Source organism: Pseudidiomarina marina, from assembly GCF_003987045.1.
Lineage (GTDB): Bacteria > Pseudomonadota > Gammaproteobacteria > Enterobacterales > Alteromonadaceae > Pseudidiomarina > Pseudidiomarina marina.
In genome coordinates, this window is the sequence record NZ_PIPZ01000004.1 from 1 (window position 1) to 57,671 (window position 57,671).

The 57,671-nt window shown below is 47.3% G+C and carries 46 protein-coding genes and 1 other RNA gene (1 of these 47 running past the window's edge); 14 read left to right on the forward strand and 33 right to left on the reverse strand.

The features are described from left to right. Positions 1-18: 18 nt before the first annotated feature. From CWI76_RS10085 to CWI76_RS10100, 3 genes are all read right to left on the reverse strand, one after another. Positions 19-1,172 (reverse strand): IS3 family transposase gene (locus CWI76_RS10085; protein ID WP_126760232.1). Its coding sequence is split into 2 segments (ribosomal slippage): positions 19-923 and positions 923-1,172, totalling 1,155 coding nucleotides; the frame shifts between segments, so codons are not numbered across the junction. Between the two features lie 55 nt (positions 1,173-1,227). Further along, the gene (locus CWI76_RS10090; RefSeq protein WP_126760233.1) at positions 1,228-2,355 is read right to left on the reverse strand and encodes a hypothetical protein; all 1,128 of its coding nucleotides are present in this window, start codon (positions 2,353-2,355) and stop codon (positions 1,228-1,230) included. Between the two features lie 796 nt (positions 2,356-3,151). Further along, complete coding sequence (locus tag CWI76_RS10100) at positions 3,152-4,099, reverse strand: AbiTii domain-containing protein (protein WP_198678610.1); 948 nt, start codon at positions 4,097-4,099, stop codon at positions 3,152-3,154. Positions 4,100-4,667: 568 nt separating this feature from the next. On the opposite strand from CWI76_RS10100, the gene CWI76_RS10105 reads away from it, so the two are divergent. The 3 genes from CWI76_RS10105 (at position 4,668) to CWI76_RS10115 (ending at position 8,491) form a co-directional block, all read left to right on the forward strand. After that, complete coding sequence (locus tag CWI76_RS10105; protein ID WP_126760236.1) at positions 4,668-4,925, forward strand: hypothetical protein; 258 nt, start codon at positions 4,668-4,670, stop codon at positions 4,923-4,925. 222 nt (positions 4,926-5,147) lie between these two features. Beyond that, on the forward strand, positions 5,148-6,452 hold the full coding sequence (locus tag CWI76_RS10110; protein ID WP_126760237.1) for an SIR2 family protein: 1,305 nt from the start codon (positions 5,148-5,150) through the stop codon (positions 6,450-6,452). Further along, positions 6,449-8,491 carry an ATP-binding protein gene (locus CWI76_RS10115; RefSeq protein WP_126760238.1) on the forward strand — a complete coding sequence of 681 codons (2,043 nt, stop codon included), beginning with the start codon at positions 6,449-6,451 and terminating at the stop codon, positions 8,489-8,491. The genes CWI76_RS10110 and CWI76_RS10115 overlap by 4 nt, the downstream gene beginning before the upstream one ends. Before the next feature lie 124 nt (positions 8,492-8,615). Here CWI76_RS10115 and gcvP read toward each other — a convergent pair whose 3' ends face one another. The 3 genes from gcvP to gcvT form a co-directional block, all read right to left on the reverse strand. Continuing rightward, positions 8,616-11,501, reverse strand: a complete 2,886-nt coding sequence (gene gcvP / locus CWI76_RS10120) for an aminomethyl-transferring glycine dehydrogenase (protein WP_126760239.1) — start codon at positions 11,499-11,501, stop codon at positions 8,616-8,618. A gap of 94 nt (positions 11,502-11,595) precedes the next feature. Then, positions 11,596-11,985: a glycine cleavage system protein GcvH gene (gcvH, locus tag CWI76_RS10125; protein ID WP_126760240.1), complete on the reverse strand. Its 390-nt coding sequence runs from the start codon at positions 11,983-11,985 to the stop codon at positions 11,596-11,598. Positions 11,986-12,024: 39 nt separating this feature from the next. After that, positions 12,025-13,107 carry a glycine cleavage system aminomethyltransferase GcvT gene (gene gcvT / locus CWI76_RS10130; protein WP_126760241.1) on the reverse strand — a complete coding sequence of 361 codons (1,083 nt, stop codon included), beginning with the start codon at positions 13,105-13,107 and terminating at the stop codon, positions 12,025-12,027. 184 nt (positions 13,108-13,291) lie between these two features. Between gcvT and CWI76_RS10135 the strand changes: the two genes are divergently transcribed. Continuing rightward, on the forward strand, positions 13,292-14,149 hold the full coding sequence (locus tag CWI76_RS10135; RefSeq protein ID WP_126760242.1) for a LysR family transcriptional regulator: 858 nt from the start codon (positions 13,292-13,294) through the stop codon (positions 14,147-14,149). 14 nt (positions 14,150-14,163) lie between these two features. On the opposite strand, the gene CWI76_RS10140 is transcribed toward CWI76_RS10135, so the two are convergent. From CWI76_RS10140 to CWI76_RS10155, 4 genes are read right to left on the reverse strand one after another with little or no spacing between them, the layout of a single operon-like run. Continuing rightward, complete coding sequence (locus CWI76_RS10140; protein WP_126760243.1) at positions 14,164-15,324, reverse strand: UbiH/UbiF/VisC/COQ6 family ubiquinone biosynthesis hydroxylase; 1,161 nt, start codon at positions 15,322-15,324, stop codon at positions 14,164-14,166. Beyond that, the gene (gene ubiH, locus CWI76_RS10145) at positions 15,321-16,511 is read right to left on the reverse strand and encodes a 2-octaprenyl-6-methoxyphenyl hydroxylase (protein ID WP_126760244.1); all 1,191 of its coding nucleotides are present in this window, start codon (positions 16,509-16,511) and stop codon (positions 15,321-15,323) included. Before ubiH ends, CWI76_RS10140 begins: the two co-directional genes overlap by 4 nt. Next, the gene (gene pepP, locus CWI76_RS10150) at positions 16,493-17,818 is read right to left on the reverse strand and encodes a Xaa-Pro aminopeptidase (RefSeq protein WP_126760245.1); all 1,326 of its coding nucleotides are present in this window, start codon (positions 17,816-17,818) and stop codon (positions 16,493-16,495) included. The genes ubiH and pepP overlap by 19 nt, the downstream gene beginning before the upstream one ends. Positions 17,819-17,867: 49 nt before the next feature. Continuing rightward, a complete protein-coding gene (locus CWI76_RS10155) occupies positions 17,868-18,455 on the reverse strand; it encodes a UPF0149 family protein (protein ID WP_126760246.1) in 588 nt (195 codons plus the stop codon). 138 nt (positions 18,456-18,593) lie between these two features. On the opposite strand from CWI76_RS10155, the gene zapA reads away from it, so the two are divergent. Both zapA and ssrS read left to right on the forward strand, forming a co-directional pair. Next, positions 18,594-18,899: a cell division protein ZapA gene (zapA, locus tag CWI76_RS10160; protein ID WP_126760247.1), complete on the forward strand. Its 306-nt coding sequence runs from the start codon at positions 18,594-18,596 to the stop codon at positions 18,897-18,899. Between the two features lie 14 nt (positions 18,900-18,913). Beyond that, positions 18,914-19,098, forward strand: a non-coding RNA gene (ssrS, locus tag CWI76_RS10165) — 6S RNA. A 110-nt stretch (positions 19,099-19,208) separates the two neighbouring features. On the opposite strand, the gene CWI76_RS10170 is transcribed toward ssrS, so the two are convergent. Further along, entirely contained in the window at positions 19,209-20,747 is a 1,539-nt protein-coding gene (locus CWI76_RS10170; RefSeq protein ID WP_241968014.1) for an amidohydrolase family protein, read from the reverse strand. A 74-nt stretch (positions 20,748-20,821) separates the two neighbouring features. On the opposite strand from CWI76_RS10170, the gene CWI76_RS10175 reads away from it, so the two are divergent. From CWI76_RS10175 to serA, 3 genes are read left to right on the forward strand one after another with little or no spacing between them, the layout of a single operon-like run. Further along, positions 20,822-21,406 (forward strand): 5-formyltetrahydrofolate cyclo-ligase, encoded by a 585-nt coding sequence (locus CWI76_RS10175; RefSeq protein ID WP_157980830.1) that lies wholly within the window; start codon positions 20,822-20,824, stop codon positions 21,404-21,406. Positions 21,407-21,451: 45 nt separating this feature from the next. Next, positions 21,452-22,114, forward strand: a complete 663-nt coding sequence (rpiA, locus tag CWI76_RS10180; protein WP_126760250.1) for a ribose-5-phosphate isomerase RpiA — start codon at positions 21,452-21,454, stop codon at positions 22,112-22,114. Positions 22,115-22,116: 2 nt separating this feature from the next. Beyond that, positions 22,117-23,373, forward strand: coding sequence for a phosphoglycerate dehydrogenase (serA, locus tag CWI76_RS10185; protein ID WP_126760251.1), 1,257 nt, complete (start codon positions 22,117-22,119; stop codon positions 23,371-23,373). Positions 23,374-23,418: 45 nt separating this feature from the next. Here the strand turns inward: serA and phoU are convergent, their stop codons facing one another. The 5 genes from phoU to asnA form a co-directional block, all read right to left on the reverse strand. Then, the gene (gene phoU, locus CWI76_RS10190; protein WP_126760252.1) at positions 23,419-24,135 is read right to left on the reverse strand and encodes a phosphate signaling complex protein PhoU; all 717 of its coding nucleotides are present in this window, start codon (positions 24,133-24,135) and stop codon (positions 23,419-23,421) included. A 12-nt stretch (positions 24,136-24,147) separates the two neighbouring features. Beyond that, positions 24,148-24,966 carry a phosphate ABC transporter ATP-binding protein PstB gene (gene pstB, locus CWI76_RS10195; protein WP_126760253.1) on the reverse strand — a complete coding sequence of 273 codons (819 nt, stop codon included), beginning with the start codon at positions 24,964-24,966 and terminating at the stop codon, positions 24,148-24,150. Between the two features lie 61 nt (positions 24,967-25,027). Then, on the reverse strand, positions 25,028-26,683 hold the full coding sequence (gene pstA, locus CWI76_RS10200) for a phosphate ABC transporter permease PstA (RefSeq protein ID WP_126760254.1): 1,656 nt from the start codon (positions 26,681-26,683) through the stop codon (positions 25,028-25,030). Positions 26,684-26,697: 14 nt separating this feature from the next. Beyond that, positions 26,698-28,941, reverse strand: coding sequence for an ABC transporter permease subunit (locus tag CWI76_RS10205; protein ID WP_126760255.1), 2,244 nt, complete (start codon positions 28,939-28,941; stop codon positions 26,698-26,700). A gap of 108 nt (positions 28,942-29,049) precedes the next feature. Beyond that, positions 29,050-30,030 (reverse strand): aspartate--ammonia ligase, encoded by a 981-nt coding sequence (gene asnA, locus CWI76_RS10210; protein WP_126760256.1) that lies wholly within the window; start codon positions 30,028-30,030, stop codon positions 29,050-29,052. Positions 30,031-30,302: 272 nt separating this feature from the next. On the opposite strand from asnA, the gene asnC reads away from it, so the two are divergent. Then, positions 30,303-30,749: a transcriptional regulator AsnC gene (asnC, locus tag CWI76_RS10215; protein ID WP_126760257.1), complete on the forward strand. Its 447-nt coding sequence runs from the start codon at positions 30,303-30,305 to the stop codon at positions 30,747-30,749. 50 nt (positions 30,750-30,799) lie between these two features. Here the strand turns inward: asnC and CWI76_RS10220 are convergent, their stop codons facing one another. The 4 genes from CWI76_RS10220 to CWI76_RS10235 all read right to left on the reverse strand — a co-directional run bounded on the left by CWI76_RS10220 (position 30,800) and on the right by CWI76_RS10235 (position 35,109). Beyond that, positions 30,800-31,771 (reverse strand): PstS family phosphate ABC transporter substrate-binding protein, encoded by a 972-nt coding sequence (locus CWI76_RS10220; RefSeq protein WP_126760258.1) that lies wholly within the window; start codon positions 31,769-31,771, stop codon positions 30,800-30,802. Positions 31,772-31,884: 113 nt separating this feature from the next. Continuing rightward, positions 31,885-33,183 carry a phosphate regulon sensor histidine kinase PhoR gene (phoR, locus tag CWI76_RS10225; protein WP_126760259.1) on the reverse strand — a complete coding sequence of 433 codons (1,299 nt, stop codon included), beginning with the start codon at positions 33,181-33,183 and terminating at the stop codon, positions 31,885-31,887. Between the two features lie 18 nt (positions 33,184-33,201). Then, entirely contained in the window at positions 33,202-33,888 is a 687-nt protein-coding gene (gene phoB, locus CWI76_RS10230; protein WP_126760260.1) for a phosphate regulon transcriptional regulator PhoB, read from the reverse strand. A gap of 84 nt (positions 33,889-33,972) precedes the next feature. Beyond that, positions 33,973-35,109, reverse strand: coding sequence for an endonuclease/exonuclease/phosphatase family protein (locus CWI76_RS10235; RefSeq protein ID WP_241968015.1), 1,137 nt, complete (start codon positions 35,107-35,109; stop codon positions 33,973-33,975). Positions 35,110-35,381: 272 nt separating this feature from the next. Between CWI76_RS10235 and CWI76_RS10240 the strand changes: the two genes are divergently transcribed. Both CWI76_RS10240 and tadA read left to right on the forward strand, forming a co-directional pair. After that, complete coding sequence (locus tag CWI76_RS10240; RefSeq protein ID WP_126760262.1) at positions 35,382-38,597, forward strand: TonB-dependent receptor; 3,216 nt, start codon at positions 35,382-35,384, stop codon at positions 38,595-38,597. 88 nt (positions 38,598-38,685) lie between these two features. Next, positions 38,686-39,135 (forward strand): tRNA adenosine(34) deaminase TadA, encoded by a 450-nt coding sequence (gene tadA / locus CWI76_RS10245; RefSeq protein ID WP_206750229.1) that lies wholly within the window; start codon positions 38,686-38,688, stop codon positions 39,133-39,135. Between the two features lie 56 nt (positions 39,136-39,191). On the opposite strand, the gene purL is transcribed toward tadA, so the two are convergent. The 4 genes from purL to guaB all read right to left on the reverse strand — a co-directional run bounded on the left by purL (position 39,192) and on the right by guaB (position 47,695). After that, positions 39,192-43,088 (reverse strand): phosphoribosylformylglycinamidine synthase, encoded by a 3,897-nt coding sequence (purL, locus tag CWI76_RS10250; protein ID WP_126760264.1) that lies wholly within the window; start codon positions 43,086-43,088, stop codon positions 39,192-39,194. Between the two features lie 149 nt (positions 43,089-43,237). Then, complete coding sequence (gene mltF, locus CWI76_RS10255; protein ID WP_126760386.1) at positions 43,238-44,614, reverse strand: membrane-bound lytic murein transglycosylase MltF; 1,377 nt, start codon at positions 44,612-44,614, stop codon at positions 43,238-43,240. Positions 44,615-44,644: 30 nt separating this feature from the next. After that, positions 44,645-46,219 carry a glutamine-hydrolyzing GMP synthase gene (gene guaA / locus CWI76_RS10260; protein WP_126760265.1) on the reverse strand — a complete coding sequence of 525 codons (1,575 nt, stop codon included), beginning with the start codon at positions 46,217-46,219 and terminating at the stop codon, positions 44,645-44,647. 6 nt (positions 46,220-46,225) lie between these two features. Then, complete coding sequence (gene guaB, locus CWI76_RS10265) at positions 46,226-47,695, reverse strand: IMP dehydrogenase (RefSeq protein WP_126760266.1); 1,470 nt, start codon at positions 47,693-47,695, stop codon at positions 46,226-46,228. Positions 47,696-47,793: 98 nt separating this feature from the next. Between guaB and xseA the strand changes: the two genes are divergently transcribed. Continuing rightward, positions 47,794-49,119 (forward strand): exodeoxyribonuclease VII large subunit, encoded by a 1,326-nt coding sequence (xseA, locus tag CWI76_RS10270; RefSeq protein ID WP_126760267.1) that lies wholly within the window; start codon positions 47,794-47,796, stop codon positions 49,117-49,119. On the opposite strand, the gene CWI76_RS10275 is transcribed toward xseA, so the two are convergent. The 9 genes from CWI76_RS10275 to CWI76_RS10315 all read right to left on the reverse strand — a co-directional run bounded on the left by CWI76_RS10275 (position 49,097) and on the right by CWI76_RS10315 (position 57,534). Further along, positions 49,097-50,023, reverse strand: coding sequence for an AEC family transporter (locus tag CWI76_RS10275; protein ID WP_126760268.1), 927 nt, complete (start codon positions 50,021-50,023; stop codon positions 49,097-49,099). The two genes, xseA and CWI76_RS10275, sit on opposite strands and share 23 nt — an antisense overlap. Positions 50,024-50,086: 63 nt before the next feature. Then, complete coding sequence (locus CWI76_RS10280; RefSeq protein WP_126760269.1) at positions 50,087-51,031, reverse strand: porin; 945 nt, start codon at positions 51,029-51,031, stop codon at positions 50,087-50,089. Positions 51,032-51,172: 141 nt separating this feature from the next. Beyond that, positions 51,173-52,432: a tetratricopeptide repeat protein gene (locus CWI76_RS10285; RefSeq protein WP_126760270.1), complete on the reverse strand. Its 1,260-nt coding sequence runs from the start codon at positions 52,430-52,432 to the stop codon at positions 51,173-51,175. Between the two features lie 11 nt (positions 52,433-52,443). Beyond that, positions 52,444-53,052: an energy transducer TonB gene (locus tag CWI76_RS10290; protein ID WP_126760271.1), complete on the reverse strand. Its 609-nt coding sequence runs from the start codon at positions 53,050-53,052 to the stop codon at positions 52,444-52,446. A gap of 2 nt (positions 53,053-53,054) precedes the next feature. Beyond that, on the reverse strand, positions 53,055-53,462 hold the full coding sequence (locus CWI76_RS10295; RefSeq protein WP_126760272.1) for an ExbD/TolR family protein: 408 nt from the start codon (positions 53,460-53,462) through the stop codon (positions 53,055-53,057). A 12-nt stretch (positions 53,463-53,474) separates the two neighbouring features. Continuing rightward, positions 53,475-54,020: a MotA/TolQ/ExbB proton channel family protein gene (locus CWI76_RS10300; RefSeq protein ID WP_173021042.1), complete on the reverse strand. Its 546-nt coding sequence runs from the start codon at positions 54,018-54,020 to the stop codon at positions 53,475-53,477. Positions 54,021-54,028: 8 nt separating this feature from the next. Then, positions 54,029-55,396, reverse strand: a complete 1,368-nt coding sequence (locus CWI76_RS10305; RefSeq protein ID WP_126760274.1) for a MotA/TolQ/ExbB proton channel family protein — start codon at positions 55,394-55,396, stop codon at positions 54,029-54,031. A gap of 2 nt (positions 55,397-55,398) precedes the next feature. Beyond that, entirely contained in the window at positions 55,399-56,172 is a 774-nt protein-coding gene (locus tag CWI76_RS10310; protein ID WP_126760275.1) for a DUF3450 domain-containing protein, read from the reverse strand. A gap of 81 nt (positions 56,173-56,253) precedes the next feature. After that, entirely contained in the window at positions 56,254-57,534 is a 1,281-nt protein-coding gene (locus CWI76_RS10315) for a mechanosensitive ion channel family protein (protein ID WP_241968016.1), read from the reverse strand. Between the two features lie 128 nt (positions 57,535-57,662). Here CWI76_RS10315 and CWI76_RS10320 point away from each other — a divergent pair, with 128 nt between their 5' ends. Next, positions 57,663-57,671, forward strand: the 5' end (the start) of a protein-coding gene (locus CWI76_RS10320) for a sensor histidine kinase (protein WP_126760276.1). Its footprint extends 1,722 nt past the window's final position; the window shows 9 of its 1,731 coding nt (coding positions 1-9); the start codon lies at positions 57,663-57,665; the stop codon falls past the right edge of the window.

Sequence of the window (57,671 nt, forward strand, 5' to 3'; positions counted from 1 at the left end):
TGGTAAGGCCTGATTTTTCTAGACACCTTCTACCCGTTTAAAATATTCACGCTCAAAGTTGTTTGGCGACACTCTGTCATTTTTTGTATGGCGTCGAGTTGGATTGTAAACCATCTCAATATAATGAAACACTGCCTGCTTGGCTTCAGCCCGGTTTGGATAAATACGACGGCGTATTTTTTCCTTCTTTAAATTGCTGAAGAAGCTTTCAGCAACCGCATTATCATGACAGTTACCACGTCGACTCATACTGGCTTTAATATTGTATGCATCGAGTAACTTTCTGAACTGCCGACTGGAATATTGAGAGCCCTGGTCGGAGTGCAAACTGACTTGCTGCTGTGGCTTTCGTCGCCAATAAGCGGCTGTAATGGCTTGCATAGCCAAGTCTTCGGTCATTCGGTCGCTCATCGACCAACCAACGATATTACGTGCAAATAAGTCCATGACGACCGCCAGAAAAAGAAAGCCTTCATGCGTTTTAATGTAAGTGATGTCGGTCACCCACCATTGATTAGGGTGCTCGACGTTAAATTCGCGATTTAACGCGTTATCGGCAACAATATCGGTCTTACCGCCGTAGTAGCCTCGGGGCGTGTTGTAACCTCGCTGCGCGCGAATGCCTTCTTTTTGCATTAAGCGTAAGATCCGATCACGGCCGCAATATTGGTTTGCATCACGAAAGTCCATATAGATATTGCGGTAGCCATGAAAACCACCGCTCTCTATCCAAAACTGCTTAATTTTTTGCGCGAGTTGTTGGTCTTCACGCTCTCGCTTGCTGACTGGCGATTTAAGCCAGTCATAATAGCCACTGGGGTGAACGTCTAACGTTCGGCACAAAACTCTCACGGGATAACGTGAACTACGAGATTTTATGAACCGGTACCGTTCTTTGACTCGCCGGCAAAGAACACCGCGGCTTCCTTTAACAGGTTCCTTTCTTGTTCAACACGTTTCAGCTCACGTTTTAGCCGTGCATTTTCAGCTCGTAAGTCTTGCTCTTCTTCACGCGCTTTTGTTGGCTTTGAAAACTTTTTAAGCCATCCATACAGCGTTTTAGTGCTTATACCGAGCCGTTCAGCAACATCATTGACACTGTAGCCATGCACTGCGACTTGATTCACGGCTTCTTGTTTAAACTCGTCCGAATATCGGATACCTTTACCCATGATTTACCTCTTATGGTCATAGTTACATTTTTACCATAAAAGGTGTCGGGAAATCTCAGGCCTTACCAATCCATAGATTTATCATCTGATTCTCTTCTGACTCGCTACTAAGTGCTAGCGAATGCAATTCAGAGCTTCGAATAAATTTTGGAAAAGAGTGATGATCCATTGAAAATTCTGAAATAAAACTGTTCAGTCTTTTTGAAGCTTTTTGGGCGCGCAGATCAATACATTTATGCATAGGATTTATTGGCTTGCCAACAATCTTGATTTCGTTGCTCTCCAAGTCTATCAGTAAGCATTCATCTGACCAGCTTGGATGCTCCTTGTGATGGAAAAGAGTTAAAAGTGTTTTAATCACTTCCATCCGTGCATCCGCCGATTCGCGGGCTGAATGAGGTTCTTTCTCGCTCAGCTTTTTTATGACAACGTATGTCTCATCGTCTTCAAGAACGAAATTCTTAGCTGCGATTTTTTCTTTATGGTCCTCTGGGTTGTTTGAAACCTCGATATGGAGCTTTTTACAAGATTCAGCAATTGTTCGAAACAGTCCTGAAGCTCTAAAAATTGCCAGATACTCTCGCCGCTCAGTATTTAACGCTTCGATGTATTCGCTAATTGCAGCGTTTCCAGATATTCTATTTTTGCCAAAATAGAAGAAATTCAAAGTAGTGTTGTGTAGCCAGTTAGAGCTAAAACCGAAATTCTTGAGTGTTGTGATATAGGTTCTAGCAAGAGCTCTGATCGCATTGATATCACGTCTTTCCTTGATGGCAGCTATGAGTAGATCTTCATTTCTCCTACGATAGGATGGCATTTCAATCTGGGACCAAAGCAGCTCCAAAACCACACGATGCTCTGCCAGTGATTTGGTTTTGTTCTGAAGACTTGCGAGCACCGTCGGGACATCGAGCAACATTAAAGATTGAGCTACTTCATCACTCTTCAAGTTACTCGTTAGCTCTTCAAGGACATGATCTAGATTCGGCTTTTTTATCACTCCGTTCTCTATGTCTTCAATTACCTCCAAGGCCTCTCTGCAAAGAAGGCTCGTATTCAATGCCGATGGCTTGTATGTATCCAAAGAATAATCAAATAGCATTTCTTCTAACAGCTGTGCGAAGTAGAGCAACTCTTTGCTTTGATCTGGGGCGGTCCATTTTCTTAGGTTTCGAAATTTCATCGGTTATTAGCATTCCTTAACAATCTGACATTCGAGTGGGATGCGCACCTACTATCCCAATCCACCGTTAGTACGCGGTATTAAGCACATTAAATATGGTCGTTACCGCTGAATACCGCGCTACGCTGTTCACTCACACAAAGCGTCGAACTTTCTAATAAACGCTTCTTGCAGAGTTCTATTACTAGCAAGCTTATCTCCGTATTCTTTAATATATTTTTTTATGGCATCCTCAAAGTCATCCCGATACACAGTTTTGGTTTCCATGCACACAATATCCACTCCTGAATTAGACTTTCCCCATATACGCCACCCATTTTTTGTTGACGCTTCGTGAAGCAGACCACACCTCACTGACGAGTAGAAATCCATTGCTTCAACTTCTGAAAACTTCTTGGAGAATGGTTCTCGTTTGGTTAGGAAATCAATGAAGCATTGCTTGCTTCTGTTGTACTCGTGCTTTTTTAGCTCATTTGTGTTGCACTGGCGATATGTCTTACCTTCGTAACAAGAGTCTAAGAACTCAATGAGAGAACATAATAAAGTCATTATAGTAAAGCCATAGCCATGATAACTGTCGTCATTTCTTAGGCTTTGTATGGGTTCGAGGTATCGAGACTGAACTCGCCCCCAGAAAAAGTCGTTAAACGCTTTTCTCCATTCAATCTCGTCAGTTGAACCAATTATAGATTCACGTATTTTTTGCCAGTCTTTCACTGTTTTTCTGTTAGTTATATACATAGCTTGAGATGCTTAAAACCGACGGTTAAAGCCTAGAGAAAGGAAATTCAACAACTCAATCTTGCTCAGCATTTTGTACCTCTCCGATATGAAGCACTTCACCCAAAAATAAATATGTATTAAGAAAGAGAGACCGAGCTTCTTCAGCAGTAACGTCTCTATGAACCCCGGTTGATACCCGATCATATAGATTGGAGAGGTTTTGACGGATCTTAGCTTTTCTTGATTTGCTCTCTACTCTTTGGTGAACAAAAGCATTTATCCGGTTTTGGTGTCTGTTAGGCCCTAGTGAGACTTCATTATCACCTATTTTAATAGTGTCATCCGTTGGAGGAAATATTGAGTCAGCGAATGATTCAATTATCCGGCGAACCGTTGTTAATGCTTGGCTAATAGACTCTGGGTCGTCTTCTGAAAGTCGGGACATAACGGACGGAATTTGTTTAAGGATTTCGCCAGCATGTGCTGCTAATAATGTATCAATATCGCTCTTATATCTTTCAAAAATTGATTCGCTTAAACTGTCGAACTCTTTCTCGTAGTAAACATCAGTTACAAAACTATGGAGCAACGAAAATACTCTACTCCTAATACCACTGAGGATTGCAATATAATTGGTAGTAGCTGCCAGTTGTTGTTGATGCATCCGCATCACAGCTAAGCCAGCATCACCACCCGTATTTGGTGTAGTCATTGAGCGTAACTTAATATTCTCAGCTTCAATTGCGGCTTCATGTTGAGCCAATGGACCCCAGTAACCTTTCTTTTCATCTTTCTTGGTCCAGCGTCCCGTTTTGCCCATAAATTTTAAGGATGTAGCATCTGAGCCGTTATAACCACTCATCTCAAAACTGATCCAACGCTGTACTTCTTCTGAACCCACCCACCGAGCTAAGCGTGATGCTTTTAGCAAAAGTGCCTCAGCGGATAATCTGCTTAGTTCAATATCATCGAGCAATTCTTTGGCTAACTCTAGAATATGTTCGGATCTGCTTTGGGACACTAATATCTCCTAAGTGCTCATACACTAACGCTTCTATCTCTTAATCGACACTAAAAGACTTTACCGTGCAAAGCAAGAACAAGGCGCTTTTAGGTAAGTTACACCCAATCTCTGGATTGTCGAACTGATATTGGCTTATGGATTCAATCAGCTTTTGCATTAACGTTTGTTTGCCACAATCATTTTTATCCCAAAGCACTTCACGTCGAATGCAGTAATTTGACTGCTAACTTTCTGGCAGTTCGGATAAGCCTGACCAAAGGCGGTCAAGTTAAAACGACTGAAATCATCTCCGTCAGCATCCGTGCAGCAACTGACAAATATCTTACCCGTTGGGTATATACATTTTTTAAGTTTATTCATTTCCGTTTAAACCGCCTTTATGGCAGGCTATCAAAAGATTTTTTTATATAGATCTCGGCTCTTGTGCAAAAATGAATAGCAAAAGTAACACTTACATATGTCGATACTAAGGATTGGTTAAATGTCAAGCAAGAAACACTCGGATGTAATGAGAGTGGTTGAATACGTCTTATAATACATAGTTTCAAAGTATGAAAAATTCAGCGTGCAGTCAGCAACTAAAAACGATGAACTTAATGGAATGAATCGACATCCATTGGTTCGAATCATGCGTGATATCTGCCACGCCCCAGAAGACGATGGCAGCCTTGCAAGATATACAATGATCAATAATTACCAAACCGATAATATTTCTTGCCATTGGCAGTTAAATGCCAATATCTACTTTAGTTATTTATCATATAGATCAAGTGCAATCGGCCAAGATAGCTATGTTGGTTTCATCAGCTGCTTTAGTGGCTAAGATCATGGGATTTCTTTTCAGTGTTATGGACGTTTTTGGCTGACAGTATCCTTTGAAGCAAATATGACTAAACTTCTGCTGAAAGAATAAGAAGTAATCGCAAAACTGAAAGTCGCCAATAGAACTAGGCTATAAAATTATTAAGCACCACTGAACAATCGAACTATCAGCACTTTTTCATTCGACACTACCGAGCAAAATTAAGGACAGGAGATAAGGATAATGACACAACAAGAGGTAAGCTGGAAAGAAAAACACGTTTATAAAGTTCGAGATCAGCGATCGCCTGTAATAATTGATGAACCCGAATCAGAAATATTAAGATCTGAAGTAGAACCTTGGTTAACAGCCTTATTTCAAAGCGAACATTTAGGCTTATTGGTCGGGGCAGGCCTACCTGCAGCATTGCATTCTTTGGCCAAAGGCTATGCTAATGCAGGGATGGAGAGAATGCCTTTGTCAGCTTTTAGCGACCAAATAGATAAAGCCACCATCGAAAGTGCGAAACGTGCGGGAAGAGGAAATGCCAACATTGAAGACCAAATCAGGGTATGTAACGAGCTGATTCGGGGGTTGGAAATCTATGTCACCACCGATGTTTATGGATCTGGCAAGATTCGAAAGGAGCTTCAAAAACTAAAATATGAAGTTGCGCACGGATTAGTAGCGTTTGCAAATAACGTACTTCGCAGCGAGCACAATGTTATTAATGCGGCAAAATCTGAAGTTGCGGCTGAGTATCTAATGAACTTTTTAGTGAGCTTTTCAAGTCGATCTGCGACCAGAGAGCGATTGAACCTATTCACGACAAATTATGACCGTCTGATAGAATATGGCGCTGAACTTGCTGGAGTCAGACTAATAGACAGGTTTGTTGGCACAATAAACCCAGTATTTAGGTCATCTCGGGTTGAAGTCGACATGCACTACAATCCTCCGGGCATCAGAGGTGAACCAAGATATCTCGAAGGCATAGTGCATTTCACAAAGCTTCACGGTTCGTTAGATTGGGCAGCGAAAGACAACGTAATAAAAAGGTTTGCACTACCCTACGGAGCATCTGACATAACCCAATATGCTAGCGATGATCAAATCAATTTAATGGTCTACCCCAATTCTTCAAAGGATAGAGAAACTTCAGAATACCCCTACGTAGAAATGTTTAGAGACCTTGCGGCATCTGCCTGTCGAGCCAATTCAACCTTAGTCGTATACGGTTACAGCTTCGGAGATGAGCACATAAATCGCGTACTAGTGGATATGCTGTCAATTCCATCCACTCATTTAGTGATAATTAGCTACGATGACGATAGCGGCAGAGTTCAGAACTTCTATGCTCAGGCGAAACGCCCCGCACAGATTTCTCTCTTAATAGGCAAACATTTCGGTGATCTTCAAATTCTCGTTGACAATTACCTCCCAAAGCCTGCCATAGACAGAACCACTATAAAAATGGCCGACTTGCTCAAGTCTCGAGGCTTAGCTCAGTCCGATAGTAAACATATTGAGAATGAGGACAAAGCATGAGCATTTCACCGATAGAACACTCAACATCACTGCGTATCGGATCAGTTGAATTTGTCTCTCCCGATGAAATAAAAGTTGGGCTCGATTTGGACGCTCCAGACGGTATCGCCGCTAACGCTGGGACACCTCGGGCCTTTCCCAGAGTTAACAGTTATGTACTCATTGCAACCGAGTCAGGGTTTATCGTGTCTCAAGTGGAATGGATAGCTGTCGAGAAGTCACCATTCCCAAAGCGCAAAGGCTTTCAGGATTACGGGTTAATAGATTTACCTTTTCCATTAAGAAAAATGAAAGTCAGTCCGCTAGGGATACTAAAGTTTGATGGAAACAATTTTAAATTTAGACGAGGGGTTCAAGCTTTTCCAAGCGTTGGTGAACCCGTTTTAATACCTACAGATTCTCAGTTGAGAGCCATCGTAGAATCTGGCGATAATAGGCGAGTAAAAATTGGCACGAGCCCAATTGCAGCGAACGCTGATGTATGTATCGACCCAGACCGCCTGTTCGGACGGCATTTAGCTGTTTTAGGTAACACTGGAAGTGGTAAATCTTGTTCTGTTGCTGGCCTTATACAATGGTCACTTGAGTCAGCAAAAGCGAAAGTTGAACAAGATAATGAGAAGCCTAATGCAAGATTTATAGTACTCGACCCCAACGGAGAATACTCAAAGGCTTTTGGCGATCAGGCGCGAGTATTTAAGGTTGGAGATGAAGTAACCCCTTTACAAGTGCCGCTCTGGTTTTGGAATAGCGCCGAGTGGATTTCATTCACACAAGCTAGTCCTAAAGCACAAGCGCCACTATTGAGAAGGGCACTTCGGGCTATGAGAAATGAACAGTTCGAATTGTCTGAAGAAATCGATATTTCGGTGCGGAAGTTCTTAAGCACAATATTGATTAGTTCTAAACATGAACGGTCAACTGGAGCCCCTTGGGGTTCGTTTCCTAAGCCCAAAGGTTTCTATGAAAAAATTTGTAAATGGACAACAAGTGTAGAATCGCTAAAAAGCTTATTGGAAGGGACAGATACTCGGCTGGATGATTTACTAACTGCACTTGATAATTATCAACAAGCGAGATCAGGTCGACATCCGACATACGAATCCGACTTAAATGAAGTTAATCAACTAATCGACTCTATAACGACTGCATTTAATGAATTTGGTGGTTCTGAAAAAGATTTGCTTCCCAAGAGTGAAGATACCCCCTGTATTTTTGATGGTGATGTTTTCGTTTCTTATCTGGAGTCCCTTGCACAAGAAACTGGAAATGAACAATTCGTAGAATTTTTGTTGACCCGCATAAGAACCATGCTTGCAGATACTCGTATGAGCGAAATTATTGGGAATAACGAGAGCATATCGCTTGCGGATTGGCTTAATACTTATATCGGTGAAGATAACGCACAAAATGGATGTGTAACAGTAATAGACCTCTCGTTGGTTCCAACTGATATTACGCACATAATTACCGCTGTAATCGCTAGAATGACATTTGAAGCCCTTCAAAGATACCGTAAAGTAAATAATGAAACACTGCCGACGGTTCTGGTGATGGAAGAGGCACATACGTTTGTAAAAAGATATAAGGAAGATACAGAAAATCAAAATGCAGCGACCATTTGCTGTCAGGTCTTCGAAAAAGTAGCCCGTGAAGGTAGAAAGTTTGGACTTGGATTGGTTTTGTCATCTCAGCGCCCCTCTGAGTTATCGCCAACAGTATTATCTCAATGCAATAGCTTCCTTTTACATAGAATAAGTAATGACCGAGATCAGGAATTGGTACATCGATTAGTACCGGATAACTTACGGGGCCTCTTAAGAGAACTACCATCTCTGCCCTCGCAACAAGCAATTCTTCTTGGCTGGGCATCTGAACTACCAATAGTAGTCAAAATGAATGATTTAGATAAACACCAACGGCCTCATTCTGATGACCCTGATTATTGGGACGTTTGGTCTCGCCTAAAAGATCGATCTATCGACTGGTCAGGAATTGCTAACGACTGGCAGCACGTTGATGATGATTGGGATTCTTAATTCAACATCGGAAAGTAAAAAGCCCACACGAGGTGGGCTTCACTTTTAAACGACTTATTGACGGTAATCGTCTTTTTATTCCCAGTAAACGACTTATTTCATGGGAACATCATCCAAACCAATCTTAACGATAAGTATCAACCGCCGGGCAACTACACATCAGATTCCGGTCGCCGTACACGTCGTCAATGCGGTTCACGCTTGGCCAGAACTTGTTCACCTTAACGGCGGCCACAGGGTATGCAGCAAGTTCACGGCTGTATGGGCGGTCCCAGTTGGCATCAACAATGTCTGCTAACGTGTGTGGTGCGTTGTGCAGTGGGTTGTTGTCTTCTGGCCACTCGCCGGCTTCAACGCGTTTCGCTTCTTCACGAATGCTGATCATGGCTTCAATGAAGCGGTCTAGCTCAGCTTTCGATTCAGACTCGGTTGGCTCAACCATTAACGTACCCGCTACTGGGAAGCTCATGGTTGGGCTGTGGAAGCCGTAGTCTTGCAAGCGTTTTGCCACGTCCATTTCAGTCACGCCACAAGCGTCTTTTAATGGGCGTAAATCGATAATACATTCGTGCGCAACACGGTCGTTACGGCCTTTGTACAGAATTGGGTAGTGCTTGCTCAAGTGCTTCGCAATGTAGTTGGCGTTCATAATCGCCACTTCCGTTGCTTCGCGCAGGCCGCGTGAACCCATCATCACAATGTACATCCACGAAATTGGTAAAATGCTCGCGCTACCAAATGGTGCTGCAGATACCGCGCCGTTTTCAGCATCGGTGTCGGCAATTTTCACCACACTGTGGTTCGGTAAGAATGGTGCTAAGTGTTTCTTCACACCAATTGGGCCCATACCAGGACCACCACCGCCGTGCGGAATACAGAAGGTTTTGTGCAAGTTTAAGTGCGATACATCGGCACCAATGTAACCTGGTGAGGTCACGCCCACTTGCGCGTTCATGTTGGCACCATCAAGGTAAACCTGACCACCGTGCGCGTGCACAATGTCACAGATATCTTTAATGCCTTCTTCGTATACGCCGTGCGTTGACGGGTAAGTCACCATGATGCATGACAAGTTGTCGCCTGCTTCAGCAGCTTTCGCTTTCAAGTCAGCCAAATCAACGTTACCGTTCTTGTCACAGTCAACCACTACCACGTTCATGCTCATCATTTGCGCTGAAGCTGGGTTGGTACCGTGCGCTGAGCTTGGAATCAAGCAGATGTTGCGATGCGCATCGCCACGGCTTTGGTGATATTTCTGAATCGCTAACAAGCCGGCGTATTCGCCTTGTGCACCAGAGTTTGGTTGCATCGACATCACGTCGTAGCCAGTAATATCCACTAACCACTCTGACAAGGTGCTGAGTAGCTCAGCGTACCCTTGCGCTTGGTCTGCTGGGCAGAACGGATGCAACTGACCGAATTCCGGCCAAGTGACGGGGATCATTTCAGCGGTGGCGTTGAGTTTCATGGTACATGAGCCCAACGAGATCATGCTGTGGTTCAACGACAAGTCTTTGTTTTCAAGCTGCTTGATGTAACGCAGCATTTCGGTTTCAGAGTGATAGCTGTTGAATACTGGGTGTTCCAGAATCGCGCTCTCACGGCGAAGTGCCGCTGGAATTGATTCAACTTCACCTGAAGCGACACGTGAATCTAGTACATCAATTTCTAAACCGTGATCAGCACCGAATAACGCGGCGAACAAGGCGTCAACGTCTTGGCGAGTTTTCGCTTCATCTAAGCTCACGCCGAACTGGCCGTTGCCGTCAACGCGCAAGTTAATTTCTGCTTTATCAGCTCGCGCTAATACGTCAGAGGTATCGCCTTCAAGTTTGAAAGTTAAGGTATCGAACCAATGGCTGTTCAATACTTTCACGCCTTTCTCTTTCAAGCCAAGCGCGACAATGTCAGTCAAACGGTTAATGCGTGATGCGATGGTTTTCAGGCCTTGTGGGCCGTGGTATACCGCGTAGAACGATGCCATGTTGGCAAGCAATACCTGCGCAGTACAGATGTTCGAGTTCGCTTTCTCACGACGGATGTGCTGTTCACGAGTTTGCATTGCCATACGCAATGCTTGGTTGTCACGGGTGTCTTTGGAAACACCAATGATACGACCTGGCAGTGAACGCTTGTATTTGTCACGGGTTGCAAAGAATGCGGCGTGCGGGCCGCCATAACCCATTGGTACGCCGAAACGTTGTGCTGAACCCAGCACCATGTCAGCGCCCATTTCGCCTGGCGATTTCAACAACACCAGGCTCATGATATCTGCGGCAACGGCAACAATACCTTTGTTCGCTTGAATATCAGCAATCAGCTTCTCGATGTTGTGAATTTCACCATTGCGGTCTGGGTATTGCAACAACGCACCGAATACGTCGTGGTTATCGGCTTCACGCGCTGGCCCAACAATTACGTCGAAACCAAACTGCTCGGCGCGGGTTTTCACCACGTCGATAGTTTGTGGGAACACGTTGTCAGCAACGTAGTAGGTGTTCGATTTGCTCTTGCTGACACGCTTCGACATGGCCATGGCTTCGGCCGCTGCGGTTGCTTCGTCAAGCAATGACGCGCTCGCCAGTTCAAGGCCTGTCAAATCCATGGTCATTTGTTGGAAGTTCAAAATGGCTTCTAAGCGACCCTGAGCAATTTCTGGCTGGTACGGCGTGTACGCAGTGTACCAACCTGGGTTCTCAAGTACGTTACGCAAAATAACGTTCGGTACTAGGGTGTCGTAGTAACCCATACCGATAAATGACTTGTACACTTTGTTCTTGCTCGCGATACCTTTGAGTTTAGCAAGCGCTTCACGCTCGTTCATTGGTTCGCCAACAGACAAAAATGGGTCGCGACGAATCGCGCCAGGAACGGTGTCACGCGTAAGCTCTTCGAGTGAGCTAACACCCAACTCAGCCAACATCGCCTTGGTTTCATCAGCACTTGGGCCAATGTGGCGGGCAATGAATTCACCGTGATTTTCTAACTGCTTCAGCGTAGTAGTCGTCATTTACTTCAGGTCCCCTAGCTTCCGGGTGGATACAAGACATTTGAAACACAAAACCCCGGTGCAAGAGACCGGGGCTTGGCAACAAAACGAGCTGTTATTCTTCGTCGATAACTGCTTGATAACCTTCGGCATCAAGCAAGCTTTCAACTTCACTTGGGTCTTCGGCTTTAATTTTGAACAACCAGCCGTCACCAAATGGGTCATTGTTTACAGTTTCTGGCGCATCTTCTAAGTCTTCGTTCACTTCAACAATTTCACCAGCAATTGGTGCATAAATGTCAGAAGCGGCTTTGACTGATTCTGCTACGGCAACGTCGTCACCAGCGGCTACGTTGGCGCCAACTTCTGGCAATTCAACGAACACCATGTCGCCAAGCAAATCTTGTGCGTGCTCAGTGATACCTACTGTGAAAATGCCGTCACCTTCGTTGCGCACCCACTCATGCGTTGATGCGTACTTAAGTTCCTTTGGAATATTGCTCATGTTCTGTTCCTCGTAATTCAATTCTTAAAAAATGATGGCTTAGGCAAGTACTGATTTGCCCTGACGCACGAAGCTTGGTTTGACCACGCTTACTGTAACTAATTTCTTGCGAATTTCCACCTCTGCTGTTTCACCCACAGAAGCTGGTACGCGTGCCATAGCAATTGAGAAACCAAGCGTTGGCGAGAAAGTACCTGAGGTAATTTCGCCTTCACCGCCGTCAACAATCACTTTTTGACCATGACGCAATACGCCTTTGTCTTTCATCACCAAGCCAACTAATTTGGCATGGCCTGCTGCTTTTTGCTGTTCGAGTGCTTCGCGACCGATGAATTTGCGATCGGCTGGCTCAAACGCCACGCTCCAACCCATATTGGCTTCTAAAGGCGATACGGATTCGTCCATATCTTGGCCGTACAGGTTCATGCCCGCTTCTAAGCGCAAGGTATCACGTGCGCCTAAACCACATGGCTGCACGCCAACGTTTAATAGGTCATCCCAAAGCTGCTCGACTTTGTCACCAGGTACGACAATTTCATAGCCTTTTTCGCCGGTGTAGCCGGTGGTCGCGATGAAGTAATCGCCCACTTGCTCAGACATAAAAGGTTTCATGCCAGCAACTGGTGCGAACGCGTCGTCGCCTAATACCAGTTTGAGTTTCTCTTCAGCTTTCGGGCCTTGTAGAGCGAGCATGCCGAGGCTTGGTTGCTCAGTAATGGTGACTTTGAAATCGCTCGCCACACCGTGAATCCATTCCATATCGCGCTCACGTGTCGCTGAGTTCACCACCAAGCGATACGATTCATCGGTGAAGAAATAGACAATCAGGTCGTCAATCACGCCGCCCTGTTCGTTCAGCATGCCGCTGTAAAGCGCTTTGCCTGGAACAGTTAATTTGGCCACGTCGTTAGCTAATAGGTAACGTAAGAATGGTTTTGCATCAATGCCGGCAACGTCAACAATAGTCATGTGCGACACATCGAATACGCCTGAATCGTTACGTACAGCATGATGCTCTTCAATTTGCGAGCCGTAGTTCAGCGGCATATCCCAGCCGTGGAAGTCCACCATTTTCGCGCCAGCTTTAACGTGCGCGTCATACAAAGGAGTGCGATTTGCCATGACCTAGTTGTCCTTTTTTGTTGTCGAGATGCGAGTTTGCCGCATTCAAAAAATTACCGCGAATTATAGAACTCAAAGCGCCTTGCAACAAATGAATATTACTTATACATTTATAAAAATATTAAATACGGATTTATAATGTATTAAGTTTAATTATGAATTCGGCTCGTTACAGGAACTTGTGATGCAACACCTTCCGCTTGAGGCATTACGTGCTTTCGTTAGCATCTATGAGCTACAAAGTTATACCGCGGCAGCGCAGCAACTGAACCGTTCGCAGCCCGCGATTAGCCTGCAATTGCGGCGGCTTGAAGAGCTGCTTGAAACCTCTTTACTCACGCGTAGCGGCGGGCGTATTCATCTAACGCCCAGCGGCACTGAATTGCTTGAACAAGCGCGCACGTTGTTGAGCCTCAATGATCAAATTATCGCCCGCTTCACCGAACCTGCGGTATCAGGTCAGGTGCGACTGGGTATTCCCAGTGAATTTGCCAGTAAATTATTGCCGCAGGTATTAGGCCAGTTCGCTCATGCCTACCCAAACGTGTCGTTGTCGGTAACATCAGCGCTCAGCAAAGACTTGTTAAAAGACGAGCAAGCGCATTTTGATTTAGTGATTGCCTTAAAAGAGCCGGATAAACGCATTACTCGTCCAGGTTTAGTGATACTCAAACAAGAACCATTGGTTTGGGTTGGCGCCGGTGCTGATCTTAACACACAGCAAGACGATTTATCGTTGGTGGTGGCGCCAGAAGGCTGTATTTATCGACGCCGTGCGCTTGGTGCGTTGCGTCAGGCGAATATTCCTGCGCGTATCAGCTATACCAATGCGGACTTTTCCGGTTTAACGGCGGCAATTGAGAGTGGTCTTGGCTTAACGGTATTAGCGCAAAGTACGGTGCCCGATAACTTGTCGCGCCAGCAGCGCATTGGCCCTATCACATTGCCGGAACTTGGCGAAGTGAGCGTTGCCATGTGGCAAGCCGATACAACCAATCAGGCGGCTCGGCAGTTAGCCCAATTTATTCAAGAACGTATTTAAGCGTATTCCCCGGGTTATTCGCCAAGCGCCGCTTTAATTAGTTGGCGTTTCAATGGCTGAATGCTGTTGGCTGCTTTGAAACCAATGCCACGTACCAGTTTTGCCAACGGATTCGCGGTACCAAAACCGCGTTTAAAAGCTTCCATAGCAGAAATCATTGTGACGGCTGCCGCTTTGCGCTTGCGTTCCCATGCGCGCAATTCGCGGTGATTCGCGTTGCTAGCAAACACCGGTAGCAAATCAACTACATCGCCAAAACCTAAGTTAGCGCCCTGCCCGGCTAACGGATGAATACTGTGTGCGGCGTCACCGATTAAGATTAAGCGGTCATCTAGCCAACGCTGTGCGTATTGCATGCGTAGTGGGAAGCCTGCTCGCGCAGATGCTAATTCCAACTTGCCTAAACACTGATCGCTTGCTGCTTGTAGCTGATTGATAAAGGTTTGGTCATCAAGCGCTTGCAGGTGCTGCGCTTTGTCCTCATCGGCTGACCACACTAGCGATACCAAGTGCGTATCGTTCAGTGGTAACCATGCAATCGGCCCGGTTGGCAGAAACACTTGGCGCGCAATGCCATCATGCGGCTTCTCGGTTTTGATTACTGCCACAATGCCAGTTTGCTCATAATCCCAGAAGCTAAGCGGTAACTTCGCGCGTTCGCGCGTCGGTGAACGATTCCCATCGGCGGCAATCAGGTAATCTGCTTGCAGTTGCTGGTTTGAGCGTAGCTTGACGGTCACTTGTAAGGCGTTGGTGGTATGCTCGACCACTTCATCGTCGGCAATAATCTGTACGCCCTGCTCGGTAGCGACATCCCACAAGGTTTGCTCAAGCACCTTGTTTTCAACAATCGCGCCGAGATCGTCTGCACCGGCTTCTGCTGCTGAAAACTCGATGTGACCAAAGCTATCGTGGTCCCACACCTGCATACCGGTATAAGGCCCAAGACGCTGCTGTGGCAGACGTTGCCACACGCCTAATTCACGTAACAAGGCACGGCTGTGATGCGCTAAGGCACTTACGCGTAACTCTGGCGACTCGGTGTATTCAGGACGCCCACTGCGCTCAATGAGATACACGCGATGCCCCTGCAGGCGCAAGCCTAACGCGACGCTGAGGCCTATCATGCCACCACCGACAACCACGATTGTTTGTGCTTTAAACGGTGTACTCATGCGTTTCGAAATCCCATGGTTTGACGCGCGAAGACGTGTCGCAATGGCGGCAGATTATCTAGTCCAAACAAGGCGAGATTTCGGCCCACCACAAGCGGCACATGTTGATTCGAGAAACCACGCACTAAGCTATCGGTTAACCCAATAATTCGCCGGTAATCTTGCTGACGGCGTTCATTATAGATACTTAGCCAACGATATTGCCCAGGGTCTTGTGCTGTTAGTAATTGCTCACTTAATTCAATCGCATCACGTACACCGAGGTTAAAGCCTTGGCCGGCAATGGGGTGCAAGGTATGCGAGGCGTTGCCAATAATCACGCTACGATGACTGATATTGGAATCAGCCAAATGCAGTTGCAGCGGATACTGAACACGGTCACGAACCGCCACAAAACGCCCTGCGCGATATCCAAATGCCTGCTGGCATGCAGTTAAGAACTCGGCGTCAGATAAGTGCATGGCCTGCGCTGCATGCTCTGGGCTTAAGCTCCACACTAACGACGCTTGTTGCGCTGGCAATGGCAATAACGCAATCGGGCCGGTGTCAGTGAAGCGCTCATAAGCCCAGCCATCAAGATCTTCCGACAACGTTAACGTCGCAATAATGCCTACTTGCTGGTAATCGGTGTGTTGCATGGCTATGCCGGTGTCGTCTCGCACTTGCGAGCGCTGACCATCGGCCCCGATGAGAAGTTGTGCCGTAAGCTCCGCTTTAGTGTCATGCTGCTTATAGTGCACGGTAATTGAATCACGTTCGCGCTCCGCACGCTCAAACCATGCTCCGCCCAGCCATTCGATATTGGTTTCTTGCAAACAGGCTTCGTACAATGCGCGGTTTAATGCCGCGGCGGCGATGACTTGGCCCATTGCGGCAACGCCGTGTTGCGCCGCATGCAAACGGGTCATGCCGAGATGGCCACGGTCGCTGACATGAATATGATCGATCGGACTGGCCTGGTCAGCCACATGCTGCCACACGCCAATTTGTTCTAACAACGCGACAGTCGCGGCGGCTAAGGCAATGGTTCGTTTGTCTTGTGCGGGCCCTTGTTGTTGCGGTTCCAGCACAGCAATGCGCCAGTCTTGGCGACCGCGAGCCAACAGCAGCGCCGTCAGCGCACCAACTAGGCCGCCGCCGGCGATAACCACTGGGTATTTTTCTGTGCTTATTTTGCCGTCATCCATTGTTCAATCTCTGCGACAGTTTTCGGAACTGCGCTGGTCATATTTTCGTGGCCGTTTTCGGTAATAATCACATCATCTTCAATGCGAATACCAATGCCATGCCATTTTTCATCCACGTTTGGCATGCCTTTCGGAATGTAGATTCCTGGCTCAATGGTTAGCACCATGCCCGGCTCAAACTTCCGTTTTTTACCTTCTTGGGTGTAGGTGCCCACATCGTGCACATCTAGGCCAAGCCAATGCCCTAAGCCATGAATCATAAACGGACGAAATGCCTCGTCATCAATGAGTTTCTTCAGGCTGCCTTTTAAAATTCCCAGCGCATGCAACCCTTCGGTTAACGTTTTTCCCGCCGCCTTCATCGCGGTCGGTAAATTGCTACCCGGTTTTAATGTCGCCAAAGCGGCCTGCTGTGCTGCTAGCACCACATTGTAGAGTTCTTTCTGGGTCTCGGTAAAACGCCCGTTCACGGGGAAAGTTCGCGTGATGTCGCCGGCAAAACCTTGGTATTCAGCGCCAGCATCAATCAACAATAGATCACCATCGCGCAGTTCTGATTGATTCTCGGTGTAGTGCAAAATACAGGCGTTTTCGCCACCACCGCAAATGGTGCCGTAGGCAGGCGATATTGCGCCGTGCATGGCAAATTCGTGATGAATTTCTGCGGCAACTTGGTATTCAAACTTGCCGGGCTTGGCAAACAACATGGCACGTTTGTGAGCTAGCACGCTAATTCGAGCGGCCTCCCGCATTAACTCAAGCTCAGCTGGGCTTTTAATAATGCGCATTTCCGCCAGCCATGGGTTGATATCCACCCACGCTTGCGGCGCTTGATGCCCCTGCTTCGGTGACGCACGCAATTCATCAGCAATGCTGTACAACTGCGCTGCTAAATCGTGTTTGTCATGCGCGAAATAAACTTTCTCAGTGCCATCAAGTAACGCATACAAATGGTCATCAACATCGTCAATGCTTGCGGCAAAATCAATACCCAATGTTTCAGCGGCTTTGTCGACGCCCAAGCGACGCCCATGCCACACTTCTTCGTGCGGGCTGATCGGTTGACAATACAATTGCACTGGCGCATCGGCGTGCGGCGCAAGCACTAATACGGCATTCGGTTCATTAAAGCCAGTTAAGTAGAAGAAATCGCTGTCTTGGCGAAAGGGAAATTCAGTATCACGACTCCGCGTTTGCAGTTGCGCACTGGGAATCACCGCAATGGCGTGCGCCGAAGCCTTTTTCAAACGAGCCAAAAGACGCGCTCGCCGCTTCTGATATTCTTCAATAGTAATGCTCTGAGACATGTGAACCTACAACGTCGAATGGATGTGTTACTTATGCACTTAAAAGGTACTAATGCAGAATTTTGTTGGTTGCACAACCAGCGCCAGCCTTCTGCCCCAGTTCGTTGAAACATAACATAGCTGAAATACGCAGATACTCGACTACCTCAAAGTATGCGCGCTCGGCTTCTTCGTCTTCATCTACGGCGAAATCGAGCTTGGCAATTTCAACCATGTCATCAATCACTTCGCGAACGTCTTCTGACAGTCCGCTCAGGTTCGTCTGGTTCACGCCAAAACCGACTAAAAACGATTGAACACAGCTAATCATGCTCGATAAACGCTCAAACAGTGATTCATGATCACTTGGTAGCAACAAATTAAAACCTAAATCGGGGTCACGCATACTGGCACAGATATCAGCTGCCATTTCGATAACGCGCTCGCGTACGGCTGGTTTAAACGACTGGCCTTCGTGAATGAGATCGCTAAGCAGCAATAGCCAATCGTCACCCTCAACACTAGCGCCACCTGCGATCATGCCGGTTAAAATACCGTGCACTTCGGCGGCATTCGATAAAATTCCGTTTTGCTCGAAAAACTCGGTTAAACGGTCGTAACTTAATGGGTTAGCTTGGCTGCTACCAATTTCTGACATAATCGTTGTACTCTTATCGTTCTTTACGCACATCCTACCATTGCAAAGCTATTCAGGCTAGCTGACAAACCCCCGTAGGACGTGCCATAATATGGCTAATTCCAAGCATAAGAATAGTACAAGCACAGAGGAAGCGGCATGAGTCAACGCGCCATGGACATAAGATTGATGGAACGTCACTACAAAGTGAATTGCCCACCGGGGCAAGAGGTTGCTTTGCAGCAGGCTGCTGATCGCTTGAATAATAAGCTGGAAACGATTCGTACCAACACCAAGTTGTCGAATCCTGAGCAAATTGCAGTAATGGCTGGGTTAAATTTGTGTCATGAATTTGCGCAAGAGGAAAAGCGTCAGCAACAGCGCATCGCTGATCTCGAAGAAAAATTAAAACTCCTGCAAGAAACTCTTGAACAAGTCATGGCGGAACAGCGCCCCGGACGTTAAAATACTCACATTATGACTGCCTGGGATGTGCGCCAGCACGCCGATGTCCCTGAGCCGATGCTAGCAGTAAAGGGGCTCACTGGGCGGCTATTGAGCAAGCTCGACTAGTATCGAGAAGCCTGCGGCCGTTTCAATTGCGCCCCGCCTTGAACCAGTGGGTTCAAGGGCTAAGGCACAGCAGCGGCATTCTGGGTAGTCCCCCTTTCGAAAACCGTTATTCGTTATTCGTTATTCGTTATTCGTTATTCGTTATTCGTTATTCGTACAAGATTGTTTTGTCTTTTTCGAATAACGAATAACTAGTAACGATTAACGCTTTTGCTTTTCGCTTTTCACCATTTCACGGACGTCGGCGAGGAGTTGTTGAGCGTCGTAAATAATGCCATCTTTAATCGTGTAACGAATACCCTTCGTGCGAATCGGCTGATTATTTTCATCCAACTTGTAATGACCCGTACCGTACAAGACTTTGAAATTCGCTAATGGGTTCTCGTCGACGATGATGAGGTCGGCTTTCTTGCCCGGTACCACGCTGCCAATTTCATCTTCAAGGCCAAGTGCTTCGGCGCCGTTTAAGGTGGCCGATTGAATTACTTCAAGGGCGTTAAAGCCCGCTTCGCGCAGCAGCTCGAGTTCGCGAATGAAACCGAAGCCGTAGATTTTGTAGATATAGCCTGCGTCAGAACCTGTCGTTACACGGCCGCCATGGTTTTTAAAATCGTTCAAAAAGGTCATCCACAGCTGGTAGTTTTTGCGCCATGCGACTTCTTCGTCGGTAGTCCAGTCAAACCAGTATGAACCGTGTGCATAACGGCTTGGCGTGAAGAAATCCCACAGCTGCGGCAGGGTGTATTCTTCGTGCCAAATCGCGCGACGCTCACGCATTAGGTCACGGCTTGCTTCATAAATAGTGAGGGTTGGGTTGATGGTGAAATCGCGTGCAATGAGTTCATCTCGCACTTTATTCCACTGCTCAGAACCAGGTTCTGCCGCTTGCGCCCATAAGCGCCCTGCTTCACGGAAACGATCCTGCTCGTTGTTGTAGTTATAATCCGCTGGATAATTCTGAATACGCTGACCGGTAAATAACGCTTCTGGTAAACCATACCAGTGTTCCATGCTACCAAGACCGAGGCGCGCCGAATCGATCACACTGGTGCGTACCACATTCAATTGGGCGTGGTGCATCATGGTGCCGAGGTTTTGTTTATTGGCCTCGTCTAAGGCTGCCGCCATGACTTTTGGCGTTGCGCCGAAAAATTTGATGCCAGACGCGCCTTGGCGTTTGATTTTACGCACCCAATCACGCGCTTGTTCACCATTAAAAATCGGCTCTTCCGCCCCCATGCCGAAGCCGGCAAATGGAACAATCCGAGGCGAAACAATGGCATTTTTCTCGGCTTGTTGTTGATGCCACTTAGTCCAATCGAGGCCGTTGAAGCTACCTGGTTCACGCACGGTGGTAATACCGTGGGCTAACCAAAGTTTGAGTACATATTCCGCTGGAATGCCTTCGGCTGAGCCACCAATATGACCGTGCATATCGATAAAGCCAGGCAACACATACTTGCCATGCGCATTAAGCTCTTGGTCATTCGGCCCCGCAATTGGGCGACCTTCGTCTTTAATTGGCACACCTGGGTAGCCGACGCTCACCACGTTTACAATACGATCATCTTCAATCACGATATCGACTGGGCCTTGCGCTGGCGCCCCTTCGCCGTTTATCAACGTGGCACCACGAATAATCAGTCGATCGTATGGTCCAGCACCTTGCTCTCCGCGCTCGGGTGCTTTAGGTGGTGCGGCTTGCACCGTCGCGCTGAAAGCGACTGAAAGGGTTAACATGCAAAGAAATTGGCGTATCATGATAAGCACTCACTATTATTTTAATTATGCGTTTTCGCAAGGATATCAGTGCCGTGGCTCAACAGCAATTACGCCGACAACTACTCGACGCACGCGCCAGTCTATCTAGCGTAGCCCGCGATGATGCGGCGTTGCAAGTCGGTGACCACTTACTACAGTTGCCCGAGCTACAACAGCCTTGCCACATTGGCAGTTACTTTAGTGTGAAAGCTGAGCTGCCCACCCATACTATCAATGAGCGTTTGATGGCACAGGGCCATCAGCTCTCGTTACCGATTCTTCATCCTGCTCGCGCTGGGCATTTGTTGTATATGCAGTTAAACCAAACCACAAAGTGGACGCATAATCGATTCGGTATTCCTGAGCCTGAGTTAGATGTGCGTCACGTCACGCCGTTGACGCATATCAATATACTGCTGGTGCCATTAGTTGGCTTTGATGCACATGGCAACCGCATGGGGATGGGCGGCGGGTTTTATGACCGTACCCTCAGTGCTTGGCGAGAAGGTAAAATAAGTCTTCTACCCATTGGTTTAGCGCTGGATTGCCAGTACGTGAACGAATTACCTGTGCAACCTTGGGATGTGCCACTCGAATTGGTCATTACCCCCTCGAAAGTGTGGGATTTCCGGGGCTAAAACTGTATACTAATCGGCCATAGACAACTGACTATGGATACCGCCATGACTACCTCGCAAGACCAGCTAAAAAAGCAAGCCGCTGAAGCCGCCCTAAAGTTCATCGAGCCTAATACCATAGTGGGTGTCGGCACCGGATCTACGGTGAATTTCTTTATCGACGCACTCGCTACCATGAAGCACGACATTGAAGCGGCTGTATCAAGTTCTGAAGCATCCACTGCACGCTTGAAAGCGCATGGCATTGACGTGGTTGAACTAAATAACGTGGCTGATTTACCAGTCTACGTTGATGGTGCCGACGAAATTGATGAACACTTGCGTATGGTGAAAGGTGGTGGCGGCGCATTAACGCGAGAAAAAATTATCGCCGCTGTTGCCGATAAGTTTGTTTGCATTGCCGATCAAAGCAAAGTCGTCGGTCGCCTCGGTTCGTTCCCAATTCCAGTCGAAGTGATTCCAATGGCTCGCTCTTATGTGGCTCGTGAAATTGTGAAGCTAGGCGGCGACCCCGTTTGGCGCCAAGGGTTTGTGACGGACAACGGCAATATCATTCTCGATATTCACAACTTTGATATCTTAGACCCTGTTCAACTTGAGCAACAATTGAATAGTATTGTCGGTGTGGTCACGAATGGCCTCTTTGCCAAACGTGGCGCCAATATCGCAATCATCGCAAGCCCTGACGGCCTGCAATTCATGGAGTAGCTATGAACACCTCGGCATCACCGCAAGTATCGCTTGCAAAAGAACGCATCCAAATATTGTTACTTGAAGGTGTGCACGACAGCGCGATTGAAGTACTTAAACAACATGGGTACACCAATATTAAGGCGCTGAAAACCTCGCTGAACGAAGATGAGCTCTGCGAAGCTATCAAAGACGTTCATTTTTTAGGTATTCGCTCACGCACGCAGTTAACTCCGAAAGTATTCGCTGCCGCCGATAAACTGGCCGCTGTCGGCTGTTTTTGTATTGGCACTAATCAAGTGGATCTTGAATCGGCACGCGATAACGGCGTGGTGGTTTTTAATGCGCCGTTTTCAAATACGCGCAGTGTTGCCGAACTGGTGCTGGCTGAAATTATTATGTTGTTGCGTCGTATTCCGCAGAAGAATGCGGCCGCGCACCGAGGTGGTTGGGATAAAGCGGCAAAAGGCTCGTTCGAAGCGCGCGGTAAAGTACTCGGCATTATCGGCTACGGTCATATTGGTAGCCAATTGAGTATTCTTGCCGAACAACTTGGCATGCAAGTGCGTTACTACGACATTGAAACCAAGCTGTCGCTGGGTAATGCACTACAAGTGAAGCGTCTTGATGATTTATTGAAACAAGCTGACGTGGTGACGTTGCACGTGCCTGAAACGCCGCAAACACAATGGATGATTGGCGCTGAACAGCTAGCAAAAATGAAGCCCGGCTCGGTACTAATTAATGCCTCGCGCGGTACGGTTGTGAAAATCAATGCACTGGCTGATGCCCTTAAGTCAGAGCATTTGGCTGGTGCTGCCATTGACGTGTTCCCAGTTGAACCGAAAGGCAATGACGAGCAATTTGAGTCGCCGCTACGTGGTATCGACAGCTGTATTTTAACGCCTCACATTGGTGGCTCAACGGAAGAAGCCCAAGAAAACATCGGTATTGAAGTGGCCGGTAAACTGGTGCGCTACTCTGATAACGGCTCAACCCTGTCTGCGGTGAATTTCCCAGAGGTTGCATTGCCGGCGCATGAAGGTTCACGTCGCTTGCTACATATCCACGAAAACCGTCCAGGTATGCTGACGCGCATTAACCAATTGTTGGCTGAGCAAAACATCAACGTCTCTGGCCAATACCTGCAAACCGACAGCAAAGTGGGTTACGTGGTGATTGATATTGAAACCCCACCGAAAAGTACCATAGCTGATGATTTGCTTCAGGCAATGCGCAATATCGACGGCACCATTAAAGCCCGCGTGTTGTATTAAAAAAGCCGATGCATTGGCATCGGCTTTTGTCTTTCGTGGTGAGCCTTATTTCTGGCCTTTCACCGTTTGTTCCATCGATTCTGGTGAAACGTGGCGTACATCTTTTCCTTTCACAAAGAAAATAATGTACTCGGCAATGTTCTGACAGCGGTCACCGATACGCTCCAATGAACGTGCTGACCACAAGACGTTCATCACCTTTGGAATACCGCGTGGGTCTTCCATCATGTAGGTCATCAACTGGCGAGTGAGTGCTTCATACTGACGGTCTGCTTGCGCATCCATTTGGTGCACTTCGAACGCCGAGTCAAGATCCATACGTGCAAACGCATCCAAAACACCGTGTAACATTGCTAGAACTTGCTGGCCAAGATTCTCAAGGCTTACCAAGAACTGTTGTTGATCGTTGTTGAAGCTTTCGAGTGCAACTCGCGCAATACGTTCTGCTTCATCACCGATACGCTCAAGATCGGAAATAGTTTTGAAGATTGCGATAATCAAACGCAAGTCGCTCGCCGCTGGCTGACGTTTCGCAATGATCTGCACACACGCTTCATCAATTTGTACTTCAAGTGCGTTAATTTTGTAATCGCGTTGAAGAATTTGCTCTGCCATTTCATGATCAGATTTCTCGATGGCATGCAATGAATCACGCAGCTGTTGCTCAACCAACCCACCCATATTGAGTACTTGGTTACGCACCGCTTCGAGCTCTTCGTTAAATTTACCGGAAATATGCCGGCTCATATTCATCTTATCCATTGCCTGCTCCTATTAACCGTAACGTCCGGTAATGTAGTCTTCCGTTTGCTTCTGTGCCGGTGTGGTAAACAATGTGTTGGTATCGGCATACTCAATCAGTTTACCCATGTACATAAACGCCGTTTGATCAGACACCCGCGCCGCCTGTTGCATGTTGTGCGTTACGATAACCACCGTATACTTTTCTTTTAGCTCGGTAATGAGCTCTTCAATGGTTAGTGTCGAAATTGGGTCCAATGCTGAGGTTGGCTCATCCAACAATAATACTTCTGGCTCGATAGCAATGGCACGCGCAATCACCAAACGTTGCTGCTGACCGCCTGATAGGCCAAAGGCTGATTCGTTGAGACGATCTTTGACTTCATCCCACAACGCCGCACCTTTGAGCGAGCGCTCAACTACTTCATCAAGCGTACGACGATCATTGACGCCTTGTAAGCGCATACCGTACACCACGTTCTCATAAATTGATTTCGGGAACGGGTTTGGACGCTGGAATACCATACCAACGCGACGACGCAACTCAGCGGCATCGACATTTTTGTCGTAGATGTTCTTGTCATGCAACAAGATTTCACCGTTCACGCGGCAAATTTCAACAAGGTCATTCATGCGATTAATACAGCGCAATAACGTTGATTTACCACAACCTGATGGTCCGATAAACGCCGTTACGCGGTTTTTCGGAATGTTCATCGAAATATCATACAGCGCTTGAGCTTCGCCGTAGTGCAAATTCAAATTGCGAATTTCTAACGCGGTTTGCTCAGGCGTCAAATTTGCTAAGTCTAAAGTCTCGACATTGCTAGCATTCGGAGTTACCGAAATCATAGTAGTTAACCTTCTGCCCTAAAATTTATAAACGCTTCAATACTAATCTGTGCTGTCACAATTAGTGTTCAAGCGAACGATACTTTTCACGTAAATGGTTACGCACGCCAATAGCCGTTAAATTCAACCCGACAATGACGGTAACCAATAAGAATGAGGTGGCGTAAACTAATGGACGCGCTGCCTCAACGTTTGGACTTTGGAAGCCCACATCATAAATATGGAAACCTAAGTGCATGAACTTACGGTCTAAGTGGAAGTACGGGAAGTTACCATCAACCGGTAACATCGGCGCCGACTTCACTACACCAACCAACATCAATGGCGCTACCTCACCTGCCGCACGAGCAACCGCGAGAATGAGACCAGTCATAATAGCTGGCGATGCCATCGGTAAGATAATTCGCCACAAGGTTTCCGCTTTTGTTGCACCTAACGCTAAACTACCTTCGCGAAGCGTGCTAGGAATGCGTGACAGGCCTTCTTCGGTAGATACAATGACTACCGGTAGCGTCAAAATCGCCAAAGTAATCGCTGACCACATGACGCCTGGGGTACCAAAGGTTGGGCTTGGTAGCGCTTCTGGATAGAAGATTTGGTCTAACGACCCACCAACCATGTACACAAAGAAGCCTAAACCAAATACACCATAAACAATTGATGGTACGCCGGCGAGGTTAATCACCGCGATACGAATCAAGCGCGTGACGGCATTCTTACCCGCGTATTCGTGCAAATAGACCGCCGCGATAACCCCAAATGGCGTCACAATCACCGACATCAACAGCACCATAAATACGGTACCGAAAATAGCTGGGAATACCCCACCTTCGGTGTTAGCTTCGCGCGGGTCTTCGGTGACAAACTTACCAATTTGCACAAAGAAGTGACCGATTTTACTGAACACCCCCATATCATTCGGGAACGTCGCATCGAGCACGCGATACATCGGTAAAGTCACTTCCATACCGCGCATATCGCGCATCACCACACTGTCACGGTTCGCTGCATCACGGTATTCAAACAGCTCTTTTTCAAGCTCTTGATAAGCGTCACGAAGCGCCTGTTCTTCATTGGCGATGCGTTGTTGCTCGGCTTCGGTTAATTTCCCTTCGAGATCCAGCGCTCGGCTTTCAAGACGTAACTGGTTCAATTCGTAGTTAATTGCACCAATCTCGCCCTGCTGAAGGTCGGCCGCTTTTTCATTGAGTTCAACAGCGCGCTCAATACGCTCAAACAATACGTCACGGATATTATCAGAGTTCGCCACCGACTCACCGTTCTCCAGCACGTCAACGACATAACCGTAGAAATTGCCATCTTTTGCACGCTCAATAACCGCGAGGTCTTTTGGTGTTTCATCGCGAATAATTTGCGGCTCCATCACCCACATGAAATCAAGCGGTACAAATTCACGGTTACCAACCTTGAACAGTTGACGCTCAAGCGTGATTCCTTCAAACCCATCCAGCTGAACGCCAGATTCTTGTAACCGCTCAATTGGAATTTCTTCACGATCGTATACTTCGCCGATAATTACTTGGGTGCTACCGTCATTGGCACGCACTTCAACTTCGTGAATGGCTGCTGGCCAGAAAAATGACAAGCCCCGCCAAGCAATCAGCGCAAGTAAGCCGAGCACAGCAATAAGGCTGACACTGACTGCGCCCGCGGTAAGCCAAATATACGGTTTTCCTGTTTTAAACCATTTATTCATGGACATCCTCACGCTTACATCGAGCTATATTTTTCGCGCAGACGCTGACGCACCAATTCGGCGAGCGTATTAAACACGAAAGTGAAAACAAACAAGACAAATGCGGCCAAGAATAAGATGCGGTAGTGCGAGCTACCTACTTCTGATTCAGGCATCTCAACAGCGATATTCGCCGAGAGTGTGCGCATACCTTCGAAAATATTCCAATCCATAATTGGCGTGTTACCGGTCGCCATTAACACAATCATCGTTTCGCCGACGGCACGTCCGAGCCCCATCATCACCGCAGAGAAAATACCTGGGCTGGCCGTTAACAACACAACTTTCGTTAAGGTCTGCCAGGTTGTCGCACCGAGTGCTAATGAACCATTCGACAAGTGTTTCGGTACACTGAACACCGCATCTTCGGCAATCGAGAAAATGGTTGGGATGACAGCAAAACCCATCGCGATACCGACAACTAACGAATTACGTTGGTCGAAGGTGATACCCAGTTCATTAGTGATGTACTGACGAACGTTGCCATCAAATAATACGGTTTCAACCCACGGCGACAGTTCGAACGAGAACCATCCGACAAAGCCGACTATCGGTAATAAAATAAGTGCCGCTCGACCATCCGTGAATCGGTTGCGCCATACTTTTGGTAAGACACTACTAAGCGCTGCAAATAGCACGATCGCAAGTGGTACCAGTATGATTGTTGCAACAATACCCGGTAGGTAATTCTCGATAATTGGCGCAAGCCAGAGACCGGCCAAGAAACCTAAGATAACCGTTGGCAAGGCTTCCATAATTTCAACGGTAGGTTTCACCACTTTACGCACGCTTGGCGACATAAAGTATGCTGTATATACCGCAGCGGCTAAGCCAATTGGCACCGCAAACAACATGGCGTAAGCGGCGGCTTTAATCGTACCGAACGAAATCGGCACTAAACTGAATTTTGGCTCAAAATCATCTGAACCTGACGTCGATTGCCAGACGTATTGCGGCTCAGGGTAACCTTCGTACCAAACTTCCTGCCAGATACCGCTCCAGGTGACTTCAGGGTGTTCGTTCTCAAGGTTGAATGTATGAAGTTCACCCTCACTTTGCATTAACAAAGTATTTGCTCGTGGGTCAATGACAACCTGTTCTGCGTGTAAGTCATCAACATGAGAGAGATAAAGTTCGGCCTCCGAGGTGGTATGGAACACACCAACTTCGCCGCTTTCAGAAATACTGTAGAAAGTACGACGAAAATATTCGGCGACGATATCTTTGATAGCTGAGTTACCGGCTTTAAATTCACGAATATATTGATACTGGCGACCATTTTCGCCAGACACTTCAAACCATTGCGTAATTAGGCCATTCGCATGTCCAAACATGATTGAACTTGCACCGGCCAGCAACTGCATGGTGGTCACTTCACCGAAACGGCGGCGATCAATGTTTAACAATTGACGCTCGGTTACCTTACCGGTGCGCGACACGTCGTAAACATAAAAGCGATTCGCTTGACGAACGAGCACTTGGCGTAAATCTGGGGTAACAACTAAGTCATCAACCGCGCCATTTATTGGTAGCTCAGTGAATTTCGATTTTAATTCAACTTCACCCGTTAAAAAGCTTCGGTTAGCTTGCAAGAAGTTCACGATTACTTGGTCATCTGCCGTTACACCGGCAAATAGCTGCGATTCACCGTCGTACTCGTACGCTAACTTCACTAACGTGCGCTGTTGCGGATCAACCTGTACCAAGTCGCCGTCATTAGCGAAGTCAACCACAGGGGTTGTTAAGCGACGGCCATCGGTAAACTTGGTGCGGAATTTAGGCTCAATAACGCGCGCTTGACCATCCGCCACAGCATAAGCGTAGCGCTTATTTTGCGGCTGCGTGGCGGCGAATGCGGTTGGTTGTTCAGCAACCTGCTCTGACAACAGGAGTTGCCCTGGCTGCCAATCGGTGCCTGGTTTTTGCTTTAATGCAAAGAAACTCAGTTCACCAGCGTCACTGAAACGAAAGCCGATTTCCGATTGTTCTTCCATGCCCATCGCCACGGTTTGACCCTGACCAGGTACAGAGAACGATTGTTGGTGTTCAATATCAACACCGCGGAAAATCGGTTCAACCACATATAACAAGTAAAAGAAAATCAGTAGCAGTGCAATTAGAACTAAACCGCCGCCGAGAGTAACCCCCCAGCGCGCGGCCTTGTCTTTAATCAATCGCACATTACTGGCTCCCAACTCAGCGCGTTGTGATGCCGCCATTGCTGCCTCTTTAAGATTAAATGAATACCATAAACCTACTGCAGCATAGTATAGACACGTTCTATGACAGTATTGTTACAGTGTTGTCATATTCCTGACATTTTTCTGTCATGCAACGCTCACAAGCGAGGCGCTGTCTGGTTTTTCGCCAGATAAAATTTCCGGTGCTTGCGTCGATTTTATATGCGCTAAATTTAGAACCCACATGGCGACCCGCGACTGACCAATGCCACCACCGATGCACTCTGGCAATTCACTCTGCAGTAGTTGCTGATGCCATGCTTGCTGCAATATTGACTCGCATGAACGCACATAAACTTGATGTTGTAGCGCGGCTGCGTCTACTCGAACTCCCATAGATGATAACTCAAGTGCGTCGTTTATCGCACTATGCCAAACCAATAAATCGCCGTTTAGTCCGGCATATTCTGTTTCGGTTGCTGTGCTCCAATCATCATAATCCGGCGCTCGATTATCGTGAACGGTTCCATCTGCCAGCTCGCCACCAATACCGATGATGAATACAGCTTTATGTAACTTTGTGAATTCAGCTTCACGCTGCTTTGGTGTCAATTGCGGATACATTTGTCGCAATTGCTCGGAGTGGATAAACACAACTTCTTCGGCCAAATGCGTTTGATGCTCCGGGTTAAACTCCATATAGAGCTGACGCAACCCCGAGTAAATTTTAGCAACCGTTGCTTTTAATGTTTCCAGAGTGCGGTCGCTGGGTAGAATCACTTGCTCCCAATCCCATTGTTCAACGAGAACGCTATGCCGCTCACTGAGTTGCTCTTCGTCAGCTCGGATGGCTCGCATTTGTGCGACAATGCCTTCGCCGACCGAGCATTCGTAATGCGCCAACGCACTGCGTTTCCACTTCGCTAATGAATGCACAATTTCATACTCTTGTTGCTGCGCACGAACGAACACAGACACAGCTTTTTCATAGCCGCTTAAATTATCCTGTAGGCCAGAGTTTTTCCGCACCATCAGCGGGGCTTGAACTTCAGTTAGGTTGAGCTTTTCACAGAGTAACTCGGTGAAGCGTTGTTTGAGTTGGGCGGTTTGTTGTTGGTGCTTGAGCATAGGGGCCTCTTTAAACTAAGAACGTTGTTCGTTATTCGTTATTCGTTGTTCGTTATTCGTTAGTCGTTAGTCGTTAGTCGTTGTTCGTTAGTCGTGCGCTGCGCTGTTTGTGCGCTGCGCTGTTCGTTAAAGACAAGATAAAATAAAACACAAAAGACAATAACCTCAATACCGTCTATTTAATTTAGCTTTTGGCGATGAAATTAATCTTTTAATTGGCTTTTATATTAGATATTGTTTAATTCTGTTGGTGGAAAACGGGTGGGAATTAGATGATCGATGATTTGGATAGAGCGATAATTTCGACGTTGCAAGAAAATGCGCGGGTATCTTATGCGGAAATAGCTAATATTGAAGGCGTGAGTCCGGCGACAATTCATGTTCGCATTGAGAAACTTCGGCAGGCAGGGATTATTACGGGAACGCACATTCATGTCGATCCGCGTAAGCTTGGGTATGACGTTTGCTGCTTTATTGGAATCAATTTAGCGCGTGCGGGTGATTATCCTAGCGCTCTTCAGCAACTGAATGCTCTACCCGAGGTCGTTGAGGCGCATTACACTACCGGACAGTACAGTATATTTATTAAGGTGATGGTGCGATCGATTGATGACTTGCAGAATTTACTCATCAATAAAATTCAACCAATTGAGGAAATTCAGGCTACTGAAACGTTGATTTCGTTACAGCAGCCCATCATGCGACAAATTCAAGTCTAAACAAAAAAAAGCCCCGAGATTCGGGGCTTTTGTCGCTATCTATTCGAGGCTTAGTTTAAGCCTAAACGCTCAAGCTCTTGTTCAACAACAACGCGTGGTACAGGAATGTAACCGTCTTTGTCGACAATTTCTTGACCAGTTTTTGACAGAACCATTTTCAAGAATTCTGCTGTTGCTGGGTCAAGTGGCTTGTTCGGGTGCTTGTTCACGTAAACGTACAAGAAGCGAGACAGTGGGTACTTACCAGCTAATGCGTTCTCGGTGCTTGCATCGATGAACTCTGAACCTTCTTCAACTGCTAATGGGACAGTTTTTACGCCAGAAGTCATGTAGCCGATGCCTGAGTAACCAATGGCGTTCAATGATGTTGAAACTGATTGAACCACCGACGCTGAACCTGGTTGTTCGTTCACATTGTTACGGAAGTCACCATCACACAACGCTACTTCTTTAAAGTAACCGTAGGTACCTGATACCGAGTTACGACCGTAGATTTGCAAGTCACGGTTTTCCCAGCTACCAGTCAGACCTAAGTCGCCCCAACGGCGTACTTCTTCGTTAGCACCGCATAAACGAGTGCTCGAGAAGATAGCGTCAACTTGGGCAATCGTTAAACCTTCAATTGGGTTATCTTTGTGCGCGAATACAGCCAAAGCATCAATGGCAACACGAACCGGAGTTGGTTTGTAACCGTGGCGCTTTTCGAATGCTTCGATCTCTTTCGCTTTCATAGCGCGGCTCATTGGGCCAAAGTTCGAAGTACCTTCGGTTAATGCTGGTGGCGCAGTTGACGAGCCAGCGGCTTGAATTTGCATATTAACGTTAGGATATAAACGCTTAAATTCTTCCGACCAGAACGTCATCATGTTTGCCAACGTGTCTGAACCGACTGATGATAGGTTGCCTGAAAGACCACTTACTTTTTCATATTCAGGTAAGTCGTCAGTTGCTTTTTGTGCGCTTGCAGAGAAACTTAATAAACCTGCAACTGCAGCGGTAATTAATGCCGATTTGAATTTCATAATTGACTCCAATCGTGATGTTAAGCCGGTTAAAAACCGGCGGTTGTAATCAGTAACTGGAATCAAGTTTAGTTGGTCAATGTGACAGTATTGTGACATTTATGACAGAAGTGTCATTTTTTTATCACAAGTTCTTCAGAAATACGGAAAGAAAATTTCGAACCGCGACCTACAACCGAATCGATAAGCAATCGACTGTGGTGATGCTCTAACGCCTGCTGAACAATCGCTAAGCCAAGCCCTGACCCGCCTTTCTTACTGTTGCGATCTTTATCAACACGATAAAAACGCTCGGTCAGGCGACCAACGTGCTCGGCTGGAATACCTGGACCGTTGTCCTGTACTGAAAATTCAGCATCCTGCCCAACCATTTTCCACGTTACTTTTATTTCGCCATGCGGCTGCGTGTAATGAATGGCATTGGTAATGAGGTTTGAAAATACACTGCGTAATTCATCTTCAATGCCGTGAATATGAATGTCGGCAATATCAAACACCAACGTGTGCTGTTTTTCTTGGTTGAGGCGCTCGGCGTCATTCTTAATGACTTCGAGTAAACTCGGCACATTCACTGTACGTTCAAACATATCAGTTCGGTGAACATCCATGCGCGACAGCGACAACAACTGGTCAACTAAGTTACGCATGCGCTCACTTTGTGCCTGCATGTCAGTAACGGCTTTCGTTAACATTGCAGGCGGCAATGAAGCCGGCTCATCGAGCATTTCCAAATAACCTTGCAGCACCGTTAACGGTGTTTTGAGTTCATGCGATACGTTGGCGACGAAATCTTTGCGCATTTGTTCTAACTGTTTCAGCTGCGTCACATCACGCGCCATTAATAAGTATTGGTCGTCACTGTAGGGCATGATACGAATTTCGAGTTCAACATCTTCACGTACCGGCGATGGCAAATGAATATCTTCACTGAAATCGCCTTTTTGCAGGTAGGCAATAAATTCAGGGTGACGAATTAAATTTGAAAGGCGGATACCGGTGTCAGCAGGCCATTTAAGGCCGAAGTAAAACTGGCCAAGTTTATTACACCAGATTAAGCCGCCATCTTTACGAAATACAATGGCCGCATCCGGAATGGCTTCTGAAGCTTCCCGAAAACGGCGTAGTAATCGGGCCAATGCGCGGCGACGCTGCTGACTGCGTCGTTGTGTACGATAAATACCATCGTAAATATAACTCCAGCTACCAGGCGCACTCGGAGGAAGCATGGTGCGGCGGTGCCAGAGCCAATCGACAAGTTTATATTGGTAGTAGTAATGCCAAACGACGAGTGTGATCAATGAAAGCGCTAATGTCGCCCAAAAATAGCCGAGCAACCAACCGAAAAAGCCTACTGGAACAATAAACCACAGTAGGCCTTTAAGAATAAATATAACGGAGTAACGACGATCCATGCTTAGCGGTGGCTCCGTTTAACTTTTTGAAAAACGATAGCCAACACCGCGTACGGTTTGCACCAAACGATCGTGTCCATGCGTTTCCAACGCCTTACGCAAGCGGCGGATGTGAACATCGACAGTACGGTCTTCCACATACACGTTGGTTCCCCAAACATGATCTAATAACTGTTCACGACTATACACCCGATCAGGGTGCGTCATAAAGAAGTGCAGCAATTTAAATTCAGTGGGTCCCATATCGAGGCGGTCATTAAATGCAGTCACTCGATGCGATACCGGATCAAGACGCAATCCTTCAATCTCAAGTGGCTCGTCTAGTGCTGTCGGGGCGACGCGACGAAAAACAGCACGCATGCGCGCCATCAACTCTTTTGGTGAAAACGGTTTGGTCATGTAATCGTCTGCACCCACTTCAAGCCCCCGAACTTTGTCTTCTTCCTCTCCGCGAGCTGTAAGCATGATGATTGGAATTGCGCGGGTAAAGTCATCACCTTTTAACTTTTTCGCTAGTTGAATGCCTGAACCACCAGGAATCATCCAATCTAGCAAAATCATATCAGGGAATGGCTCAACTACTTTCTCAAGCGCCGACTGATAATCGCCGGCTTCTACCGCTTGATAGCCATGCTGTTCCATGACGAAACTCAACATTTCACGAATCGGAGCTTCATCTTCAACAATCAGTATCTTTCTGGACATGTGCGTCACCTAATTTGTTACTAGCACGGCCGATTATCTAGATACTTTATGACACTTTTATGAAAACCAGCAAATTTGTGTCATTTATTTTAATTGAATGTCAATCCACACTAAACGATGGTCTGACGAAGCGCCTCTTGAACTCACTAGTTCGGCTTTTGGTTCACCTGTTGCAGGCCAGAACACACCGGATTGAATGAGTTCGATGCCAAACACCGATGGCAACACGTAATCGGCGCGCTTGCGCCAGCTTGCCGTATGCGTCGCTGCTTGCTGATTATCTGGTGTATGTTGCGCCCCGCCAACACTTGTTGGAGTTTTGTCAGCGTTGACTAACGAATGTTCTAGTAACTGTTCGATGGCTCCGGGAACATTATCTTCGCTTTCAATCGACGCATTTAAATCACCGGCAATCACGAACGCTTGTTTCTCACCAAGCCCCCCAGTTACGCCGTTATCATCGTAAATATAATCACTTAAATGCGGCTGAATGTAGTCGGCCCAAAACCGAATCTCATCGAAATTACGTCGACCATTACGATCTTCTTTACCATCAAAAACCGGCGGGGTTGGATGGCTCACCAATAGGTGCAAGTCGTGCCCATTCACGTCAATTGGCACATCCCAGTGCGACTTGGAGCTAAGACGAAACTCTTGCCATGCTTCGGCGCTGTAAAACGGCTCGGAAGTATTAGGATTGATAGGCGCCAACGCGCCCGGCATGTCTTTCCATTTGAATAACTGGAACGTGCGGACATCGTCGGTTTTGATTGGGTATTTGGATAAAACCACCATACCGTACTGTCCTGGGTACCAGCCAAAGCCCCATGCATCGTTACCGGTGCCACTCGCCACGCCATCACCGCTTAAGTCATAGGGGCTCGGCACTCCGGTATTGACCGGCGCGAGATATACATAGGGATAATCGATTGGCGATTCACCGTTCTGACTTTGTTGGAGGTAATCATTTCTAAAAACGTTAATACCTTGATTGACATCAACATAATCAAATTCATTTAGCACCAACACATCGGGACGCGTGTGCTGAATAATTTCCGCGATGGCTTTAATTTGCGGGTGTTGTTGCGCTAATGCATCGGTAAGCGCCGTCGCGCCCTGCGTTTGAACTTGTTCGTTCGTTAAATAATTACTGGCGTCCATGCTCACGTTAAAAGTAGCAACACGCAGTGAAACTGGTTCTGAAATTTTTTCTGGGGGCATATCGCATCCCGCAATCAATAGGGTAAGTATTGGAAAAATAAGGGCTGTATAGAATTTCATCGGTAGAGCTGTTCCCGAGTTGGGGTTGCTGTGACAAGTTTCAAGAATAAAGGTTCAATTTAACCTGTGCAATCTATTCAGAAAGTGCGTAAAATATTGTCACATAAATGACACGTTTTCGTGAAAGAATCACACACGTGTCATCAAGGCGTAATAAATGCGGTATAGCTTTGGACCAAATTTAACTACAACCAACAACCCAGGAAAATAAAATGAGCACCTCAATGCGATTTTCGCGTACTGCCAGTGCGATTGCTGTGGCCTTAGGCCTAGCGTCAGGCGCTGCTGTTGCGCAAGATACTTCGTCATCTATGCGTGGTTTTATTGTCGGCCCTACTGGAGAAGGCGCGGCAAATACTAAAGTCATCATAGAACACGTTCCATCAGGCAGCCGTTTAGAAGTAACTACGGACGAAACCGGTAACTTCATTGCGAGCGGTCTACGTGTAGGCGGCCCATACCGAGTTACTCTTGATTCAGATGTATACCGCGATGCGACTTACTCTGAAGTGTTCCTTAAGCTAGGCGAAACTTATCGTTTAACTGCGCAGTTAGAAGCCAACAACGTTGAGCGTATCAGCGTTACTGGTACTGCGATTAACCCAACAAGCTTGAACAGTGGTTCTACAAGCTCATTTGGTGAAGATAACATTCGCAACATGCCAACTTTCAACCGCGACTTGAAAGACATTATTCGCCAAAACCCACTAGCAGTTAACTTGGCTGATGAAGATAGCTCGTTGACTGTTGCTGGTAGCAACCCGAAATACAACTCAATTACTGTTGACGGTATCGGCCAGAACGATGACTTTGGTCTGAACAGCAACGGTTACCCAACTCAGCGTTCACCAATTTCTGTTGCAGCAGTAGAGCAATTGTCAATTGACGTTGTTCCTTTCTCAGCAAAAGACGGTGGATTCAGCGGCGCGAAAATCAACGCTGTAACTAAGTCTGGTACCAACGAATTCGAAGGCGAAGTATTCTATGAATACACGAGCGATTCATTAACTGGTAACCCAGAGCCTTCGCGTTACGAGCCAGATTCAGCAGCACCTGATTTAGACTTTTCTGAAAAAACTTGGGGCTTCGCCGTTGGCGGTCCTATTATTCAAGATAAGTTGTTCTTCTTCGTAAACTACGAGAAATATGAAGAGCCAAAATCAATCGAGCGTGGTCCGATTGGTGCAGCGGCAAACCAACAAGCTTCTGTAACTTCTGAAGAAGTTGATCAAATTACTCAAATCGCACGCGACGTTTATGGCGTTGACGTAGGTACTTGGAACACCAATCCAGTACAAGACGACGAGAAAATGTTGATCAAACTCGATTGGAACATCAACAACAACCACCGTGCAGCATTTACTTATCAGACAGCTGAAAGTAACGCGACAAACAACAACGCTGGTAGCTCAAGCACTCTACCATTGTCTTCACGTTGGTATGACAAAAACGAGAAACTTGATGCCATGGCATTACAAGTTTACTCAAACTGGAACAGTAACTTCTCAAGTGATATCAAAATCTCACGTAAAGAAGTTGAAACGGCTCAAGCGCCATTACTTGGTTTGAACTTCGGTCAAGTGAACATCCGTACTGCGAACGGTACCGTACAAATCGGTCCTGACCAGTACCGTCACGCGAATGCTTTAGAAAATACCACCACTGAATTCCAATTCAACGGTGAATATTTGCTTGGTGACCACGCGATTGGTTTCGGTTACGAGTATGAAGAAGTCGAAATCTTCAACTTGTTCGTTCCACAGTCTTTGGGTGTTTGGGATTTCGATACTATCGAAGACTTCCAAAACCAAGAAGCAAGCTTCTTCTCATATCGTAACGCGTTTACTAACAACGCGAACGACGGCGCTGCAAGCTTAACTCCAGCTACTCACGCATTCTATATCGAAGATACTTGGTCACCAACTTGGGACCTCGAAGTAAGCTACGGTTTACGTTACGAGCGTCAATCAGTTGACGGTTCACCACGTTACAACCAAAACTTCGAAGATCGTTACGGCTTTGCTAACACTGAAAACTTAGACGGTCGTGATATCTGGATGCCGCGTGCTGGCTTCAAATATCAGTTGAACGACAACTATCGTTTACGTGGTGGCTTCGGTCGCTATGCCGGTGGTCGTCCAAATGTTTGGATCTCAAACGCTTACTCAGTTGACGGCGTAACAGTTGTTGACGCGCCAAGCTCAGTAACTGAAGGTTATTACTCAGGTGCTGACATCACGACGATTCCACAAGAAGTTCGTGATAGCTTGACTGCTGGTGACGGTAACACAACACCAATCGATCCAAACTTCGAATTACCAAACGAATGGCGTTACAGCTTAGCGCTTGATTACGAGGGAAGCCTTGGTTTCTTAGGTGATGACTGGTACGCAAGTGCTGAATACATCCGTACTCGTAAGCAAAACGATGTTCGCTGGGTTGATTTAGCGCGTCGTCCATTAACTGATGCTGATGGCAACGTGGTAACTACCTCTGACGGCGGTCGTATTATCTATGTAGTTGACGATCCGTTAGATGACTTTACCCCAACTGAAATCGGTGAATTCGGTGGTGTTAACCGCTATGACATATTACTGACTAACGGCTACGGCGGTAACAGCAACATTTACACCTTCTCACTTGGTAAAGCGTTTGAGAACGGTTTCACATTAAACACTTCATACACTCACCAAGACGTGAATGAAGCGGTTAACGGTGGTTCTTCGCAGGCAGCATCGAACTATCAATATGTGACAGCGCTTGACCGTCAAAACCCATTACCTGCAACTGCTGGTTATGAAATTGAGCACCGTTTTGTTGTAACCGCTCAATACAGCACTGAGTTCTTTGAAGGCTATGAGTCGAAATTCTCAATGTTCTTCGAGCGTGTATCAGGTCGTCCATTTAGCTACGTTATGAGCTCATTCCGTGACTCTGACTTAGGTGACCAATCATCGTTCAACAGCTCAAGCCAGTACTTGGTATACATCCCAACTGGTGCTGATGACCCGAACGTTGTATACAGCGGTGGTTTGACTTATGACGATTTGGCACAAATCATTGCTGACAAAGGTCTTGAGCAATACGCTGGCGGCTACACTGGTCGTAACGAAGCGCGTGGTCCATGGAACACCAACATCGACTTCCGCTTTGAGCAAGAGCTTCCTGGTTTGTGGGAAGGTCACACCGGTGCTGTGTATCTTGACGTGAAAAACGTGGTTGCATTGTTCGATAAAGATGCAGCGCAACAACACGTTATCCCGTTTGCTGATACAACCCAAGGTATCGTTGACTTCGGTGGTTTAACTGACGAAGGTCAATACATCTATGCGCCAGTGTTCGGCGGCTTAGATGACTATGCACCGACTCGTTATCGTGCAGAAGCTTCAACTTGGCAAGTTAAAGTGGGTATCCGCTACAACTTCTAAGCGAAAAGCTTAAAAAGCATAGAAAGCCCTCGCATCTGCGGGGGCTTTTTTTTATGATGCGCACACGTTCATTCAGTTGAAGAAGCTTATGGATCACGAGTTTTACATGCAGCGTGCACTCGAGCTTGCCGCAATTGCGGCGGAGCAGTACGACGAAGTACCCGTTGGCGCAGTGCTAGTTTTAAATGACGAGATTATTGGAGAGGGTTTTAATCAAGTCATCACTCTCAATGATCCGTCGGCTCATGCCGAAGCGCAGGCCATTCGTGCTGCTGGCAAGCACCTAGGCAACTATCGCTTAGTTGATACCACACTTTATGTAACGCTAGAGCCGTGCGCGATGTGTGCGGGGCTAATGACTCATGCGCGCGTGAAAACTTTAGTTTATGGTGCCACAGACCCGCGTACTGGGGCTGCCGGAACGGCTATTGAGGTGATTAATCACCCCAGCATGAATCATAAGATAGAAGTAATTAGTGGTGTATTGGCCGACGAGTGTGGCGATATTTTGCGGCAGTTTTTTCGAAAACGCCGATAAATTTTGAATTCAAAAAGAAAGCCCGGCATGAAGCCGGGCTTTGCATTTGTGTTTACTTAACCTAAGTAAACGCGTGCGTTGCGGAACATACGCATCCAAGGGCTATCTTCACCCCACTCATCTGGATGCCAGCTATTCGCAACGGTACGGAACACGCGCTCTGGATGCGGCATCATAATCGATACACGGCCATCTTTCGTGGTTAGCCCCGTAATACCTTCTGGCGAGCCGTTCGGGTTCGCCGGGTACGTTGCGGCAACATCACCTCTATTGTTGATATAACGCATGGTGACTAAGCCTTCGGCATTTACTGTCGCAAGGTCATTCCCTTTAAACTCGGCACGGCCTTCACCATGTGATACCGCAATCGGCATCCGTGAACCAGCCATCCCTTCAAAGAACAACGAGTTGTTCTTTTGCACTTCGACTAAACTAAAGCGCGCTTCAAAACGCTCCGAACGGTTAGTGACAAAGTGTGGCCAGGCTTCTGCACCAGGAATCAGCTCTTTCAAGTTTGATAGCATCTGACAGCCGTTACACACACCTAAAGCAAAGGTTTTATTGCGTTCAAAGAAAGCTGCAAATTCATCGCGTGCGCGGCTATTAAACAGAATTGATTTCGCCCAGCCTTCACCTGCTCCCAATACGTCACCGTATGAGAAACCACCACAAGCAACAAGACCGTTAAATTTCTCGAGGCTCACACGACCACTTAAAATATCGCTCATGTGCACATCGATAGCTGCAAAACCAGCGCGATCAAATGCCGCGGCCATTTCAACGTGAGAATTAACGCCCTGCTCGCGCAAGATAGCAACCATTGGGTCGCGACCTGTGTTGATATATGGTGCAGCAACATCTTCGCTCACATCAAAACTCAAGTCAGCGAATAAGCCAGGGTCATTTAAGTTCTGCTTCGCTTCAAATTCTTCGTCAGCGCACGCTGGGTTATCGCGCAAACGCTGCATTTGATGGGTTGTTTCAGCCCAAATCGCACGATAATGACTACGCAGATGCGCTAGCACTTCTTCGCCGTTACGGTTAAAGCGTACGACATCTTCGCGTACGGGACGACCAATAACATGCACACAGTCTTCCAGACCATGTTCGGCGTATACGGACATCACCTGCTCAAGATCTTCGACGCTAACTTGTATAACGGCGCCAAGCTCCTCACTGAATAATGCCGCTAAGTCGTCGTCGCCTAAATTATCGAGCGCCACTTCAACACCACAATGACCAGCAAACGCCATTTCAGCAACGGTTGTAAACAAACCGCCATCAGAGCGATCGTGGTACGCCATTAGCTTCTTGCCATGAACCAGTTGCTGCGTAGCATCGAAAAAGCCTTTCAATGTTTCCGCGCTATCAACATCAGGGGTGACATCACCAAGCTGGCGATAAACCTGTGCTAGCGCAGAGCCACCAAGGCGGTTCTTGCCACGACCTAAGTCAATTAACACCAACTTGCTATCGCCCTTGTCCATGCGCAGTTGTGGTGTCAGTGTGCGACGTACATCGCGAACCCGACCAAAAGCCGTGATCACTAGGCTTAATGGCGCAGTGACTGCTTTAGAGCCTTCGTTGTCTTGCCACTGGGTTTTCATCGACATCGAGTCTTTACCCACGGGAATCGTAATACCGAGCGCCGGACACAGCTCTTCACCAACGGCTTTCACGGCTTCATATAAACCCGCGTCTTCGCCAGGGTGACCCGCTGCAGCCATCCAGTTTGCTGACAATTTAACGAATTTCAAATCGCCAATATCTGCCGCGGCAATATTAGTCAGCGACTCGCCAACTGCCATGCGCGCCGAAGCGGCGTAATTCAATAATGCCAATGGTGTCCGTTCACCCATCGCCATCGCTTCACCCGCATAGGTGTCGTAACTTGCCGCGGTTACCGCAACGTCAGCCACCGGAATCTGCCACGGACCAACCATTTGGTCACGTGCAACCAAGCCAGTTACCGTGCGGTCACCAATGGTAATTAAGAACGTTTTCTCGGCAATTGCTGGTAAACGTAATAAACGTTTCGCTGCTTCATTTAACTTAATCCCGTCGCGCTCAATCGCTTCACCCTGAGCTTGCTGAGAAGCCACATTGCGATGCATTTTCGGCGGTTTACCGAGCAACACGTTCAGCGGTAAATCAATTGGTTTGTTACCAAAGTGCTCGTCGGTTAGCGTTAAATGCTCAGCTTCTGTCGCCTCGCCAATCACTGCAAACGGTGCGCGCTCACGCTTACAAATCTCTTCAAATACGTCCATGCGATCTGGCGCAATCGCCATCACATACCGCTCTTGAGATTCGTTACACCAGATTTCTAGCGGTGACATGCCCGGTTCGTCGTTTGGCACTTTGCGGAGCTCGAAGTTACCACCGCGACCACCGTCGCTCACCAGTTCTGGCATTGCGTTCGACAAACCGCCAGCACCTACGTCATGAATAAACGCAATTGGGTTCTTGTCGCCAAGCTGCCAACAACGGTCAATCACTTCTTGGCAGCGACGCTCCATTTCTGGGTTGTCACGCTGTACTGAGGCGAAATCAAGATCTTCACTCGAGGTACCTGAAGTCATTGACGATGCGGCACCGCCACCTAAGCCGATATTCATGGCTGGCCCGCCTAAAACAACTAATTTCGCGCCAACCGGAATTTCACCTTTCTCAACATGCTGCTCACGAATATTACCCATACCGCCAGCAATCATAATTGGCTTGTGATAGCCGCGAATCTCTTCGCCATTGTGGCTGTTTACTTTCTCTTCATAGGTACGGAAGTAGCCCGTTAATGCAGGACGACCGAATTCGTTATTAAACGCTGCCCCACCTAAAGGGCCTTCAAGCATGATGTCGAGAGCGGTCACAATACGGTCAGGCTTGCCGAAGTCTTCTTCCCAAGGCTGTTCAAACCCTGGAATGCGTAAGTTCGATACACTAAAACCAACCAAGCCGGCTTTTGGCTTCGAACCACGTCCTGTTGCGCCTTCGTCACGAATTTCACCGCCAGAGCCTGTGGCAGCACCTGGATATGGCGAAATAGCAGTTGGGTGGTTGTGCGTTTCAACCTTCATCAAAATATGAACAGGCTCGTGGAAGTAGCTGTACTCTCCCGCTGCACTGGTTCCAGCTGGATACGGATAGAAGCGTCCCGCCTCCGATCCAACCATAACCGCCGCGTTATCTTTGTATGCTGAAAGTACGTTGTCAGGCGTTACTTCGAAGGTGTTTTTGATCATCTTGAACAACGATTTCAGTTGTTCCTGACCATCAATGGTCCAATCGGCGTTAAAGATTTTATGACGACAATGCTCTGAGTTGGCTTGCGCGAACATATACAGTTCAATGTCATTCGGATTACGCTTCAGCGCGCTAAAGTTTTCAAAGAGATAATCAATTTCATCATCAGCAAGCGCTAGGCCCATGTCGATATTTGCGCGTTGCAATGCTTCTCGGCCACCCTGCAAAATATCGATGCTTTTCACTTCCGCGGGTTCAGCCTCGTGGAACAATACCTTGGCATCATCAAGATCGCGCAGCACCATTTCGGTCATGCGGTCATGAATCAGTGCGGCGGCTTGTTGCAGTTGAGCTTCGGTTAAATCACCTGACAAATAATAGGCAATACCGCGTTCAATGCGGTGAATTTGCGTTAATCCACAGTTGTGCGCAATGTCTGTTGCTTTTGATGACCATGGCGAAATGGTGCCTTGCCGTGGTATCACAACCAATAATTGCCCTTCAGGAATGTGCGCCGCCAAGGCTGGTCCATAGGTCAATAATTTGGTGAGAACTGTCGTCGCCTCATCGTCGAGCGTCTGTTCTACATCAACAAAATGCATAAACTCGGCATAGACTTCTGCTACCGGCAGTTCAGCATTTTGCAGGAGCTGCAATAATTTCTCAGTTCGAAATTCAGACAAAGCGGGGGCACCGCGTACTATTTCCACAGACATGTCTCCAAAAATTATTGGGGTGATTTATTCTTTCTCAGTTAAACGAAACCACTTTTGCCGACGCTCGGTTTGCAAGTGGCGTTGTTTACGTAACCAGGCGCGGCGACGCTCTGGCGATACTAATCGACGATTCTTATTGCGCATTAATTGACTCCATCACCGCTTCCTTCAGGAACCGTGATTTCCATAGGCTTGGCTGGAATCCGTCCTCGATTGTCTAGCCATACCAAGGTGTCGTAATAGCGACGTATGTTCCCTACGTATCGCACCGGTTCATCACCACGTGCAAACCCAAAACGAGTTTGTCGATAAAACTGCTTCTGTCTTAATAAAGGTAGACGTTTTCGCACATCAATCCAGCGATCGGCATCACCGCCTTGCTGCTGTGTCAGAATTCGAGCATCTTCTAAATGGCCATAACCAATATTATACGCTGCTAGCGCAAACCAAATGCGATCCGGTTCAGGAATTCGTGCCGGAATACGCTGCAGCATTAGCTCAAAATAGCGCGCGCCACCTTGAATACTTTGCTCTGGATTCAAGCGACTCGTAACACCCATTGCTTTTGCGGTTGGCAACGTCAACATCATCATGCCACGTACGCCTGTCGGCGAGATAGCACGTGGATTCCATAAACTTTCTTGATAACTAATCGCCGCTAGCAAACGCCAATCGAGTGCACCCGCATGTTTCTCAAAAACATCCCGATATTTCGGCAGCACGGTTTGGACGGCACTAATAAATAAACTGGTATCAACATAATTGAAGCTGGCGACGTGACCGAAATGTTGGTCCAGAAGTTGCGATAGTTGCCCTGAATGACGGAGGTTGCCGAAAAAAGAAATGACTTCGGAGTACAAGGAGGCGTCGACTTGCTTGTTCAGTAGCCAAGCAATATCCACATCGTCGCGAACGGTAAAAGCGACACTTAGGTTCGGGTAATAACGACGCTGTACATCTAATGTATTGCTGTCCGCAATGGGATAAGCAATATCGCCTTCGGCCACTTGGCGCAGTAATTCGCTGGCATCATGGTCATCGGTCGCGCGCCATTGAAGCTCTGGATAATCGTCTTGTATTTGCTGCAACCAGTCATGGTGGCTTGAGCCTTCGACTACAACGAGTTCAGCCTCGAGTTCTTCAAGGTTTCGCGGTCGCTCACGTGCGCCTTGCTTAAACACAATACGTTGTGAGATTTCAAAATATGGCGGCCCAAAGCGAAAGCGTTGTTCGCGCTGACTGGTACGGTTTAATCCGGCCGCTAATACATCAACTTCGCCGGATTCAAGTAAATCTAAGACATTCTTGACGTTGTAGCGTGACACCATCTCCACTTCAACGCCAATTTCTTCAGCAAATTGCTTGGCAAGCACATACTCAATACCCGCTTCACCTTCGGCGTCGAGGTAATAACTGGTTGGTCCGAGTAACGTCCCTACCCGCAATACGCCGCGCTCTTTAATGGCGTCAAGCTGGCTCGGCTGCGGCTCGGGCGCACACCCGAGCAACAAACCTATCATGAGCCAGCTAAAAAGCCACTTAAGCACGTATTATTCCCATTCAATCGTAGCCGGTGGTTTACCTGAAATATCGTAAACCACACGTGAAATACCATCGATTTCGTTGATAATACGGTTAGATACTTTCTCGAGCAATTCATATGGCAAATGAGCCCAACGCGCTGTCATAAAATCGATGGTTTCTACGGCTCGTAGCGCAATCACCCAATCGTACTTACGCGCATCGCCCATCACGCCAACCGAACGCACCGGTAAGAACACCGCAAAGGCCTGACTGACATCATGATAAATACCGGCGTTGCGTAGTTCACTGATAAAGATGTGATCAGCGCGACGTAATAAATCACAGTATTCTTTCTTCACTTCGGCCAGAACGCGCACACCAAGGCCTGGGCCTGGGAATGGATGGCGATATAACATGTCGTAGGGTAAGCCAAGCTCAAGACCAATTTTACGCACTTCATCTTTGAACAGTTCGCGTAATGGCTCAACGAGGCTGAGTTTCATGTCTTCTGGCAAGCCACCCACGTTATGGTGCGACTTAATGACATGTGCTTTACCGGTTTTCGAGCCTGCCGACTCAATAACATCTGGATAGATGGTGCCTTGCGCCAAAAATGATACGTCTTTGATGCGGCTCGCTTGCTCGTCGAAAATTTCGATAAATACGCGACCAATGATTTTACGTTTTGCTTCTGGATCTTTTTCGCCAGCAAGAGCATCAAGAAAACGATTTTCTGCGTCAACATGAACAATGTTCAAACCATAATGGTCGCCGAACATTTCCATCACTTGCTCAGCTTCTTGCCAACGCAACAAGCCATTATCGACAAATACGCAGGTAAGCTGATCGCCAATGGCACGATGCAATAACATCGCAGTCACTGAGCTATCAACGCCGCCAGAAAGTCCAAGAACAACTTTCTGATTGCCAACTTGCTCGCGAATGCGGGCTACTGCGTCATCGATAATGTGTGCCGGCGTCCAATTCGTTTCGCACTCACAAATCTCCACCACAAAGTGTTCAAGCATACGCATGCCTTGGCGCGTATGAGTTACTTCTGGGTGAAATTGCACACCATAGAAATCACGTTTGTCGTCAGCCATAGCGGCGATAGGGCATGTCGGCGTTTGCGCGACAATATCAAAGCCTTCTGGTGCTTCAATTACTTTGTCGCCGTGGCTCATCCACACATCTAGCAACGGATTACCATTTTCGTGCACACTGTCTTCAATGTGATGGAATAACGGACATGGCGCAATGCGCTCAACTTGGGCATAACCGAATTCACGTTCGAGTGAACCTTGAACTTTACCACCAAGTTGCTCGGCCATGGTTTGCATACCGTAGCAAATACCGAATACTGGTACGCCAGCTTCAAACACATATTCAGGCGCACGCGGTGAGTTTGCTTCAGTAACTGACTCAGGACCACCTGACAAAATAATGCCGTTTGGTTTAAAGTTTTTGATATCTTCCGCGCTGACGTCCCACGCCCATAATTCACAGTAGACACCTAGTTCACGAATTCGGCGAGCAATTAACTGCGTGTACTGCGAGCCGAAATCTAAAATCAATATACGATGTGCATGAATATCTTGCATGTTGGCTTAACCCATCCGATAGTTTGGTGCTTCTTTGGTGATTTGCACGTCGTGTACATGAGACTCACCCATGCCTGCAGCTGTTACTTTTACAAACTGCGGCTTGGTGCGCATTTCTTTCATATTGGCACAGCCGGTTAAGCCCATTGCTGAACGTAAGCCACCCATTTGCTGGTGAATAATGGTGGCAATTGGCCCTTTATAAGCAACACGGCCTTCAATACCTTCAGGAACAAGCTTTTCAGCTTCGTTGGTCGCTTGGAAGTAACGATCTGACGAACCATGACGTTGGTTCATTGCACCGATACTGCCCATACCGCGATATGACTTGTAGTAACGGCCTTGATAAAGCTCAACTTCACCTGGCGACTCTTCGGTACCGGCTAACATGCTGCCAACCATCACACAGTCAGCGCCAGCAGCGATAGCTTTCGCGATATCACCTGAGAAACGGATACCGCCGTCAGCAATCACTGGAATGTTGGTGCCTTTAAGTGCGTCAACCGCGTCAGAAATTGCCGTAATTTGTGGTACGCCACAACCAGTCACAATACGTGTAGTACAAATTGAACCAGGGCCAATTCCCACTTTCACTGCGTCTACGCCGGCATCGGCCAGAGCTTTCGCGCCAGCGCCAGTCGCCACGTTACCTGCAATGATCTGTAAGTCAGGATAGGTTTTACGTGCCCAAGCCACACGGTCGATAACGCCTTGCGAATGACCATGCGAGGTATCAATCAGCAGCACATCAACACCGGCTTCAACCAACGCTTCAACCCGCTCTTCTGTACCCGGACCAACGCCAACCGCTGCGCCAACGCGTAAACGACCTAGTTCGTCCTTACAGGCGTTTGGTTTATTTTCAGCTTTGGTAAAGTCTTTTAGAGTAATCATGCCGCGCAAATGAAACGCATCGTCAACCACCAGTATTTTTTCAATACGGTGCTGATGCATGAGGTTCAAAATTTCTTCGCTTTGCGCATTTTCTTTGACGGTTACAAGCTTGTCTTTTTGCGTCATAATCGAGCTTACTAGTCGATTGTCATCGCGCTCAGCACGGGTATCGCGGCCGGTAATGATACCGACCAGTTCGCCAGACTTCTCAACCACTGGAAAACCGTGGAAGCCGTGTTCCACTGCTAATGCACGAATTTCGCCAAGCGAGGTGTCTGGGCTAACCGTAATTGGATCAGAAACCATGCCACTTTCGTATTTTTTCACTTTACGAACGTGTGCGGCTTGCTCAGCAATGGTCATATTCTTATGAATGAAACCGAGACCACCTTCTTGCGCTAACGCGATTGCAAGCGCAGCTTCGGTGACGGTATCCATTGCGGCGGAAACCATTGGAATATTGAGTTCAATTGAGCGTGTTAATCGCGTTCGCAGGTCCGCTGTATGGGGCAACACGGTTGAATGTCCAGGGACGAGCAAAACGTCGTCAAAGGTAAGGGCTTCTTGAGCAATTCGTAGCATGGCAACATCTCACTGGCTGACTTAATGTTGCGGGCAGATTTTACTCGCAAACGGCTTTTCAGTAAACTGATTTTTTCAATTCTTACCGAGGTTTTATCATGCAACAACCGCACATTTTTACCGTCTTTGGTCTCAATACCGAGGTAAGACAGGTGCTTGAGCAAGGCTTCGGTTCTATTTGGCTGGTTGGCGAAATTTCAAACTTTGCAGCGCCAGGCTCCGGCCATTGGTATTTTACCCTAAAAGACGAGCGTGCGCAGATTAAAGCGGCGATGTTCAGAAATGCCAACCAGCGCGTCAAAATACGGCCTCAACATGGCATGCAGGTGTTGGTTCGCGCCAAACTTACCGTCTATGAACCTCGCGGTGACTATCAATTAATTATTGAACACATGGAAGATGCCGGTGCTGGTTTGTTGCAACAAAAATACGAGCAACTGAAGGCGAAACTGCAATCTGAAGGACTTTTCGCACCGGAACATAAACAACCGCTACCGGAAACCATTAAGAAAGTCGGCGTTATCACGTCGCCGACCGGTGCTGCAGTACGCGATATTCTCGCTGTATTGAAGCGTCGCGACCCAAGTATTGAAGTCATTATTTATCCAAGCTCGGTGCAAGGACAAGCTGCGACCGGCGAACTATTGAACATGTTACAACGTGCTGTCATGCGCAATGAAGTGGATGTATTGATTATGGCTCGCGGGGGCGGCTCATTAGAAGACTTATGGTGCTTTAACGATGAGCAACTGGCTTATGCATTGCATAGTTGCCCGTTGCCGACAATTTCTGCGGTTGGTCATGAAGTTGATTTCACCATTTGTGACTTTGTTGCGGATGTTCGCGCCCCAACGCCTTCTGCTGCCGCAGAATTAGTTAGCCGTGATCAGCGCGAAACGCTCGCACGTATTCAACATTTGAGTCATCGCGTTGAACAAGCTTGGACGCGTCACTATCGTCAGCAGCACCAATACCATGCGCATTTGTCTCAGCGTTTGCAGCAGCAACACCCGCAACGGCAGTTACAACAAAATGGCCAGCGCCTCGATGAATTGGCAATGCGCACACAAAATGCCATGCAGCGCTCTCTGCAACAGGCAAAAAGTAACCAAATTCAATTACATTCGCGCCTAAGTAACGTTCATCCAGAGCGCCGCATTACGCCATTGAAACAACAGCAGCAACAATTGCAACAGCGCCTAAGCCTTGCCATGCAGCAATTATTGAAGCAACAACAACAGCGTTTCCAGTCACTCACGCAAGGTTTGCACATGGTTAGCCCGCTGCAAACCATTGAGCGTGGCTATGCTGTGGTGCGCAAAGGTGATGGAAGTTTAGTACGCAGCCCCAAGCAATTGACTCAGGGCGAAGCGTTTCAAGTGAAGGTTGCCGAAGGTGAGTTTACGGCAACAAAAACTGAATAAAGGCGTACCACAACGGTAACGTGATAAAACATAGCAGCACGCCGTAACCGACAATAGCTGCCGACAAGGTCGGCGCTAACCCGGCCATAATTGCCAATGCGCCAGCAGAGATCATGGCTGGCATCGCCGCTTCCATAATCGTGACTTGCACCGCTAATTGCTCAAGCCCAAAACCATAAAGCACGGCGAGGGCAATCACTGGCGTTGCGATGAGCTTTAAGCCAAGTGCCCAATAGAGCGGCCCACGATCTTCCTGCGGCAATCTGAATTTCAACTGAAAACCAACCGCCACCATGATCACCGGCACTAAGGTAATTGCCAGCGAATCAATAAACTGACGCATCACCTCAGGGTATTCAATACCGCGCATCAGGAGTGCAATGACTAACGCCACAAATGGTGGAAATTTCGCTATACGAAGGGCTATTGCGCCAGCACTCGGCCGTTTGGCTTCAGTGCCGGGCTCATGACTATATATGGCGGCAATAATCGTCGCGTAAATCGACAGAATAAAGAACGAACCAAGCTGGTCATACAATAGCGCGTAGGGAATGCCTTCGGGACCAAAAAACGCTTCGACCATCGGAAATCCGACAAACGATGTGTTGCCGAGTGGCACAACGATCAGCATGGCGCCTGTGGTCATTCGCGACCAGTTAAGCCACTTACTCAAGCCCAGCAATACAGGAACCGTTACTGCCAGCAGCAACCATGGCATCAAGGCCGGATATAAGAGTTCTTTGCCGAAAGTAAGGCTAGGTATTTTTTGCAGGACAACCGCTGGTAATGCAACATAAATCACATAAGCGTTAAGAATTTGTCCGGTATTTTGCGGGAATTGCCGGCTACGTTGTAGTAATAAGCCAATAACAACGTAACCGGCAATAAAGATGAAGTTGGCCATCGTAATTATGCGATCCAGATTGCATTAAAAAGATGGTCTAATTGTAACCTGCTTAAGGCAAGGTTAAAACTTGTGTTCGATACCTAGCGCCAAATAGCTTTGGTTCACATCGATAGAGTCTAAATCACGACCGGTGTACCACGTGTAAACTTTCGTGTTTTTACCCAGCTTGTAATCAACACCAGCTGCCAACGAGGTTTGCTCGCCGTCTACGCTGAAGTCCATACGCTGGAATTGCGCTTTGAACGTGAAGTTTTGATATGGGTATTTAACGCTTGCAACGTAACCATCCGCTTCGGCTGTGCCATCAACTTGTTCTTGTTGTTGCCACATTAAACCGACAACGGCCGATGCTAATTTGGTGTAACCAACAACACGCTCAATGTCATAGCCATCAACTTTACGGTCAACCGCACCGCCTAAATAGAATGACGTGTCATCAAGGCCTTCGTCACCGTAGCTGATTGCAGTCGAGATACCGTCGTCAACCAGTGGATCGTCGCTCGCGGTGTAGCTTACTTGAAAACGCACTTGATTAAATGCTGGCGAATAATAGCTCACAGTATTGCTAAGACGATTTTCGCCTTCAAACAAGGCTTTGATGTCGGCCTCATAATCGTTGAAAAGATCGATATCACCTTGGGTTGTTTTTAACACTGTATCGCGGCGACCAATAGTGATTTCACCAAAGTTGCCTTTCAAACCAATGTATTGGTTACGTGATTTCAGGTTGTCTGAACCACCGATATCAGCAACATCAACTTCCCACTCAAGCTTATAGATAACTTCTAAGTCATCATTCAGTTGAGCGCCGCCTTGAATACCGAAGCGCGATGCATTTGAGACAACGTCAGTTTGCGAGCCGTTGCCATCATCAAGGTCATTGCTTTGCAACGATACGTTAATTTTACCGTAGATATCCCACGTTAACGGTTGCTCTTCAGCAACAACTGCAGATGAGCCCAATGCGAGAATTGCTGGAACAGTTACCAATAAAGTTTTTTTCATGACATAGCCGCCTAAATATAGGTGAACACTCTGTGGACTATAGACCACCCCCCCGATTTAGGCGCTATGTTATGTCAGAAATATGACAGTTTCATGACTATGTTTCAGTTTTCTGTCTTTTTTATGGCATTCGGATGACGTTTATATGTCAGCACGTAATTTCTGTAAGCGATTTTGCTGCTCTTGCTCTGCCTGAGCGTAGCGTTCCCATTGACTAGCCGACTTACGTGCATCATCAAATTTCTTCGCTACCGCAAATGCTTGCAGCGCTGCATTAAAGTTCTCGAGATTCAATTCTGCCATTCCAATGACGAGATGCATGGTACCTGGCTGTTTCAGGCCACCTTTTTCCAGTGCGGCTTGAGCGGCTGCAATTGCATCTTTATTGCGTTCAGCATTTAACAATAATGTTGCGCGTTGCGCATCGAGTTCACCATCATCGCTTAGAGCGGCTGCAGCTAACAGTGCTGCGCTAGCTTTGTCGGTTTCGCGTGCTGCTACCCATGCTTGGGCTAATAGTTTCAAATTACGCAAGTTACGCTCAACGGCGCCCTGCTCTAGCGCTTGCTCAAGAACCTGACCAGCTTTGTACGGAACATCATTGAAGAAGTAGGTTTGTGCCAAGTTCAGCAAATCTTGCCCTTTGGTTAAGAAGCCCTGCTGGAATGCGGTTTCTAACATTGCCAGTTGCTTGTTCTCTTGACCTAATTGACCATAGACGCCCGCTAATTGAACCCAATACTCCGGCTTATTGTAGTAACTCACCATGTCTTCTAACACGGCTGCAACACGCTTGGTGTCGCCCAGCTCGAAATAGATGGCTCGCTGCAGTACCAGCCAATTTTCTTCTGGAACTTGTTGCTTTGACTCAACGCTATCAATGGCTTTCGTAATTGGTGCTAATGCGGCCTTATAATCACCTTGTTGATAAAGCGCTTGGGCTTTTAAAACCCAAGCTTTTTGATGTTGTTCTGGTGCGGTTACACGCTCCCATTTCTGCAAATAATCAATTGTTTTCTCAAACTCACCTTGGCCCAGAGCTAACTGCGCTAAACTGAATAACGTATTTTGCTCGAGTGCTTCTGGAATGGCGTCTTCTTCAACCACTTTGGCAAAATAATCAATGGCTTTCGCAATGTTATCTTGGCCGTAATACATGTACCCGTAGAAGTTCCAAAGCATGGCGCGCTCATAGCTATTCATGCTGCTGAGCTTGCTTTCAACATTACGCAGTACGTCAAGCCCCGCGCTTACATCGCCCTCGTCAGCGAGCTGCTGTGCGCGCGCTAATTGGCTATAAACTTGCTCACGCAACGCTGGGGTTTTCTTGCGCTCTTGCGCAACCGCAGACGAGTGAACAAAAACCGTGATAAGTGCAGCGACGATGATGAAATAACGCATAAGATTGTCTCCTAACCATCAATGGCGAATGTTAGACGGTTTTGAACCCCTTCAACTTCAACAGGTTCACCGTTCACAACGCGCGGTTTGTACTTAAACTTAAGCACCGCATCCATGGCTGCTTGGTCAAAAATATTCTCTGGCTGTGCTTCAATCACATAAGGATCACGCACGGTGCCTTGTTTGGTCACCGTAAAGCCCACCACAACATAGCCTTCAATGCCACGTTGCAAAGCGCGACGCGGGTACACCGCTTGCACTTTGACAATCGGCAGATATTCACCGTCGCTCGTGTCTAAACCAACACCGCCAGACAAACTGGTATCTGCTTGGATTTCTGCCGAGAAATCGAAACCAGCAGCATCTGCATCCACTGATTCACTTTGCATTTGTGGCTGCGGCATATCCGGTGGTGGCTGTTCAGGCTCTGGTGGACGCTGCGGCTTACGCTCTTTTTGCTGCACAACTTCTTCCGGCTTCACACGAACAAAGTCCAGAACGCTCCCTTTCGGTGGTTCTGACATTGCCCCTTCACCACCTACAATCAGCGATTGCATGAGGTAAAACAGCCCGGCTGTAATAGCAAAAGCGGCGACGAGTGCGAGCAGTACACGTTTCATAACTAGTCTTCTTGCGTTGCAATCGAGACATCAAAGACACCAGCTGCACGAGCGGCATCCATCACTTTAATTAAGGTTTCCGTGGTCGCTTTTTTATCCGCTTGAATCACCACCGAACCTTGCGGGTTTTCCGCATACAAACGTTCAATGTTTGCTTGCACCGCACGGGCATCAACCTGACGTTTGTTAATCCAGATTTCACCGGTATCACTGATAGCAACCAAAATATTGGCGCGATCTTTTTGCACCGCAGTTGCCGCTTCTGGACGGTTCACATCAATGCCCGACTCTTTCACAAATGAGGCGGTAACGATAAAAAAGATCAGCATGATGAAGACAACGTCAAGCATTGGCGTCATGTCAATCTGTGCTTCTTCTTCATCAACTAAATTTGCAAAATGTTGTTTCATTGCGCCTTACCTCTATTTGCTAGCAAGCGATTGTGCGCTTGAGTGATCGAGTAACAAACGATCTTCTAATTTGAGCCGTTCACGTTTTGCCGTGCGCTGTAGCCAGGTTGTTGCAAATACACCAGACAATGCGCCAACCATGCCCGCCATGGTAGGAATAGTCGCTTTCGATACCCCTGCTGCCATTGAACGTGCATTGCCGGTACCAGCTACGGCCATCACGTCGAACACTTCAATCATGCCGGTTACCGTTCCCATCAAACCAAGCAGCGGACATAACGCCACCATGGCTTGCAGGATGGGTAGGTTGCCGCCTAATGCAATCGACACCCGCGAGATAATCGCACCACGAATTTGTTCAGCCTGCCATGACGAACGGTCAGCACGATTATTCCAGTTCGCCAAAGCTGCTTTTGTTGCTTGGCGATGACCGCGTAAGTAGTAGAAGATACGCTCTAAAATCATCAGCCACATGACGAAAATAAGTACCCCGATAACCAGCAGCACATTGCCGCCGGTTTCGATGAAATCTTGAATAGCATTGCTGAATTCGAGCAGAAACATGATTAGTGACTCCGCTCAGAGCGCTCCGCAATAATGCCTGAGGCTTGTTCTTGCAGCACATGCACAATGTTGCGGCTACGCGTGTTCAAGGTTGCGAACAGCAAGGTCATTGGAATGGCAACCACAAGGCCGAGTACAGTTGTTACCAAGGCTTGTGAAATACCACCCGCCATCAGTTTCGGGTCACCCGTACCAAACAAGGTGATGGCTTGGAAGGTATTGATCATACCGGTAACCGTACCTAACAGACCCATCAATGGTGCAACCACCGAGATGATCTTAATGAACGTCAAGTTACGCTGAATTTTTGGCACTTCACGCAGAATGGCTTCGCTAAGTTTCAGCTCCAAAGTTTCGGTATCAACATCAGGATACTTTCGTTGCACAGCCATCACACGACCCAATGGATTGTCTTCTCGGGCTTCAGTTTGCTTCATTTGACGCTTCACTTTGCCGCCCATCAGCGTCAGCGTGATAAAGCGCTCAACAGCGATCAATAAACCAATCACACCAAGTGCAAGAATGATGTAACCAACCGTACCGCCTTGATCGATGCGCTCGCCTAAATCAGGCGCTTGCACCAAAAGGCCAAGAATTGAGCCGCCCGTTGGGTCCATTGCAAACTTGACAGGGTTTTCGTCTGCTTGCTCTAAGGCAGTCACTGTATCCAAGTAACGACCAGATGGCTGACGAATTAATTCAGCGACGGTATCGGTACCTGGCACCAGTTCAAGATACTGACCATCGGCAACCATGTTGAAGGTACCAACGCGAGTTACTTGCTTGGTAACCTTCTCACCATTCGCGAGCGTCACTTCGGTATCAAACTGACTGACTTTGCCTGACTCCGCCATTTCTTGGAGTAGTGCCAACCAAACTGATTCAATTTCTTCAATGGAAGCCAACTTAGAGCTGCTACCCATTTTTTGAGCGAGGTCGCTGAGCTGTTCGCTGCGGCCAGGGAACTCCACCGAAACAAATGATGTTTGTAATTTGCTGCTCGTATCGCCAGCAACTTGTTGCAACACGCCAAAGAGTTCACGAAGCGAGCCCATGCGTTGCGTTAACGTATCGGTTAGGCCGGCAAGCTCAATCTCGTTTTTCTCAAAATTCGTTTCGAGCGTTTCGCTTAGTTTTTCTAAACGGTCGCGTTCAGCAATCGCTTCACGAAGAATTCGCTCTTGCTCGTTCGCTTCGGCGCGGAATCGTGCTTCACGTTGTTTATTTTCTTCGGTTTGCTCAAATTGACCTTGCTGTAATTGTTTTAACAACTGGTCGAGGTTAATTGGGTCTTGCGGTGCGCTCAACGCCTGTTGAGAAATCAATAACGCTGTTGCCGCTAAGGTACTTGTTAGAATTTGCTTCAACATGGTTATTCTCCAGCACCGTTAGTTTGAGTAAAAACAGGAAGCATCAATAAATCTGGGGCAAGCTGTTTACGTGCCACGCGAATTGCTTCTTGCACGTTGCTTGCATAGCTTGAATCGAGTGGTTGCCATTCACGCTGCTGTTGATTCCAAACGCCCATGGTTGAACCATCGCGCGTTTTATAAAGCAACACAGTGCGGCCCATACGCAAGAATTCGACATCTTGGCTTTGCCCATCAACGGTCATTTCGCCGTTATATGCTTCAATGTTGCGGCCGTAATCGGCTTCAATTTGGAAAGCTTCCATCACGCGACGGAACTTCTCAGACACATCCACGTCAGCTCGATCCATCAAATCACGTAAACTAGCAACACGTTCAGCGCGCTCTTCCGGTAAGAATGGCACGTCTAATTCGACGAATTTGGCAAGGCTGTCAATCATGCGCAGCATGAGCGGGGTAATTTGACGCTCCACCACGCTCACTTCATCAATTGAGCTGTTGAGTTCGTCTTTCTCGACTAATTGCGCATCAAGTTGCTTCTGCAGTTGCTGGGTATATACCTCAAGCCCCTGAATTTGGCGGGTGATTTGTTTATATTGCTGAATACGCTCTTGCGTAGAATCAGCAATTTTTTCAACCGTTAATTGAGATGATTTGGCTGCTGCATTGATTTTATCGGCAGCATCAACTACCGGCTCTAGCGACTGCTCTTGCGCAAAAACGGGCGCACTGGCAAAAGCCAGGAGAATCACTGAAGAAATTAAGGAATGCTTCATAACAATACCTTGCGCATCTAATGAATGATGCTGGGCAAGATACTGCAGTTATGTGACAGCTTGGTGACTGTAATGTGTCAGTTATGTGTCATTATGACGGTTTTGTTTGATTTCTGTGACCATCTCGCGCATATCAACCCCACTTGGGTGCTGGAATACGCGTAAACCAAACTCAGGGAGAATGGATATCAGGTGGTCAAAAATATCCGACTGAATGCCTTCGTAGGCAACCCACTCGGTTGTCGCGGTAAAGCAATATACTTCGAGCGGTAACCCGTCCGCCGTCGGATTCAGCTGACGCACCATCATCGTCATCTCTTGGTGAATGTGCTGGTGGTTTTTCAAATACTGCAACACATAGGCTCTAAACGTACCGATATTACTAATACGACGCGTATTAACCGGCTCTTTGCCTTCTTCTTTTAGCTGTTGGTTCCAATCATCAATCTCTTGCTGCTTATTTTTTAAGTAATCTTTTAATAAGCGAAAACGATGGAGCTTTTCTTCTTCGTCTTTTGATAAGAAATGCACACTATTTTGATCGATCATCAGGCTACGTTTAATTCGCCGTCCACCAGACTCTTGCATACCCCGCCAGTTTTTAAACGGATCAGAGATAAAGCGCTTGGTTGGAATAGTTGATATGGTCTTATCCCAGTTCTGCACTTTGACCGTGTGCAAGGCAATATCTTTTACATCGCCGTCGACATTAAGGTTTGGCATTTCAACCCAGTCACCGACCCGGATAATATCATTGGAGGTAATTTGAACACTGGCGACAAGCGATAAGAGCGTATCTTGAAAAACCAACATCAATACTGCGGCCATCGCACCAAGACCTGACAGCAAGATAACCGGCGAACGGTCAATTAAGGCAGCGACAATAAGAATGGCGGCAACAGCGTAAATCGCAATTTTTACAACCTGAATATACCCTTTGATTGGCTTTTCGTGGGCATCAGGCTGTCGTTCATACAAGATATTTACTACTGTCAATACGCCACTAATTGCACGTGCAATGGTTAACACCACAAAAGCATTGCACACATTGCTGACAACAATCGTGAGTTCTTCTGGCAGGTTAGGAACTGAGCTTATGCCATAAGAGATAACAAGGGCTGGTACCACATTAGCTAAACGCGCGATGATGTTGCGTTCAAATAACTGACGATCTTTACCTGCAGGCGTGTAGGACAGTGCTGTCATTGCCCCACGCATGAGTATTTTTTTGACGACAAAATTCGCAATCCACGCTGCAACTAGTAATAAGGCTAATTTGACCATGGTGTCGATGTCGGCATGTTGCGACAACCATTCTTGCCAACTTTCGAGTTGCTCTTGCATGTTTGTTATGACGTCCATCTTTGCTCTTACCTTCAGCCTTTGAAGAGCCCCTAACATAGCCCAACAAGCTGCTTTTCTCAATCTTTCTCATATTGCGAACAAAGTTAATTTACAGTACCTTGTGTGAAAGCTTTCAAGGACTTTCAATGACGACG

What these genes read in the sequence shown, in the direction of transcription:
- CWI76_RS10090 (WP_126760233.1), bottom strand. Translation starts at nt 2,355, where the DNA reads ATGAAATTTCGAAACCTAAGAAAATGGACCGCCCCAGATCAAAGCAAA.
- CWI76_RS10110 (WP_126760237.1), top strand. Translation starts at nt 5,148, where the DNA reads ATGACACAACAAGAGGTAAGCTGGAAAGAAAAACACGTTTATAAAGTT.
- CWI76_RS10115 (WP_126760238.1), top strand. Translation starts at nt 6,449, where the DNA reads ATGAGCATTTCACCGATAGAACACTCAACATCACTGCGTATCGGATCA.
- gcvP (WP_126760239.1), bottom strand. Translation starts at nt 11,501, where the DNA reads ATGACGACTACTACGCTGAAGCAGTTAGAAAATCACGGTGAATTCATT.
- gcvH (WP_126760240.1), bottom strand. Translation starts at nt 11,985, where the DNA reads ATGAGCAATATTCCAAAGGAACTTAAGTACGCATCAACGCATGAGTGG.
- gcvT (WP_126760241.1), bottom strand. Translation starts at nt 13,107, where the DNA reads ATGGCAAATCGCACTCCTTTGTATGACGCGCACGTTAAAGCTGGCGCG.
- CWI76_RS10135 (WP_126760242.1), top strand. Translation starts at nt 13,292, where the DNA reads ATGCAACACCTTCCGCTTGAGGCATTACGTGCTTTCGTTAGCATCTAT.
- CWI76_RS10140 (WP_126760243.1), bottom strand. Translation starts at nt 15,324, where the DNA reads ATGAGTACACCGTTTAAAGCACAAACAATCGTGGTTGTCGGTGGTGGC.
- ubiH (WP_126760244.1), bottom strand. Translation starts at nt 16,511, where the DNA reads ATGGATGACGGCAAAATAAGCACAGAAAAATACCCAGTGGTTATCGCC.
- pepP (WP_126760245.1), bottom strand. Translation starts at nt 17,818, where the DNA reads ATGTCTCAGAGCATTACTATTGAAGAATATCAGAAGCGGCGAGCGCGT.
- CWI76_RS10155 (WP_126760246.1), bottom strand. Translation starts at nt 18,455, where the DNA reads ATGTCAGAAATTGGTAGCAGCCAAGCTAACCCATTAAGTTACGACCGT.
- zapA (WP_126760247.1), top strand. Translation starts at nt 18,594, where the DNA reads ATGAGTCAACGCGCCATGGACATAAGATTGATGGAACGTCACTACAAA.
- CWI76_RS10170 (WP_241968014.1), bottom strand. Translation starts at nt 20,747, where the DNA reads ATGTTAACCCTTTCAGTCGCTTTCAGCGCGACGGTGCAAGCCGCACCA.
- rpiA (WP_126760250.1), top strand. Translation starts at nt 21,452, where the DNA reads ATGACTACCTCGCAAGACCAGCTAAAAAAGCAAGCCGCTGAAGCCGCC.
- serA (WP_126760251.1), top strand. Translation starts at nt 22,117, where the DNA reads ATGAACACCTCGGCATCACCGCAAGTATCGCTTGCAAAAGAACGCATC.
- phoU (WP_126760252.1), bottom strand. Translation starts at nt 24,135, where the DNA reads ATGGATAAGATGAATATGAGCCGGCATATTTCCGGTAAATTTAACGAA.
- pstB (WP_126760253.1), bottom strand. Translation starts at nt 24,966, where the DNA reads ATGATTTCGGTAACTCCGAATGCTAGCAATGTCGAGACTTTAGACTTA.
- pstA (WP_126760254.1), bottom strand. Translation starts at nt 26,683, where the DNA reads ATGAATAAATGGTTTAAAACAGGAAAACCGTATATTTGGCTTACCGCG.
- CWI76_RS10205 (WP_126760255.1), bottom strand. Translation starts at nt 28,941, where the DNA reads ATGGCGGCATCACAACGCGCTGAGTTGGGAGCCAGTAATGTGCGATTG.
- asnA (WP_126760256.1), bottom strand. Translation starts at nt 30,030, where the DNA reads ATGCTCAAGCACCAACAACAAACCGCCCAACTCAAACAACGCTTCACC.
- asnC (WP_126760257.1), top strand. Translation starts at nt 30,303, where the DNA reads ATGATCGATGATTTGGATAGAGCGATAATTTCGACGTTGCAAGAAAAT.
- CWI76_RS10220 (WP_126760258.1), bottom strand. Translation starts at nt 31,771, where the DNA reads ATGAAATTCAAATCGGCATTAATTACCGCTGCAGTTGCAGGTTTATTA.
- phoR (WP_126760259.1), bottom strand. Translation starts at nt 33,183, where the DNA reads ATGGATCGTCGTTACTCCGTTATATTTATTCTTAAAGGCCTACTGTGG.
- phoB (WP_126760260.1), bottom strand. Translation starts at nt 33,888, where the DNA reads ATGTCCAGAAAGATACTGATTGTTGAAGATGAAGCTCCGATTCGTGAA.
- CWI76_RS10235 (WP_241968015.1), bottom strand. Translation starts at nt 35,109, where the DNA reads ATGCCCCCAGAAAAAATTTCAGAACCAGTTTCACTGCGTGTTGCTACT.
- CWI76_RS10240 (WP_126760262.1), top strand. Translation starts at nt 35,382, where the DNA reads ATGAGCACCTCAATGCGATTTTCGCGTACTGCCAGTGCGATTGCTGTG.
- tadA (WP_206750229.1), top strand. Translation starts at nt 38,686, where the DNA reads ATGGATCACGAGTTTTACATGCAGCGTGCACTCGAGCTTGCCGCAATT.
- mltF (WP_126760386.1), bottom strand. Translation starts at nt 44,614, where the DNA reads ATGATAGGTTTGTTGCTCGGGTGTGCGCCCGAGCCGCAGCCGAGCCAG.
- guaA (WP_126760265.1), bottom strand. Translation starts at nt 46,219, where the DNA reads ATGCAAGATATTCATGCACATCGTATATTGATTTTAGATTTCGGCTCG.
- guaB (WP_126760266.1), bottom strand. Translation starts at nt 47,695, where the DNA reads ATGCTACGAATTGCTCAAGAAGCCCTTACCTTTGACGACGTTTTGCTC.
- xseA (WP_126760267.1), top strand. Translation starts at nt 47,794, where the DNA reads ATGCAACAACCGCACATTTTTACCGTCTTTGGTCTCAATACCGAGGTA.
- CWI76_RS10275 (WP_126760268.1), bottom strand. Translation starts at nt 50,023, where the DNA reads ATGGCCAACTTCATCTTTATTGCCGGTTACGTTGTTATTGGCTTATTA.
- CWI76_RS10280 (WP_126760269.1), bottom strand. Translation starts at nt 51,031, where the DNA reads ATGAAAAAAACTTTATTGGTAACTGTTCCAGCAATTCTCGCATTGGGC.
- CWI76_RS10285 (WP_126760270.1), bottom strand. Translation starts at nt 52,432, where the DNA reads ATGCGTTATTTCATCATCGTCGCTGCACTTATCACGGTTTTTGTTCAC.
- CWI76_RS10290 (WP_126760271.1), bottom strand. Translation starts at nt 53,052, where the DNA reads ATGAAACGTGTACTGCTCGCACTCGTCGCCGCTTTTGCTATTACAGCC.
- CWI76_RS10295 (WP_126760272.1), bottom strand. Translation starts at nt 53,462, where the DNA reads ATGAAACAACATTTTGCAAATTTAGTTGATGAAGAAGAAGCACAGATT.
- CWI76_RS10305 (WP_126760274.1), bottom strand. Translation starts at nt 55,396, where the DNA reads ATGTTGAAGCAAATTCTAACAAGTACCTTAGCGGCAACAGCGTTATTG.
- CWI76_RS10310 (WP_126760275.1), bottom strand. Translation starts at nt 56,172, where the DNA reads ATGAAGCATTCCTTAATTTCTTCAGTGATTCTCCTGGCTTTTGCCAGT.
- CWI76_RS10315 (WP_241968016.1), bottom strand. Translation starts at nt 57,534, where the DNA reads ATGGACGTCATAACAAACATGCAAGAGCAACTCGAAAGTTGGCAAGAA.